Annotated in this window: 46 protein-coding genes (2 of these 46 only partly in view); 19 read left to right on the forward strand and 27 right to left on the reverse strand. The window is 59.2% G+C overall.

What is annotated here, in order from left to right; translation table 11 throughout:
• A protein-coding gene (locus ACN0TA_RS12215) for a DUF421 domain-containing protein (protein ID WP_417583272.1) crosses the window boundary here: on the reverse strand, positions 1 to 171 show its 5' portion. The gene continues 351 nt to the left of window position 1, outside the view; the window shows 171 of its 522 coding nt (coding positions 1-171); its start codon is at positions 169 to 171; the stop codon falls past the left edge of the window.
• Between the two features lie 364 nt (positions 172 to 535).
• Between ACN0TA_RS12215 and ACN0TA_RS12220 the strand changes: the two genes are divergently transcribed.
• Positions 536 to 1,858 (forward strand): amidase family protein, encoded by a 1,323-nt coding sequence (locus ACN0TA_RS12220; RefSeq protein WP_417583274.1) that lies wholly within the window; start codon positions 536 to 538, stop codon positions 1,856 to 1,858.
• A 10-nt stretch (positions 1,859 to 1,868) separates the two neighbouring features.
• On the opposite strand, the gene ACN0TA_RS12225 is transcribed toward ACN0TA_RS12220, so the two are convergent.
• The 9 genes from ACN0TA_RS12225 to ACN0TA_RS12265 all read right to left on the reverse strand — a co-directional run bounded on the left by ACN0TA_RS12225 (position 1,869) and on the right by ACN0TA_RS12265 (position 11,154).
• Positions 1,869 to 2,663, reverse strand: a complete 795-nt coding sequence (locus tag ACN0TA_RS12225) for an IclR family transcriptional regulator (protein WP_417583276.1) — start codon at positions 2,661 to 2,663, stop codon at positions 1,869 to 1,871.
• A gap of 76 nt (positions 2,664 to 2,739) precedes the next feature.
• A complete protein-coding gene (locus ACN0TA_RS12230; protein ID WP_417583278.1) occupies positions 2,740 to 3,933 on the reverse strand; it encodes an aminotransferase class V-fold PLP-dependent enzyme in 1,194 nt (397 codons plus the stop codon).
• A gap of 10 nt (positions 3,934 to 3,943) precedes the next feature.
• Positions 3,944 to 4,438, reverse strand: a complete 495-nt coding sequence (locus tag ACN0TA_RS12235; RefSeq protein ID WP_417583280.1) for a RidA family protein — start codon at positions 4,436 to 4,438, stop codon at positions 3,944 to 3,946.
• A gap of 12 nt (positions 4,439 to 4,450) precedes the next feature.
• On the reverse strand, positions 4,451 to 5,437 hold the full coding sequence (locus tag ACN0TA_RS12240; RefSeq protein WP_417583282.1) for an ABC transporter ATP-binding protein: 987 nt from the start codon (positions 5,435 to 5,437) through the stop codon (positions 4,451 to 4,453).
• The gene (locus ACN0TA_RS12245) at positions 5,434 to 6,450 is read right to left on the reverse strand and encodes an ABC transporter ATP-binding protein (protein ID WP_417583284.1); all 1,017 of its coding nucleotides are present in this window, start codon (positions 6,448 to 6,450) and stop codon (positions 5,434 to 5,436) included. The genes ACN0TA_RS12240 and ACN0TA_RS12245 overlap by 4 nt, the downstream gene beginning before the upstream one ends.
• Complete coding sequence (locus ACN0TA_RS12250; protein WP_417583286.1) at positions 6,447 to 7,664, reverse strand: amidohydrolase/deacetylase family metallohydrolase; 1,218 nt, start codon at positions 7,662 to 7,664, stop codon at positions 6,447 to 6,449. The genes ACN0TA_RS12245 and ACN0TA_RS12250 overlap by 4 nt, the downstream gene beginning before the upstream one ends.
• Positions 7,665 to 8,531: an ABC transporter permease gene (locus ACN0TA_RS12255; RefSeq protein ID WP_417583288.1), complete on the reverse strand. Its 867-nt coding sequence runs from the start codon at positions 8,529 to 8,531 to the stop codon at positions 7,665 to 7,667.
• Positions 8,531 to 9,472, reverse strand: coding sequence for an ABC transporter permease (locus ACN0TA_RS12260; protein ID WP_417583290.1), 942 nt, complete (start codon positions 9,470 to 9,472; stop codon positions 8,531 to 8,533). Before ACN0TA_RS12260 ends, ACN0TA_RS12255 begins: the two co-directional genes overlap by 1 nt.
• Positions 9,473 to 9,621: 149 nt before the next feature.
• Positions 9,622 to 11,154, reverse strand: a complete 1,533-nt coding sequence (locus tag ACN0TA_RS12265; protein WP_417583292.1) for an ABC transporter substrate-binding protein — start codon at positions 11,152 to 11,154, stop codon at positions 9,622 to 9,624.
• A gap of 194 nt (positions 11,155 to 11,348) precedes the next feature.
• On the opposite strand from ACN0TA_RS12265, the gene ACN0TA_RS12270 reads away from it, so the two are divergent.
• Positions 11,349 to 12,383, forward strand: a complete 1,035-nt coding sequence (locus ACN0TA_RS12270; RefSeq protein WP_417583294.1) for a cation diffusion facilitator family transporter — start codon at positions 11,349 to 11,351, stop codon at positions 12,381 to 12,383.
• Between the two features lie 53 nt (positions 12,384 to 12,436).
• On the opposite strand, the gene ACN0TA_RS12275 is transcribed toward ACN0TA_RS12270, so the two are convergent.
• The 6 genes from ACN0TA_RS12275 to ACN0TA_RS12300 are packed head-to-tail and all read right to left on the reverse strand — an operon-like array spanning position 12,437 to position 19,639.
• Positions 12,437 to 14,251, reverse strand: coding sequence for a M24 family metallopeptidase (locus ACN0TA_RS12275; RefSeq protein ID WP_417583296.1), 1,815 nt, complete (start codon positions 14,249 to 14,251; stop codon positions 12,437 to 12,439).
• On the reverse strand, positions 14,244 to 15,239 hold the full coding sequence (locus ACN0TA_RS12280) for an ABC transporter ATP-binding protein (protein ID WP_417583298.1): 996 nt from the start codon (positions 15,237 to 15,239) through the stop codon (positions 14,244 to 14,246). The genes ACN0TA_RS12275 and ACN0TA_RS12280 overlap by 8 nt, the downstream gene beginning before the upstream one ends.
• Positions 15,236 to 16,213, reverse strand: a complete 978-nt coding sequence (locus tag ACN0TA_RS12285) for an ABC transporter ATP-binding protein (protein ID WP_417583300.1) — start codon at positions 16,211 to 16,213, stop codon at positions 15,236 to 15,238. The genes ACN0TA_RS12280 and ACN0TA_RS12285 overlap by 4 nt, the downstream gene beginning before the upstream one ends.
• 4 nt (positions 16,214 to 16,217) lie before the next feature.
• On the reverse strand, positions 16,218 to 17,066 hold the full coding sequence (locus ACN0TA_RS12290; protein ID WP_417583302.1) for an ABC transporter permease: 849 nt from the start codon (positions 17,064 to 17,066) through the stop codon (positions 16,218 to 16,220).
• Entirely contained in the window at positions 17,063 to 18,004 is a 942-nt protein-coding gene (locus tag ACN0TA_RS12295) for an ABC transporter permease (RefSeq protein ID WP_417583304.1), read from the reverse strand. Before ACN0TA_RS12295 ends, ACN0TA_RS12290 begins: the two co-directional genes overlap by 4 nt.
• Positions 18,005 to 18,049: 45 nt before the next feature.
• Positions 18,050 to 19,639 (reverse strand): ABC transporter substrate-binding protein, encoded by a 1,590-nt coding sequence (locus tag ACN0TA_RS12300; protein WP_417583306.1) that lies wholly within the window; start codon positions 19,637 to 19,639, stop codon positions 18,050 to 18,052.
• Between the two features lie 238 nt (positions 19,640 to 19,877).
• Here ACN0TA_RS12300 and ACN0TA_RS12305 point away from each other — a divergent pair, with 238 nt between their 5' ends.
• From ACN0TA_RS12305 to ACN0TA_RS12345, 9 genes are all read left to right on the forward strand, one after another.
• Positions 19,878 to 20,531, forward strand: coding sequence for a GntR family transcriptional regulator (locus tag ACN0TA_RS12305; protein WP_417583308.1), 654 nt, complete (start codon positions 19,878 to 19,880; stop codon positions 20,529 to 20,531).
• A 130-nt stretch (positions 20,532 to 20,661) separates the two neighbouring features.
• Positions 20,662 to 21,795 carry an ABC transporter ATP-binding protein gene (locus tag ACN0TA_RS12310; RefSeq protein ID WP_417583310.1) on the forward strand — a complete coding sequence of 378 codons (1,134 nt, stop codon included), beginning with the start codon at positions 20,662 to 20,664 and terminating at the stop codon, positions 21,793 to 21,795.
• Positions 21,796 to 21,822: 27 nt separating this feature from the next.
• Positions 21,823 to 23,055 carry an ABC transporter substrate-binding protein gene (locus tag ACN0TA_RS12315; protein WP_417583312.1) on the forward strand — a complete coding sequence of 411 codons (1,233 nt, stop codon included), beginning with the start codon at positions 21,823 to 21,825 and terminating at the stop codon, positions 23,053 to 23,055.
• A gap of 22 nt (positions 23,056 to 23,077) precedes the next feature.
• On the forward strand, positions 23,078 to 24,028 hold the full coding sequence (locus ACN0TA_RS12320; protein WP_417583314.1) for a carbohydrate ABC transporter permease: 951 nt from the start codon (positions 23,078 to 23,080) through the stop codon (positions 24,026 to 24,028).
• A complete protein-coding gene (locus tag ACN0TA_RS12325; protein ID WP_417583316.1) occupies positions 24,021 to 24,833 on the forward strand; it encodes a carbohydrate ABC transporter permease in 813 nt (270 codons plus the stop codon). Before ACN0TA_RS12320 ends, ACN0TA_RS12325 begins: the two co-directional genes overlap by 8 nt.
• A gap of 3 nt (positions 24,834 to 24,836) precedes the next feature.
• The gene (locus ACN0TA_RS12330) at positions 24,837 to 26,531 is read left to right on the forward strand and encodes an amylo-alpha-1,6-glucosidase (RefSeq protein WP_417583318.1); all 1,695 of its coding nucleotides are present in this window, start codon (positions 24,837 to 24,839) and stop codon (positions 26,529 to 26,531) included.
• Complete coding sequence (locus ACN0TA_RS12335; protein WP_417583320.1) at positions 26,528 to 27,565, forward strand: LacI family DNA-binding transcriptional regulator; 1,038 nt, start codon at positions 26,528 to 26,530, stop codon at positions 27,563 to 27,565. Before ACN0TA_RS12330 ends, ACN0TA_RS12335 begins: the two co-directional genes overlap by 4 nt.
• Before the next feature lie 12 nt (positions 27,566 to 27,577).
• Positions 27,578 to 30,574: an aminotransferase class III-fold pyridoxal phosphate-dependent enzyme gene (locus tag ACN0TA_RS12340; protein WP_417583322.1), complete on the forward strand. Its 2,997-nt coding sequence runs from the start codon at positions 27,578 to 27,580 to the stop codon at positions 30,572 to 30,574.
• A gap of 65 nt (positions 30,575 to 30,639) precedes the next feature.
• Entirely contained in the window at positions 30,640 to 32,661 is a 2,022-nt protein-coding gene (locus tag ACN0TA_RS12345) for a beta-galactosidase (RefSeq protein ID WP_417583324.1), read from the forward strand.
• Here the strand turns inward: ACN0TA_RS12345 and ACN0TA_RS12350 are convergent.
• Positions 32,658 to 33,593, reverse strand: a complete 936-nt coding sequence (locus tag ACN0TA_RS12350) for a LysR family transcriptional regulator (RefSeq protein ID WP_417583517.1) — start codon at positions 33,591 to 33,593, stop codon at positions 32,658 to 32,660. The genes ACN0TA_RS12345 and ACN0TA_RS12350 overlap by 4 nt on opposite strands.
• 279 nt (positions 33,594 to 33,872) lie before the next feature.
• On the opposite strand from ACN0TA_RS12350, the gene ACN0TA_RS12355 reads away from it, so the two are divergent.
• Positions 33,873 to 35,231 carry a serine hydrolase domain-containing protein gene (locus ACN0TA_RS12355; protein ID WP_417583326.1) on the forward strand — a complete coding sequence of 453 codons (1,359 nt, stop codon included), beginning with the start codon at positions 33,873 to 33,875 and terminating at the stop codon, positions 35,229 to 35,231.
• A 376-nt stretch (positions 35,232 to 35,607) separates the two neighbouring features.
• Here ACN0TA_RS12355 and ACN0TA_RS12360 read toward each other — a convergent pair whose 3' ends face one another.
• The 9 genes from ACN0TA_RS12360 to ACN0TA_RS12400 form a co-directional block, all read right to left on the reverse strand.
• Positions 35,608 to 36,900 carry an ArgE/DapE family deacylase gene (locus ACN0TA_RS12360; RefSeq protein WP_417583328.1) on the reverse strand — a complete coding sequence of 431 codons (1,293 nt, stop codon included), beginning with the start codon at positions 36,898 to 36,900 and terminating at the stop codon, positions 35,608 to 35,610.
• 31 nt (positions 36,901 to 36,931) lie between these two features.
• The gene (locus tag ACN0TA_RS12365) at positions 36,932 to 38,599 is read right to left on the reverse strand and encodes a hydantoinase B/oxoprolinase family protein (protein ID WP_417583330.1); all 1,668 of its coding nucleotides are present in this window, start codon (positions 38,597 to 38,599) and stop codon (positions 36,932 to 36,934) included.
• 3 nt (positions 38,600 to 38,602) lie between these two features.
• Positions 38,603 to 40,672: a hydantoinase/oxoprolinase family protein gene (locus tag ACN0TA_RS12370; RefSeq protein WP_417583332.1), complete on the reverse strand. Its 2,070-nt coding sequence runs from the start codon at positions 40,670 to 40,672 to the stop codon at positions 38,603 to 38,605.
• Positions 40,673 to 40,766: 94 nt separating this feature from the next.
• A complete protein-coding gene (locus ACN0TA_RS12375) occupies positions 40,767 to 41,741 on the reverse strand; it encodes an ABC transporter permease (protein WP_417583334.1) in 975 nt (324 codons plus the stop codon).
• On the reverse strand, positions 41,738 to 43,273 hold the full coding sequence (locus ACN0TA_RS12380; protein WP_417583336.1) for a sugar ABC transporter ATP-binding protein: 1,536 nt from the start codon (positions 43,271 to 43,273) through the stop codon (positions 41,738 to 41,740). The genes ACN0TA_RS12375 and ACN0TA_RS12380 overlap by 4 nt, the downstream gene beginning before the upstream one ends.
• Before the next feature lie 67 nt (positions 43,274 to 43,340).
• Positions 43,341 to 44,333: a sugar ABC transporter substrate-binding protein gene (locus tag ACN0TA_RS12385; RefSeq protein WP_417583338.1), complete on the reverse strand. Its 993-nt coding sequence runs from the start codon at positions 44,331 to 44,333 to the stop codon at positions 43,341 to 43,343.
• Positions 44,334 to 44,368: 35 nt separating this feature from the next.
• Positions 44,369 to 44,947 carry a hypothetical protein gene (locus tag ACN0TA_RS12390; RefSeq protein ID WP_417583340.1) on the reverse strand — a complete coding sequence of 193 codons (579 nt, stop codon included), beginning with the start codon at positions 44,945 to 44,947 and terminating at the stop codon, positions 44,369 to 44,371.
• 118 nt (positions 44,948 to 45,065) lie between these two features.
• A complete protein-coding gene (locus ACN0TA_RS12395; RefSeq protein WP_417583342.1) occupies positions 45,066 to 46,181 on the reverse strand; it encodes a M24 family metallopeptidase in 1,116 nt (371 codons plus the stop codon).
• Positions 46,178 to 46,927: a GntR family transcriptional regulator gene (locus tag ACN0TA_RS12400; protein WP_417583344.1), complete on the reverse strand. Its 750-nt coding sequence runs from the start codon at positions 46,925 to 46,927 to the stop codon at positions 46,178 to 46,180. The genes ACN0TA_RS12395 and ACN0TA_RS12400 overlap by 4 nt, the downstream gene beginning before the upstream one ends.
• Positions 46,928 to 47,162: 235 nt before the next feature.
• Here ACN0TA_RS12400 and ACN0TA_RS12405 point away from each other — a divergent pair, with 235 nt between their 5' ends.
• The 3 genes from ACN0TA_RS12405 to ACN0TA_RS12415 all read left to right on the forward strand — a co-directional run bounded on the left by ACN0TA_RS12405 (position 47,163) and on the right by ACN0TA_RS12415 (position 51,509).
• Positions 47,163 to 49,193 (forward strand): hydantoinase/oxoprolinase family protein, encoded by a 2,031-nt coding sequence (locus tag ACN0TA_RS12405; protein ID WP_417583346.1) that lies wholly within the window; start codon positions 47,163 to 47,165, stop codon positions 49,191 to 49,193.
• Positions 49,194 to 49,197: 4 nt separating this feature from the next.
• Positions 49,198 to 50,910: a hydantoinase B/oxoprolinase family protein gene (locus tag ACN0TA_RS12410; protein ID WP_417583348.1), complete on the forward strand. Its 1,713-nt coding sequence runs from the start codon at positions 49,198 to 49,200 to the stop codon at positions 50,908 to 50,910.
• Positions 50,911 to 50,999: 89 nt separating this feature from the next.
• On the forward strand, positions 51,000 to 51,509 hold the full coding sequence (locus ACN0TA_RS12415) for a GAF domain-containing protein (RefSeq protein WP_417583350.1): 510 nt from the start codon (positions 51,000 to 51,002) through the stop codon (positions 51,507 to 51,509).
• 76 nt (positions 51,510 to 51,585) lie between these two features.
• On the opposite strand, the gene ACN0TA_RS12420 is transcribed toward ACN0TA_RS12415, so the two are convergent.
• Complete coding sequence (locus tag ACN0TA_RS12420) at positions 51,586 to 53,085, reverse strand: aminotransferase class V-fold PLP-dependent enzyme (protein ID WP_417583352.1); 1,500 nt, start codon at positions 53,083 to 53,085, stop codon at positions 51,586 to 51,588.
• Positions 53,086 to 53,447: 362 nt separating this feature from the next.
• Here ACN0TA_RS12420 and ACN0TA_RS12425 point away from each other — a divergent pair, with 362 nt between their 5' ends.
• The 4 genes in view from ACN0TA_RS12425 to ACN0TA_RS12440 are tightly spaced (at most 13 nt apart) and all read left to right on the forward strand, a layout consistent with a single transcriptional unit that may run on beyond the window.
• Positions 53,448 to 55,073 (forward strand): ABC transporter substrate-binding protein, encoded by a 1,626-nt coding sequence (locus tag ACN0TA_RS12425; protein ID WP_417583354.1) that lies wholly within the window; start codon positions 53,448 to 53,450, stop codon positions 55,071 to 55,073.
• Positions 55,074 to 55,086: 13 nt separating this feature from the next.
• The gene (locus ACN0TA_RS12430; protein WP_417583356.1) at positions 55,087 to 56,022 is read left to right on the forward strand and encodes an ABC transporter permease; all 936 of its coding nucleotides are present in this window, start codon (positions 55,087 to 55,089) and stop codon (positions 56,020 to 56,022) included.
• Positions 56,019 to 56,891 carry an ABC transporter permease gene (locus tag ACN0TA_RS12435; protein ID WP_417583358.1) on the forward strand — a complete coding sequence of 291 codons (873 nt, stop codon included), beginning with the start codon at positions 56,019 to 56,021 and terminating at the stop codon, positions 56,889 to 56,891. Before ACN0TA_RS12430 ends, ACN0TA_RS12435 begins: the two co-directional genes overlap by 4 nt.
• Positions 56,888 to 57,671, forward strand: partial view of a dipeptide ABC transporter ATP-binding protein gene (locus tag ACN0TA_RS12440; protein ID WP_417583359.1) — the start only. Its footprint extends 857 nt past the window's final position; only the first 784 of its 1,641 coding nucleotides appear in the window; it begins with the start codon at positions 56,888 to 56,890; its stop codon lies off the right edge, out of view. The genes ACN0TA_RS12435 and ACN0TA_RS12440 overlap by 4 nt, the downstream gene beginning before the upstream one ends.

The following is a 57,671-nucleotide window of genomic DNA, read 5'->3' on the forward strand; positions in this document are numbered from 1 at the left end:
GATCGCCGAAGACAGGGTCGACCCCAGCGCCACGGTGATCACCAGGTCAAACGCGTTCATTTTCGACAGCGTGCGCTTGCCCGTGGCCCGCAGGATCACCACCAGCCCCACATAGGAGAGCACCCCGATCACTACCAGCCGGACCAGATCGCCCCATCCATCGAAAAACATCACAGCCTCCTTGTGCCTGTCCCTGCCAATGCCGCCCTCGTCATAGCGTTCCCTATGGCCTCGGCTCTCTCGGGCACGCGCTCACCCGCGCTGCCCGGCGAAAGCCGCAGGCGATGTCCCGGTCGGGTCACACTGGAGCACTGGTAATGTTGCTGGATCCCAGATCAGGTCCGGGATAGCGATGCTGGCGGGTTACGGTCTCCACAACCATTCTTGCATGGGGCTTGATGCGTGCAGCGATCTTGCCTGGGGTGGAGTGGAATAGCCGATCACGCCCTTGGTAGAAGCTGATCGCGCACTGGGCCACGGTACCGAACGCTGCTAGGAAACAAGCTCTGCCCGATTGTTTGTAGGATCGTCAGCAATGACCGACATTTCCCCGCTCCGCGCCAATGGCGGCCGCCTCGTCTTTAGCGCTCAGGATCGCGCCCGCCGCGCCATCGACGCTGCCATGAGCGTTCCGCCCGATGTCCTTGCCACAATCTTCACCCGTTTTGATGCCCCCCGCATCATGGAAGAAGCCATCGCTTTGGATATCGACGCCAAGCGCCGCGCAGGTCATTTGGCTGGGGTGATGGTGTCCATCAAGGATCTGTTTGACGAGCGGGGACAAGTCACCGGCGCCGGCTCGACAATCCTGGCGGATGATCAACCCGCTGGCCAGGATGCAGAGGCAGTGGCGCGTTTGCGCGGCGCCGGCGCCGTTGGGTGCGGCCGTACGACAATGTCTGAATTTGCTTATTCTGGTGTTGGGCTGAACCCCCATTTTGGCAATCCCGGCAATGTGTTGGATCCCGCTCGGATCTCCGGTGGCTCAAGTTCTGGCGGCGCGCTGTCGGTCGCGCTGGGCATTGCCGATGTGGCGCTGGGCTCTGACACCGGCGGTTCGGTGCGGATTCCCGCAGCACTCAATGGCTTGTGCGGGTTCAAACCCAGCCAGTCGGCAGTGCCGTTGAGGGGGACGTTTCCGCTTTCTCAAAGCTGTGACAGCATCGGCCCCCTTGCCCGGACTGTCGCCCAATGCAGCGCGGCTCATGCCGTCCTCTCTGCCAGTGCGCAGCCGTCCCAGGACCTTCGATCTGCGCGCATAGCAGTGGTCGGTGGCATGATGACTGACGCAATGGACGTCCAGACGGTCGCCGATTTCAGCCGCGCACTGACCACCCTAAGCCAGACTGGCATCGTCCTTGAGGACATCGATCTGCCCGAACTTGAGGGGTTTGGTGACATCAATCGCATCATTGTGTCTTCCGAAGCACACCGGGTTCACGCCGGGCGGCTGGATCGTATGCGTGCAGAGGGAGACCCCAATGTCCTGCGCCGCATCCGCACTGCTGAAAGCCTGCGGCAGAGCGATGAAGACGACGCACGCGCCAGTCGAGCGGCTGCAATAGCGGCGTTCGCCGCACGCGTACAAACCTATGATGCCTTCATCGCTCCAACTTTGCCCACAGTCGCGCCCCTGATTGCCGACGTGCAGGCCGATTTCGACACTTTCAATGTCCTCATGCTGCGCAACCCGTCAGCGATCAATTTCCTTGATGGTTGCGCAATCACTGTGCCTATGCACGCCGGCCAGCCGCTCGCCACCGGCCTGATGATTTTTGCCCCCGGTGGCAGGGATTGGCAGGTGCTCGAGCTTGCGTCTCATATCGAGTCGGCACTGGCCAATAGTGAAATGTCGTGATGTCAGCGCCTCAGCGTGACCAGCCCAGTCTGCGGGCAATGTTGATGGCGCTCGAACGCACGAGCTCCTTGAGGTCAGGGTCGGTCTGGTCGACTTTCTGATCGGGCACGACGATGGAAATCGTTGCGCGGCACGTGCCCGCTCCATCCAGTATCGGTGCAGCAATACAGGCAATTGAATACGCCGATTCACCGGCCTGTATCGAAAGTCCCGCATCAAGCGCCTGACGTGAGGATGCCGTTAGAATTTCGATGTCGGTTTCCGCCCGGCCCGTAGGCGATGGACAGCTGGCGTGGGAGAATATCGCGCGCCGCTCGGCCTCAGGCAGGTGCCCGACAAGCAATCGCCCCGAGGCAGACCAGTTAAGTGGCGTTCGGCTGCCAACCTGCGAAGCGACCTGGAAATGGTCGGGGCCATCAACCATGCCCAGAACGACCATGAAATCGCCGTCCCGGCCGCAGATCTGCACGGTTTCACCCGACGCCAGTGCCAGATCGCTCATTTCATGGTTTGCCGTCGTCAACAGGTCGACGTGGCGGGCATAAGTCAGCCCGTAATGAAACAGCCGGTGCCCGAACCAGAGCCTGCCGTCGTCAAAACGGTCAAGCATGTCCTTTTCGACAAGATCCTCGACCAGCGTGTAGATCGTCGAAAGCGGCGCGCCGACGGCCCGCGCAATCTCGTAGGCCGTTGCTGGCGCATCGTTTGTCTGGAGAAAGTCTAGCACCTGCAGGATGCGGTCGAGCGCGCTCGTGCGTGTACGCTTGATCTTCGCAGCGTCTTTTGACGTTTCAAGTGTGCTCATGCCAGCGATCCTCCCGTGAGTGTCGCACCGGGTTCAGTTTGCAATTAATATCCTCGGCGTGCAAATCCAGCGCGTACTAATCTGGCCAGTTGAGCGCGGCTTTCTCCTGGGCAAGAAGACGCAGACGCAAATCGGAAACGATAGGCGTATTTGATTTGCGGGCGGCATCGAGTTCCTCTTTGAGCCGTTCGGCAACAACGACTTCTTCGTCCGGGTGCAGATTGCAGGGGTCGAGATAGAAGTAATTGTGCTCGACCTCGTGGTCGCGCACGATCACAGGCCGGTCGCCCTGCGCCAGGCGGTCTGCGAGATCCCAGGCCGATATGTTGGCTTCCTGCGGGTCGATAAGAACCTTGAGCCGGTCGAGAGGGTTCTGGGTCGGATCGGGATCGGTGATCGCAGTAACGCCGGCGCGCCCTTCAAGTGTCTCCTGCCAAAGATCGAGCGCCTTTTGCTCGCGCGCCCTGATACCAGCATGATCGCGCGTTTCCCAAGCCTCCAGCGCCGCTATAGCGCCGCCAACGCCTTCCTTGCCGACTTTCATGCCGCGACCTACGCCACGGTTCTGTAAGTAACACGCCGAGACAAAATCCTTCTTGCCGGCAATAAGGCCCGATGTCGGGCCGCCCAAGAATTTGTGGCCGGAGTAAAGGACAAGATCGGCGCCGGCCCTGAAAAATTTCTCCAGATCGTATTCGGAAGCAGCATCCACGATGACCGGCACGCCTTTTTCATGCGCAACTTCGCAAAAGGTCTCCAGCGGGATTTGGCCGTAATTAACAACGTGGTGGGAAATGACATAGACAGCCGCTGCCGTTTTCTCGGTGATGGCGCCGGCCAACTGATAAGCGTGCGCACTGGTCGCCTGTCCGACCGGGACGACTTTTGCACCTGAAAGTCGTATGCCCTGCTTGACCGGCGCGCCATAGGACACCATGTGCCCGGTCTGAATCAGAATTTCATCCTTGAGCCCGCGTGCATCGGGCAGCCGCTCGATGGCGGCAAGATCCTTGCCGGTCATGGCGGCGGCGCAGGCCAAGGTTATCGCTGCCGAACATGACGCGGTAACGCAGCCAGCTTCGGCGCCGGTCAGCCGTGCGATGGTGCGCGAAGCGATGCGTTGCAAATCGGACATTTCCGTCCATTGCGAGAGGATTGCAGCCATGGTTTCGACAGCGTGAGGTACCACGATCGAAGCGCCTAGCGAGGTCATCGTCCCCGAGCAGTTTATAACGGGGCGCAGTCCGAGTTTTTTGCGAATATCGGTCATTGAAGTTGTCTCAATTGTCTATGGCGACGATGGCTTCGATTTCCACCGTTATCGCATTGGGAAGCGAGGAAAAGCCGACGGCGGAACGGGCGTGGACACCCTTTTCTGCAAATACGGCATTGAACAGGTCCGAGCAGCCGTTGATGACTTGGGGGTGGCCTGTGAAATCGGAGGTTGCATTGACCATGCCGAGCACTTTGACGATGCGACGCACCCGACCAAGATCGCCCAGAGCATCTTCCATGACGGCAATCAGATTGAGGCCGGTCAGCCTGGCGTGCTCATAGGCGTCATCGATGGAAACATCCTGACCAACCTTGCCCGTATGGCGGCGCCCATCCGGATAGGTGGGCCCTTGTCCGGAGAGATAGAGCATGTTGCCTTCGATTACATGGGTCACGAAATTGGCGATCGGTGGTGCAGCCGGGGGCAACGTGAGCCCCAGCGCAGCAAGCCGATCATAAGGGCTTTGGTCCGTGCGCTTTTTCGCCTCGGAGACAGTCATGGGAAACTCCAGTTAGGACGCCTGCGCCAGTTCGTTGTGGCGTATACAGGCAACGTGATGGTCCCCGCCGACAGCGTCGGTTGGCGGGATGATCTGGGCGCATGCCGGAATGGCATGCGGGCAGCGTGTGCGGAACACGCATCCAGATGGTGGATTGATCGGGCTGGGAATGTCGCCGGCCAGCGGCACATGCTCGCGTCGACGTGTCGGGTCAGGAATCGGGGCCGTTGCCAATAGCGCGCGCGTATAGGGATGGCGCGGGTTGGAATAGACTGCGCGGGAGGGACCGCGCTCCATGATCCGGCCCAGATACATAACCACAACCTCGTCGCACAGATATTCGACCACAGACAGGTCATGGGCAATAAACAGCAAGGTCAGGCCCAACCGTTTTTGCAGATCGCCTAGAAGGTTGAGAACCTGGGCCTGTACCGAAACGTCCAGCGCCGAAACCGGCTCGTCGGCAACAACAAATTCAGGCTCAACGGCTAGCGCGCGGGCAATTCCGATGCGCTGACGCTGTCCGCCGGAAAACTCGTGAGGAAACCGCTTGGCATGCTCTGGGGCCAACCCGACCAGCGTCAATAGTTCCGCCACCCGATCTTTGCGCTTTTCACCCTTTGGGTAGCTACAGGCATCGAGCGCTTCCCCAAGGATCGCCTCGATCCGCATGCGTGGGTTGAGTGAAGAGAACGGATCTTGAAAAATGATCTGCATGCGCTGGCGATAGGCTCTCATCTCCCGCTCCGAGAGCGCAAAGATATCGGTGCCATCAAATACAGCCCTGCCGCTGGTCGGCTCGATCAGACGTAACAACGTCCGACCAGCAGTTGTCTTTCCAGAGCCGGACTCACCCACCAGCCCAACGGTAGTCCCTCGCTTGATTGAAAAGCTGACATCCTCAACCGCGTGTACGGTTCTGCCTCCCCGGCCCGGGAAGCGCTTGACCAGCCCTTCTATGGTGAGCAGCGGTGCCTCGCTTTTAGATGTAGCGCTCATATTTCAGCACTCCTGAGGCAACGCGCCAGCCGGCCAGTGCCGGCGCTTTCAAGCTGGGGCGGAATGGTGGTACAGGCCGAAATCGCATAACGGCACCGCGGTTGAAACGCGCAGCCGGGCGGCAGGGCGGTGATGGGCGGGACTGAGCCGGGAATTGAGTAAAGTGCCTGGCGTTCCCCATCGGGGGCTATGTCGCGCTGCGCACTGGGGGTGCAAGCCAGCAAACCCTTGGTATAGGGATGCTTTTGATTTTCAAACAGGGGCACGACAGGCGCTTGCTCCACGACCCGGCCGGCATACATCACCACCACTTCATGGGCGATTTCTGCGACGACGCCGAGATTGTGGGTGATGAACAGGATCGACATTCCGAACTGCGCCTGCAGCCGACGCAACAAATCGAGAATTTGCGCCTGGATTGTCACATCGAGCGCTGTCGTCGGCTCGTCGGCAATCAGCAGCGATGGATTGCACGCCAGCGCCATGGCGATCATAACCCGCTGCCGCATGCCGCCTGACATCTGGTGCGGGTAATCGTCGAGCCGGTTGGCAGCATCCGGGATTTCGACGTGCCCCAGCATTTCCAGCGCCCGCCTGCGGGCCCGATCGCGCCCGATATTCTCATGGAGCGCGATCATTTCGCCGATCTGATCGCCAACTGTGTAGAGCGGATTGAGGCTCGTCATCGGTTCCTGGAAGATCATGGCGATCTCCCGTCCGCGTAACTTGCGAAATCCGCGCTGGGAGGTCCGGGCCAGATCGTGAACCTGACCATGGGAATCCCGAAACAGCACCTCTCCGCTTTCAATGGCACCCGGACGAGACAGAAGCCCCATTATCGATAACGAGGTCACCGATTTCCCCGAGCCCGACTCCCCCACCACAGCCAGGGTCTGACCGCGTTTAAGGTCGAACGTTACCCCGTCAACAGCCTTGGCCGTAAGGCGTTTGGTTTTGAACCAGGTGCGCAGATCCCGCACCGAGAGAATCGTGTCAGGGGCAAGCTCTATCATAGCGCCCACCCGCAATGCGGGCAGTTGGCCAGTTGGGATCCCGGTGCAGGTTGGTAGCGATGTGCGCCGATTGCCTTTGCACCCAGGATGGCATGACGCGGCTCAAAAATCTGGTGTAGCGTCGATGTGATCCCCTTGGAATCCTTGACCTCGATGTCACTTTTTCCCAGATCGAAAATTGTGAACTCGGCAGGTTTTCCCTTGGCAAGAAGGTCGGTGTGATCGCGATGGATCGCTTTGCGCGGGGCGATGGTTGCTGCCTGGATTACGTCCTCGAAACCCATACCCAGCGAGAGCAGTTTGGACATAGTGGTGCCCATGTCCCAAACTGCGCCATCCATTGAACGGTTGTGCAGGTCGGTCGAAATGGTTTGAGGCAGCATGTTCTTGTCGAGCGCGGCCTTGGCCACTTCGAACGAAAACGACGCCCCACCGTGCCCGACATCGAGCACCACGCCGCGTGCTGCAGCGTCCTCGACGAGTGCGTATAGGTCCTCGTCCTCAAGGATCGACCCTCCAACCTTGCCGTTAAAGCAGTGGGTAACGATGTCCCCTTCGGTGAGCAGGGCAAGGATATCATCGTAGAGCGGGGGCGGTTCGCCCACATGCACCATGATTGGCAGCTTGAGAACGCGCCCGAGCTTTTTTGCCAGCTTGACGGGCACCAGATCCCAACCACCTGAAATGACCGCGCTGGCGCGCACTTTCAGCCCGACGATGACGTCGCGATTGGCTTCGACGGTGGCGACGATCCGATCGATGTCGATCGATCGCATATCCTGCAGCTCGGTCACCCGGTTACAGGCAACCAGGCCGATCGAGCCAATGTTGAGAAATGCATAAACGTTCTCAACGGCTGGTTCGATCATCAGTTCGCGCAAGCCGTGGAAATTGGCTTCGCCCGCCGATCCGGCATCGACCATGGTGGTCACGCCGTGGCGTGCGCCGCACTGCTCTGGCCTGAGGGAAACGTCGGTCCCGCCATACCAGATGTGGGTATGGATATCGGTCCAGCCCGGCGACAGAAAGCTGCCCTTGGCATCGAGGACTTCAGCATCCTGGGGCGCGCTAAGGATGGCTCCGGTGTCGGCGATCTTGCCGTCGGTGCCGACCAGAATGTCGATCGGAGTATTGGTAACCCCAGCAAACCCGATCGGCTTGGCGTTGCGGATCAGAAGCGGTTTTTCGGCGGGGGGAAATTGATTGCCGATCATTTAGATGTCCTTTGCAAGACGGGGGTCGAGGAGGTCACGCAGTCCGTCGCCCAGAAGTTGCAGGGCCAGAACGGTGATTACGATAGCGAGGCCGGGATAGAGCAGCAGCCAGCTTGCCGAATTCATGAACTGGCGGCCAGCCGAAATCATAGTGCCCCAGGTCGGGATGTCGGGCGAAATGCCCACCCCGAGAAACGATAGTCCGGCCTCGGCCAGAATGGCTTGAGCAAAAATGAAGGTGCCCTGCACCAGAAGTGGCGAGGTGACATTGCGCAGTACATGGCGCACTAGAATGACCGGGGTTGGGACAGCCAGCGCACGCGCAGCTTCCACATAGGGCAACTCTCGGATCACCAGCGTGGAGGCGCGCACGACCCGTGCCATGCGCGGCGCATAGACGATCCCCAGCGCAAGAACGACATTGAATGCGGATGCGCCAAGGGCAGCGACCAGTGCAATTGCCAGCAAGATGTCGGGAAACGCCATCATGGCATCGATGACCCGCGAGACCGGCGCATCGGCTTTGCGGAAGAACCCGGCAAAAAGACCCAGCACGATACCGATCAGCGATGAGACGATGACCACAGAAAAGGCTACTGAAAGTGATGTTTGTCCTGCGTAAAGGACACGCGTAAGAATATCGCGGCCCAACTCGTCTGTACCCAGCCAGAACTGGCCATTGGGCGCTGTCAGCCGGTTGACGATGGACAATTGGCTCGGGTTGTGAGGGGTAAGCAGGGGCGCAAAGATTGCAGCAAGCACCACCAGCGTGATCACGATCAATCCCGCAGCAGCTGTGGGCCTGGCAAGAAGCCGGATCAGCAGGTTGGGCGTCTTGCCATGTACGGAAGAAGCGAGCGCAGCCATCAGTACCTCACGCGCGGATCGACGAGCAGGTAGAGCATGTCGATAAGAAAGTTGACCAGGACATAGAGCCCGGCGACGATCAGCAGTGCGCCCTGAATGACCGGGTAGTCACGTCGCAACACCGCCGAAACGATCAGATTGCCCACGCCAGGCAGTGCAAAGACGGTTTCGGTAACGATGGCACCCGAAATCAGCAGTGCCGCTGTCAGCCCGACCACCGTGAGAATAGGGATGAGCGCATTCTTGAGCGCATGGCGGACGACGACGCGCCATTCGCTCATCCCTTTGGATCGTGCCGTGCGTACATAGTCATCATTGAGCACGTCGAGCATCGAGGCGCGGGTAAAGCGCATGATGAGCGCCGAGGAGACAATCCCCAGCGTGGTGGCAGGCAAGACGAGATGGTAAAGTCGCTCGCCGAGCGGAGAATAGGGGCCGCCATATCCCGACGTGGGGAACCAGCCAAGGCTCACCGCAAAGGTCTGGATGAAAATCAGTCCAAGCCAGAAGCTGGGCACAGACGCTGCGAACATGGCGAGTGAGGTCATGATTTGATCGAACCACGACCCGCGCCAATAGGCCGATGCTACGCCGATCGGCAGGGCAATCACAGTCGCGATGGCAAGGGAAAATACGGTCAGAAAGAATGTGGGCTCGGCTCGGAGCCACAAGGCCGTGGTCACCGGTTGGCCAAGAAAGATCGACTGCCCGAGATCGCCGCGGAATATACCGCCGATATAGGAGATGAACTGCTCGAGGATCGTGCCGTCCAGCCCCAGCCGCTGGCGCAGAGCTGCAACATCGGCTGCGGTGGCGTCGGGGCCGAGCATAACGGCAGCAGGATCGCCCGGCGTTACCCGCACGATGATGAACACAATGGTGACGACGATGGCCATCACCGTTGCCATGCCGATCAGTCTGTTGAGCGCTGCGCGAAGCATGTGTCGAGTTTCCAAATTCGATGCGGAGGGAAGGATGGTCGTACCCGAGGGGCATGGCAACATCGATTGCCGACCGTCCCTCCCTCCGGGGTCTCCCTGAGCGCCGCAATTGTCCGGAGGAGAGGCAAAACGGCGCGCCAGGGAGGAGCTTACTGGTCGAGCCAGGCGTTCCAGAAATACGGCCACGGTGCCGGGTTCATACCCTCGAGAGCGGGGGACTGAGCGGCGACGGCGTTGAAATTGCCAACCTTGAAGGCGGGCACTTCTTCGTAAATTGCTTCCTGGACGGCCGCCCACAGTTCAACCCGGGCGTCGGGATCGGCTTCCGCGTTAAAGGCGCCAAGCGCTTCGTGCTTGGCATCCGACACCCACCAGCCCGGTGACGAGTCGGACATAATGCCGGTCAGTGAGGGTTCGGGCAGGAACGGGGAGTGGGTGATATAGATGTCCCACAGCGCGGGGTCGGTGCGGCGCTGGGTCAGCGTCGCCCATTCTACGACGTCGAGCTGCACATCAAAGCCTGCAGCTTCGAGATAAGCTTCGGCCACCTGTGCCATCGTGTAATGGAACTCATATTGGCGCGACGTCAGAATGCGCAAAGGCGAGCCGTCATAAGATGAGCCTTCGAGCAATTCTGTTGCCAGGGCGGTGTCGCCCATCGCTTTGTACGGATCTGTGCCGGCTTCGGTGTGCCAGACATACCCTTCGGGGTACATTGCGCCATCGACCGAGAAGAAGTCTTCAGACCCAAACGCGGCCAGCAGCATATCCTGGGGTGCGAGGGCTGCCTGGATTGCTTTGCGCACGGCGATATCGGAGTTGACGCCTTCGGCGGTGTTCATAACAAAGACTGGCCAGCCAAAGGGGGCCAGCATGACCGGGTCGGTATTGCCTGAAGCGATGCGATCATAGGCTTCCACTGCAATGGAATCCACATAGTCGAACTGACCTGCAACAGCACCTTCGATGCGGGTGTTGGGATCTGGAACGGGCACGAAACGAATTTCGTCGAGATATTGATGGCGCCCGCCACCATAGCCATCAGCGTCTTCATCGCGCGATGCGTAGTCTTCGAACCGCGTGAGCTGGATGTACTGATCGGGACGACGTTCGGCCAGTTGATAGGGACCTGTGCCGACAAAATCTTCCATTACGTCGTTGCCGGCAATCTCGGACGGGATGACAATAGCGGCCGAATTGTTCAGGGAAAGCAGGGAAAGCAGCGGCGCGTAGGGTCCGCTCAGCGTGATCTGGACGGTCTGGTCGTCGACGGCCGCGACGCTCTCGACAGTTTCTGCCGTTTGCATGCCGCGGCTGGCGATGCGCAGCCAGCGCTCGAGCGAAGCCACCACGTCTTCGGCTGTCATCTCTGAGCCGTCGTGGAAGGTGACGCCGTTGCGCAGCGCGATTGTATAGACGGTGCCGTCTTCGGATATTTCCGGCATGTCGGCAGCCAGTAGCGGAACGACTGCCCAGTTGGCGTCGAACGTATAAAGCGTTTCAAACATGTGCTGGGTGATGATGCCGACAAGGTCTGCTGTCGATGTCATGGGGTCCAGAGTTGGCGGCTCGCCGATGGTTGCGACATCGATCGCCCCACCCTGCGTTTGCGCCATGGCAAAACTTGGCAAACACATGCCCGCCAGGGCAGCGATGGACGCTGCCTTGAGAAAAGTCTTCATAACGATGCTCCCTTTGTTCAATGATACATAATTATGTAATATATATCATTGTTCTGTCATGAGAGCAGAGCCTTTCCATTTCGTCAAGCCTGGACAGCGTCAACGCGCAGTTCGGTTTGCCGGTTCGTTCGTATTGACAAATGAACATGTATTGATATGACGTGTATGTCGATCCGCATTAGCCAAGAGTAGTCATGTCCAGCCACACAGAAAATCCGGGCCACAGTCACGATCACGATCACGATCACGATCACGATCACGACGACCATGACCATGTCGGCCATAGTCACGCCGGCCACATACATGATCATGGCGACGGCCATCACAGTCACGCGCCAGAAGTCGGGCCCAACAACGAGCGTGTCGTTCTGATCGGCTTTATGTTGACCGCCAGCTTCATGGTCGCCGAGTTTATCGGTGGCATCTTGTCGGGTTCGCTGGCACTTGTTGCTGATGCCGGGCACATGCTGACAGACGCAGCGGCATTGGCGCTGGCTTGGGCTGCCTTCAAATTTGGTCGAAAGCTTTCCGATTCAAAGCGCACCTTTGGCTATATGCGCCTTGAAGTGCTGGCCGGGTTCGTCAACGCCATAACGCTGTTCGCTCTTGTCGGCTGGATCACCTATGAGGCCATACAGCGTCTGTTTATGCCCCATCCGATTCTGGCTGGTCCAATGATGATCGTTGCCATCCTTGGACTGTTGGTCAATATCGGCGTGTTTTTCATGCTCAGACAGGGCGATACCGATCACGTCAATATCCGCGGCGCCATGTTGCATGTCATGGGCGATATGCTGGGGTCGGTCGCAGCGATTGGGGCTGCAATCGTCATCTATCTGACCGGCTGGACGCCGATCGATCCCATCTTGTCCGTGTTGCTCTCAGCCCTGATTCTGCGCGCCGCCTGGGCGCTGCTGCGCAACGCTGTACAGATCCTGATGGAAGGCACGCCCGGCAATATCGAGATTGAGGCAATGCGCAAGCATGTGCTTGATGAGGTGCCCGACGTCGAAGACGTTTCCCATGTCCACGTCTGGTCGATCACCTCGGGCAAGCCTGCAGCAACAATGGAAATCTCGCTCAAGGCCGATGCCGATTTCCGCACCGTATCCCAGCGGGTCAAGGCGACGCTGGCCAAGAGTTATGCAATCGGTCACGCAACTGTCGAGATCAACTGGGCAAACCACCCTGGGAATTGCCCCTTGGGAGAAACGCCCGCCGGCCATTAGACACAAAATCCGTGCCGCCATTTGCAACAGCGGCGGCACGGTCACGACAGCATCTACGACGCAGCGAAAGTCTCAGTGCTTTCTACAAGCCGCGCCATAAAGCCCGCAGCGCGTTCCGTGAGAGCGCCTGACAATATCGCCTGGACGTCGTGATGGTATTGTTTGAGCCACAGCTTTTGTTCGGTGCTCATCACCTCGCCAATCAGGGGCCCGATATCGATGGGGGCCCAGGTCAGATTTTCAAACCGAAGGAAGCCATCATCGTCTTCGACAATCGCGCATTGATTTTCGATACGAATACCGTATCGGCCCTCGACATAATGACCGGGCTCGATGGTGATAATCATGCCGGGCACAAGGTCGACGGGATTATGTTGCTTGCCGATCCGTTGCGGGTGCTCGTGCACTGAAAGCAGATGACCGACGCCGTGACCGGTTCCGTGGTCGTAATCCATGCCAAGATCCCATAGGGGGCGGCGGCAAACGGCATCGATATGATGGCCCTGGGTGCCCTTGGGGAACCGCAGCGTCATGAGTGCATGGAATGCCTTGAACACTGCAGTGTAAGCCGTTCGATACGCTACGTCGGATTGGGCGCCCAAAACGAAACTGCGCGTCGCATCGGTTGTTCCGGTCTCATACTGTCCACCGGAATCCAGCAGGTATGGTGCGTGCCACGTGATGGGGGCAGAGGCGTCCCGATCGCTGGCGTAGTGACACATCGCACCATTGCTGCCGGCTGCAGAGATGCTTCGGAAGCTCTCATAGAGAAAGCCGGGCTGCTGCTGGCGTAGGCTCAGGATGCGATCTTCAGCTTCGATCTCTGTTATCGGGGCGTTTGTGGCATCTCGGCTCTCGACGTTTTCGTGCAGCCAAGCGGAAAATTCCGTCCAGGCAACGCCATCGCGCACATGGCAGTTCTTCATGCCTTCAAGTTCGGCATCGGTCTTTTTTGCCTTGGTCAGCGTCGTCCAGCTGCGCTCGGGCACCACCGAGCCGCCGGCACCTTCAACCGCCAATTGCACAGCCACAGGCGAAAAATCTGGATCCAGCGCGACCTGACTGCCCGCATGGGTCCGCTTTGCGATAAAGGATATCAAGCTCTCGGGGGCATGAATGTTGAGTTGGTCGACGTCCGGCAACTCGTCCATATTGCCCAGCTTGCGCCGATCGACGAACCAGTCGACCCGGCCCCCCCGATCGCAGACCAAAAAGCTCTGTACGATTGGATTGTACAGAACGTCGCTGCCACGGACATTGAGAAGCCAGGCAATGTTATCGGGCTGGGTTTCGACGCTGAAATCGAGGCCTTCGGACATGAAGTGGCGTTTCAGACGCTCGATCTTGGCGGCCGACGTCTCGCCGCTCTGTGCGACCTGCATTGGCAGCACTTTGCCGACCGGCGCTTCGGGCCGATCGGTCCAAATAGCGTCAATAAGGTTGGGCGTAATCGCGACCAGCTGGCCACCATGCTTGCGCAGGGCGCGCGAAAATCTGTGGTGCCAGGAGGGCGGAATGAGCATTGGATCGAAGCCAACCTGGGCCCCGTTCGGCAATTGAGCAAGAAACTGCTCTGGTGGAGCTTCGGTGATGTGCGTGATTGCGAAAACAGGGTCTGCGCACTGTCGGCGCGCCTGCACTGTGTAGCGGCCATCCACAAACACTACGATCTTGTCCTTTGTGACGATCGCCATGCCCGCCGATCCGGTAAACCCGGTCAAATGGGCCAGGCGCTCGTCGCAGGGGGCCGTATATTCACCCTGATGCGCGTCAAACCGGGGCACGAGATAGGCGTCAATCTGGTGCTCGACCATTTGCTGCACCAGCGCTGCGTGGCGCGATCGGACAGGAGTTAATCGGTCATTCATTAATCAGGTCCTCGGCATAGTGGCACGCAACCAGCCCTTGGCCGCGAAACGCGCGCAATTTTGGTACGTCCGAACTGCAATTGTCCTGCGCAAACGGGCAGCGGACGTGGAATGGGCAGCCGGACGGTGTGTTGATCGGGGAAGGCAGCTCGCCTTTGAGCGCCAATTTCTGGCCCTTATGGTCCGGGTCGACCGACGGCGCCGAGCGTAACAGCGCCTTGGAGTAGGGATGAGCGGGTTGCGAGAACAGCCCTTCGGACTCCCCGATTTCTACAATTCGTCCAAGATAGATCACTGCAACCCTATGGGAAACATGTCTGACCAGCCGTAAATCATGGGCAACGAACAGAACCGTCAGATCCAGCTTGGCCTGTAGCTGCAGCAGCAGATTGACCACCTGGGCCTGCACCGAAACGTCGAGTGCTGAAACCAGTTCATCGGCGATCAGCACTTCAGGTTCAACGGCCAGCGCTCTGGCAATCGCAATGCGCTGGCGCTGTCCTCCTGAAAACTGGTGCGGCAGCTTGTCAGCGGAATCCTGGGGCAGCCGGACAAGCTCCAGGAGTTCGTCAACCCGCGCCCCCACTTCAGAAGGAGGGCGCATCTTGTGAACGGTAATGGCTTCAGAAAGGATCTGCCGGGTCGTCATGCGCGGGTTCAGCGATGAGTAAGGATCCTGAAACATCATCTGCACGCGGCGATTATAGGTCCGGTCGCGTCTGCGCCCCGGCGTCACATCGACGCCCTCGAAAGTGATCTGCCCGGATTTGGGGTGGGTCAGGCCAACTATCGTCTTGGCAAGCGTCGATTTTCCGCACCCGGATTCCCCGACGACGCCAAGTGTCTCCCCCTTGGCGATTGAAAACGAGACATCGCTGAGCGCGCGAACCTCCCGGCGTGGGCGCCGCAGTGCGATATCCACAAGGCTGCGTGGCATGGCAAAAGTGACTGTCAGTTCGTCAATGCGCATCAAGTCGGCGTTCGTCATGCACGTTCCTCCTCGACAGGGTGATGACAGGCAAATTCTCGGGCATCCTCGGACCGCAACATAGGCAGGACAGCTCGGCATTCATCGCTTGCGCGGCCGCAGCGTTGTGCGTAGGCGCAACCGGCGGGAAGATGGGTCAGCGCTGGTGGTGTGCCTTGAATCGAGAACAGCTGGGTGCGCGGTGCCTCGTTCGTCGGTACCGATTGCATGAGGCCCTTGGTGTAGGGATGCCGGGGGCGCCTCAGGACATCGCGGACGCTTCCTTTCTCAACAATGCGGCCAGCGTACATCACGGCGACAGTGTCGCAGGTCTGGGCTACCACGCCCAGATCGTGTGTGACCACGATTACCCCCATATCCATGTCGGCCGCCAATTGCTTGAGCAGGTGCAGAATCTGGTCCTGAATGGTGACGTCGAGCGCAGTCGTCGGTTCGTCGGCAAGCAAGAGCCGGGGACGGGGGGCCAGCGCTATGGCGATCATTACGCGTTGGCGCATCCCCCCCGAGAACTGATGGGGGTAAGCGTTGATCCGGTCCCTGGGTGACGGAATGCCGACCTGGTCCATGACTTCGAGCGCTCGCGCCCGACGTTGATCTCTGTCCAGCGACGTGTGCGCACGCAGGCTTTCGTCAATCTGTCGACCGACGGTTAAAACCGGGTTGAGCGAGGTCATGGGTTCCTGGAAGATCATGCCGATTTCTCCGCCACGGATTGGGCGCAGCTTGGCTTCGTCGAGGCCAATCAGGTCCTGCCCTTGCCATGCGACCTTGCCGGTGACCGTTGCCTTGGAGCGGATCAGACCGTGCAACGAGCGCAGCAGCACGCTTTTGCCAGAGCCGCTTTCGCCCACGATGCCGAGAATTTGTCCGGCAGCAACCTCGAATGAAACGTCTGAAACGGCTGGCAACGGAATGGGGCCGACATTGAGTGTCGTTGACAGGTTCTGAACCGACAACAGAGTTTGCGATTCCATATCGTTACCCTTTCGGACGGAGCAGATCGGCAAGGGCGTCGCCGAGCAGCGAAAAGCCGAGCCCGGTGACAACGATAGCGATCCCCGGCATCAGACTCATCCACCAGGACGTTGTAATGAAGTTCCGTCCGTCCGCGATCAGAACGCCCCATTCGGATTGGGGCGGTTGAGCGCCAAGCCCGAGATAGCCCAATGAGCTGCCCAGAAGTATCGCCAGCGCCATGTCCGTCATCCAATAGACAAGCACGGGCGTAAACGCGTTTGGCACGATGTGTCGAAATAGGATCCGGCGATCCGAATAGCCCAGAACGTAACCTGCTGCGACATAGTCGTTGGCGCTCTGGCTGATCACTTCGGCCCGCATCAACCGCGCGTAATAGACCCAGCCAACAAGCGATATGGCGACATACATGTTGAGAAGGCCCGGGCCGAGCACGGCAACAACGGCAATCACCAGCACGATAAACGGGAAGGTGATCACCGCGTCGACGATCCGGCCGAAAATGACGTCTGCCCAGCCACGATAATACCCTACAAGCGCCCCGATGATCGTGCCGAAGCTCATCGCGAAAACTGTAGCGAAAAAGGCAATCTGCAGATCGATTGGGTAGGCCCAGATGACCCGCGATAGGCTGTCGCGGCCCAGCATGTCGGTGCCGAACGGGTGGGCGAAGCTGGGCGCCTGCCGCACGGCTGTATAGTCGATGTAGTTGGGATCATAAGGTGAGAAAAAACCAGGGAAGATGGCCAGTGCGAGCGATCCGCCCAGAATGGTGAGTCCCAATAGAAAGCTTGGCTTTTGCATGGCCCGGCCCAGAAAGAGGCGCGCTTTGTCAAAGGGGGTGTCTCTCATTTCAGCTCCACCCGCGGATCGATCCAGGATTGAGCAAGGTCGGTGATCAGAAAGACCAGCGACACAAGCAATGCGAAGGTCAGGGTCAGGCCTTGAATGAGCGGGTAGTCGCGCGCAAAAATCGCCTCAAGCATCAGCCGCCCCAAGCCAGGAACGGCAAAGACCGTTTCGGTCACAAGTGTTCCACTCATCAGATTGCCGATCGAGAGCCCGATGAGGGTTACAGTCGAAATCAGCGTGTTGCGAAGCACATGGTCAGTGACGACCACCCGGTTGGGTAGGCCCTTGGCGCGGGCAAATTCCACGTAGTCGGCTTCCAGCACATCGATGATGGCCGAGCGTAGATTGCGCATGATGATTGCTGATGTGTAGAACGCGACGGTTACCGCGGGCAGGAACAGATGATACGCCCGGTCGAAGAAACTCTCGCCGTAGCCCCCGACTGGAAACCAGCGCAGTTGCGCGGCAAACAGCGTGAGCAGCAAGAGGCCGATATAGAACACCGGCATGGACAGACCGACCTGAAAAAGACTTCTGATCACATTGTCGACGCGCTGACCTTTGCGCATCGCTGCCCACAGCGCCAATGGACAGGCGATGGCGACCGAAAGGGCAATGGCATAAACGGTCAGAAACAGGGTCGTGGGCAGGCGTGCAATGATGATGTCGAGCACGGGGCCGCGCAGCAGGATCGAATGGCCAAGATCCCCTCTGACAAGATTTGAAATGAAGATGAAGAACTGGACGACAAGCGGCTCGTTGAGACCGAGTCGCTCCCTTATGGCGTCCAGATCAGCGTTGGATGCGCGATCGCCGGCCAGCGCGATGGCCGGGTCGCCGGGCAAGGCGCGCACGAGCAGAAAGACGATGATGGCTACCAACAAGAACGTTGGCAGCATGAACGCCAGTCGCTTCAGCGTATATTGAAGTGTTTGCATGGTACTAGGGGCGCCCGATGCAGGGATCGGGCGCCCACTCCAACATTAGCGTTCGAGCCAGGTTTCGTCGAAGTCGTTATTGCCCAGCGGCGTCTGGACAAATCCGTTCACCTCGCTTGAAAGGGCAACGGCAAACGGGGTTTCCCACATCAGCAAAAGCGGGGCTGCGTCGGCATAGATCTGCTGCATTTCCGCATACATCTCGCGGCGCTTGTCCTGATCCATTTCCTGATTGGCCTGTTCAAACAGAGTGTTGAACTCTGCATTGTCCCATCCGGTGCCAACTGCGTTTGCTGTGGGATAGTACCCAAGCCATCCGACCACTTGAGACGGATCGTTGACATCGTTGACCCAGCCATAGGTATGGATGTCGAAATTCCCGCTGCGGTTCATCTCGCCACGTGTAGGCGCATCAACCTGTTCGACAACAAGATTGATACCGACTTGAGCCCACATCTGCTGCAAGGCGGCAAAGGTTGTTGAATCATCGGCGGAGCCCGCAAGAATGGTGAACGTGATCTCCGTGCTATTCTCAAAGCCGGCCTCGGCCAGCAATTGCCGCGCCATTTCCGGATCATATCCGAACAGAGGCGACATGTCAGATGCCAGCAGCGTCGTCGAGGCCATGAGCGGCGAAGACATCGGCGCGCCATTGCCCTGCAGGACGAGCTGGATCAACGCTTGCTTGTCCGTCGCGTAGTTGAGCGCCTGTCGCACTCTTGAGTCGGCCAGCGGATTGTCGCTGCCATCGGCTCGGGTTTCACGGGTGTTGATGGGCGAGTAAATGATGCGGGTGGAGGGGAAGAGCTCCATGTTGATCCCGGTATCGGCTTCAAGCTCGGCCACGCGGGAGAACGGAATGAACTCGGCAGCGTCAACTTCGCCGGACTGAAGCTTGAGGATTCGCGTGGCATCATCGGGAATGACTTCGAACGCAACTGTGTCGAGATAGGGCAAAGGCTGCCCGTCGGCGCCTTCACGCCAGTAATGGGGATTGGCGGTAAACTCCATGCTACCGCCTTGGGAGAAGCCGCTGAGATAAAATGGTCCCGAGCCGACCCCTGCACCTGTCTGATGAAAAAGGGCTTCCGACTTTGCCTGGTCGGTATCTCCTTCGGCCATGTCGAAAGCGCTCTTGGAGACGATGGCGGTGTTGAACGTCGCCAGGATGGAAACGATTGTGGGATCCGGCTGGGAGAGCGTTATCGTGATGACGTTGCCATCGGCAGCGACGCTCTGGACCGAAGAGAGCAGCCCCGACCATGGTGAGAGATCGGGATTGCGTGCCCGCTCGAGCGAAAAGACCACATCGTCCCCGCTCATCGGCGATCCATCCGAAAAGCTCACCCCCTCGCGCAGCGTCAAGCTTAGGGTCAGGCCATCGTCCGAGACATCATAGCTTTCCGCCAGGCCTGGTTCGATGGACTGGCCGTCGTCCGAAGTCACCAGTAGCGTATCGAACAGGCTCGTAACCATCCAGATATCGGGGTTGCGGTCGGCGTAGATCGGATCGATCAGGCGCGATCCGTCATACCGCGCAAAAGTAAGGCTGCCTCCCCGCTCCTGGGCCAGCGCTCCGGTTGTCGTCATCACCAGTGCCAATGCGCAGGACACCATCAATTCACTCGTTCGCATTCGCTTTCCTCCTCGTTAGCGACAGCTGAGTTAGTAATATAATGCTGATATATTTGTTGTCGACAAGTCAAGGTCAAATTTGTCTATTGGCCCTGACCTCACATGCGCCAAGGTGAGACATTGCCGCTGCAAAGCGATGGCAAACGGGCCGGAGAGCATTGACCGTCGATATATATGTCGCGTATTTTTGATTGGCGTTGCCGCTGTGAACGGTGCCGCTGAATGGAAGGGGTATGCGGTGTTTGACGAACAGCGAGGACCGGAGAGCCAGGCTCAGGCCGCCTATCTCACGCTCGAGCGCAAGATCATTATGCTCGAAATCGAGCCCGGAGCTGTTTTCAGCGAAAGTGCAATCATCGAGTTTGCGGGCGTAGGGCGAACGCCGGCGCGTGAAGCTGTCCAGCGTCTCTCGCTTGAAGGTCTCGTCGAAATCCGCCCGCGGGCCGGAGTGAGGATCACCGAAATCAGGGCTGACGATTTTCTCAATGTTCTCGAGGTGAGAAAGTCTCTTGAGCCAAGGCTGGCTTTGCTTTCGACACGCTTTGCCACGCCGTCCCAACGGCGCCGCGTTTCCGAATGCCAGGAGACGATGAGCGCAGCTGCGCTGTCTGGCGATGTCCCGAGTTTCCTTGAGGCCGACAAGGCGTTCGATGCAGCTATGGGCGCTGCGTGTCCCAATCCCTATCTTGCGGCGACGCTGCGGCCGCTTCAGTCCCATTCGAGACGGTTCTGGTACAGGTTTTTTGCGGACACTGAACTGCAAGTGTCCACCGATATGCATGACCGGGTTATGGCTGCCTTCATTGGAGCCGATGCCGAGCTGGCTGCCCGCGCGATGACCGCGCTCATCGAGGGAATGCTTGAGCGCGCCATCGCCCTGAGGACGGCGTGAGCGCCGACAGTCTTCTCCCAAAAATCTGATCATGTCGCAGCCCAATCCATCAAGTTAAACGATTATATTCACGCTTGACGCAAAAGTTAAACGTTTATATTCGTTGATAGGAGTGGTAGGGAGGTTCCGCGTGGCAGATCTGCAGATCAGCAATTTGCGCAAGAGGTTCGGCGTCTTTGAGGTGCTCAAGGGGATAAGCCTGGACGTTAATGACGGGGAGTTCGTCAGTTTCCTGGGGCCTTCGGGCTGCGGAAAATCCACTTTGTTGCGCATCATATCCGGACTGGAGAGCCAGCAGGATGGTGCCATCGTTCTGGGCGGCCGCAATATCGCCGATGTCCCCGCGGCAAAGCGCGATATCGCAATGGTGTTCCAGAATTACGCGCTCTATCCACACATGAATGTCTATAAGAACCTCTCATTCGGCCTTGCGCTCAACGGAATGAAAAAGGCCGAAATCGCAGCGCGCGTGACTGAGGCCGCCAACATCCTTCAGATCAGCGAGCTGTTGGACCGCAAGCCGAGGCAATTGTCTGGCGGCCAGCGTCAGCGCGTGGCTATCGGTCGGGCCATTGTGCGTGAGCCGACGCTGTTTTTACTAGATGAGCCGTTGTCCAACCTCGATGCCAATCTGCGTGTCTCGATGCGGGCGGAGCTCTCGGTCCTGCACAAACGTCTGCGGACAACGATGATTTATGTCACCCACGATCAGGTTGAAGCCATGACGCTTTCCGATCGGGTCGTGGTGCTTAATCAGGGCGAAGTTGCCCAGTTCGGTCGCCCGCTCGAATTGTTTCATACGCCAGCCAATATGTTCGTCGCCGGGTTTATCGGCTCGCCGCGCATGAACTTTTTTGATGCTGTAGTCAGCGAGAGCGGCGCCGATGTCTTGCACATAGACCTCAAGAATGGCGTTGCGCCGATCAGTGTCGAAATTGCCGGCCCTGTCGACCTTTCATCGGGTGCTTCGGTCACGGTTGGAATACGGCCCGAACACATTGAGATAACGGCTTCCGACGACTGCCATTTCAAAGGGCAAGTGACGCTTGTCGAGCGGCTGGGATCTGAGAGCCATGTGCATGCGCAGCTAGATGGCGCGCAAAAGATCGTCGCAGTTGTCGATGGCGTTAAGGCGGTCGCCGCCCACCAGGACGTTTGCTTCCGAGTTTCCCCGCAACACTGTCATGTTTTCGATCCGCAGGGGAAAGCAATCCCGCGCCGCCTCAATTCTGAATTGGCGGCGGTGATTGCCAAATCGGCCTGAGCGGGGCCGGCCAAAAGGGAGAGAGGAATGAAATTGACGCAAATTCGCCTGTTGATGGGCACGATGTTTACGTCGGGTCTATTGGTGACAGCCCCAGCAATGGGGCAGGACGTTATTCGGTTCGCGACGTGGGATAGCGATAACAATCTCGCCATCCAGCAAGAGATCGCGCAGCTTTTTGAAGCGCAGAACCCGGGCGTGACGGTCCAGGTTGAACCCTATGCCGATGGCTATGATCAGAAGTTGGTCGCAGCCTTCGGAGCGGGAAGTCCGCCCGACGTCATGTATATGTGGAACTTCCCGGAATACCACCAGTTCCTGACGCCGCTCGACGATCTGATTGCCCGCGACTCCGACGAACTCAATATGGAGGACATTCCGGCCGGTCTCATGAACACTGCGCAGATTCAGGGCGTCACCTACGGTATGCCCTCGGGCTTTACCACCCAGGTCGTGTTCTACAACAAAGACATGTTTGCCCAGGCTGGAGTTGAAGAGCCTCAGCCAGGATGGACATGGGAGGATTTGGCAGCCAAGGCGGCCCAGTTCCGCGACGAGGACGCAAAAGTCTATGGTTTCGCCGTTGAGGCCAGACCCGATCCCTATGATTTCGAGCAGTTCCTGTGGTCGAACGGCACCAGGTACATTTCCGAGGATGGATCGGAGATCGATGGGTTCATGAACAGCCCCGAGGCGGTCGAGGTGCTTGAAATGTTCGCCGGCCTGGTCCGCGACGAAGACGCCGTACTGCTGGGCTCGGGTGATATGAACTCGAGCGGCGATCTGTTTCGCAGCGGCAATATTGCAATGCAGGTGAGTGCAATGTGGGACAAGGGCGGTCATGACGATGCCGGTATCAATTACGGTGTGATCGGATTGCCCAGTTTTGGAGATAAACCGCCGCACTCGGCGCTTGGGGCCTCTGCGATTTCCATCGCCTCGGACGCAGCCCATCCCGATCTGGCATGGGAGTTCGTGAAGTTCTTCTCATCGCCGGAAGCTGTCGCCCTGCGCACCGGCGACTTGCCGATCCGCACCAGCGTCGCCGACGACCTCAGCCTGACTGACGACCCGATCTATCGGCCGTTCTTTGAAATGCTGGAAATGTCCGACAGGGAAACACATGCTTTCCTCAAGCACGCGGAGTGGAGCCGTATTCAGGACAATCTCGCCCGCGCCATTGAGGCCATCATGCTCGAACAGGGCAACGCCCAGCAGCATCTCGATGAGGCTGTGAGCCGCTCTCAGCGCTTCATGTAGCCAACACGCAGGGGGAGAAAGAATGTCTAAGGATCGAGAAACGGCACTGCCTGATAGCCGACGCAGAACAAAGCTCGGCGAGGCCATCATCCCGTTCTTGTTCATCTCCCCCTGGATCATAGGTCTGTTCGGCTTCACCCTCGGCCCGTTGCTGTTTTCCCTTGTGATGAGCTTTTTCGATTGGCCCGTCGTCGGCGAACGCACATTTGTGGGCCTCGGCAATTACCAGACAATGTTCTTTGACGATCCGCTGTTCTGGCATTCGCTTTCAGTGACGCTGCGGTTCGCCGCAATTTTTGTGCCGCTCAACATCGGCGTGAGCTTGTTGCTTGCAATCCTGCTCAACCAACGGGTCTTTGGTAGTGGCTTTTTCCGCACGGCTTTCTATCTGCCCAGCGTGATTTCCGGAGTAGCACTGGTCACTATTTGGACGTGGATCTATTCCCACGAATTCGGCATCCTCAACTTCCTGCTTTCCACAATAGGGATCGACGGTCCGAACTGGCTTGGCGATCCCAACTGGGCCTTGTTCTCGATCGTCATCGCCAGCCTGTGGGGCATGGGCGGCACGATGCTGATCCTGCTTACCGGCCTGCAGTCGATTCCCAAGGAGCTTTACGAAGCCGCGCATGTATCGGGCGTTCCCGCCTGGGCTCAGCTCATCTTCATTACCATCCCGATGCTGGGACCCATGCTGATATTCACGTTCATCACTTCGATCATCGCCGCCTTCCAACAGCTCACCATCGCCCTGCTGATGACCGAGGGCGGGCCGCGTGAATCTACCTATTTCTTTGCGATGTATATCTACGACAATGCCTTTAAATATTTCGACATGGGCTACGCTGCTGCAAACTCCTGGGTGATGTTCATCATCGTTCTGGCCCTGTCCCTGCTGGTCATGCGGTGGTCGGCGGCATGGGCGCATTACGAAGGCGAAGTCAAACATCGGCAGGAGGAGAACAATGCGTAAATCCTTTGTTTATGGAGCGCTGATCTTTCTTTCGGCCCTGTTCATTCTGCCCCTCTATTGGACGCTTATTACGGCGGTAAAATCAGCGGCCGAACTGTTCAGCTTTCCGCCTGTGTTCTGGCCCGAAACCTGGAACTGGGACAATTTCCTGATCGCTTGGAACAAGCAGCCTTTTTCGGTTTATCTGATGAACTCGACGATTGTCGTCGTGCTCTCGACGTTCGGCCAACTCGCATCGTCCTCGCTGGTTGCCTACGGGTTCGCGCGGTTTCGGTTCTGGGGCCGTGAGCCGCTGTTCATCTTGATGTTGGCGACGATGATGATCCCGTGGGATGTCAAGATGATCCCGCTCTATATGCAGTTCAACTTCCTTGGCTGGATCAATACGCTCAAGCCCCTCATCGTCCCGGCATATTTCGCCGAAGCGTTCTTCGTATTTTTGCTGCGCCAATACATAATGACAATTCCCCTCGAAATAGACGAGGCGGCGCGCATGGATGGCGCCAACCCCTGGCAGATTTACTGGCGTATCCATCTTCCCCTGATGATGCCGGCCCTCGTACTGGTGGGCACTTTCCATTTCATGAATGCGTGGAACGATTACCTGGGCCCGCTGATCTTTCTCAACGATCAGTCGAAATTCACGCTCACGCTCGGGCTTGCCATGTTCAAGGGCCTGCACCAGGTCGATGTGACCTCGATTGCAGCGATTACCGTTATCTTGTGCATCCCGCCGCTCATCCTGTTCTTTTTGGCTCAACGCTACATCATGGATGGAGCCATCGGCTCGGCGGTCAAAGGCTAGGCAATGAACAGCTATTTCGATATCGCCAGCATCCCTTTCAGCCGACGCTCAAGGTTTCTTACGCTGTCCAGCGACCCGTGCGGCGAGCAGGGCTTGTGGCTCCGGCTGGTGCGCGGAGGCGATGACCGCAAGAGCCTTGGCCGGATCGCGCGGGTCGAACTGTGCGATGAAAACGGAAATCCGCTCGAGTGGAGGGCGAAGTTCGCGCCCCATTGTCTCAACCTCGAGTGCACAAATGGCGGCAGCGCGGAATTCGCCATTGGCGAGGGCGAACGTCTGCACATCCACGCCCAGGGATGCACACTTAGGCTCCATGTCGTAGCCGGTCGCTACAACCACAACTATCGCAGCCTGGGCGGATCTGACTGCATAGTAATCGCTTCGGAAAACATCAAACTGTTCCCCCGCACGACACAAGGGCGCGTCGCCGTAAGCGGCGATTGGCACCGCGATCGCGCCAACGCCATTGTTGTCGAGCTATTGGGCGAAGAGATCGAGGCCAGCATCGATCTTGCCGAGCGCACTGAGCCTGCGCCGTCAGCGCAGACAACGCGCGATGTCGCTAAAGCCGCCCAACTTGAGTTTGCAGCGTTTGCAGCAAGCGCCATTGCTCCGCCTGCCGGGCAAGTCGACGTTCATGAACTGGCTTGTTACGTGCTTTGGGCCAACGCTGTGCCGCCCGCCGGTCTCTTGCAAAGGCCGGCCATCTACATGTCCAAGAATGCCATGATCAATGTGTGGAGTTGGGATAACGCCTTCACGGCCCTTGGCACCGCGAGGATCGACCCTGAACTCTCGCTCGACCAATTCTTCGTCATCTTCGATCATCAGGACAAGACCGGTCTGCTTCCAGATTATGTGAACGATCGCGAAGCCTTGTTTGCGTTCACCAAACCGCCGGTCCATGGGTGGGCAATCAATCTGATCCTGGCGCGTAACCCTCAATACCTCACGCCGGAGACCCGCGACGCCCTGGTGGTTTCACTTGAGCGCCAGGTTGACTACTGGCTGACGCACACTCGCTCGGGTCCTGGTGATCTGCCTACCTATTTTCATGGCAATGACAGCGGTTGGGACAACGCAACATTTTTCGAAAACGGCGGGCCCGTCGCAACACCCGATCTTGTGACGTTTTTGATTTTGACACTCGATTGCCTGTCCAGCCTTGCGCCACACGGCGCCCAGGCATGGCAAAAACAGGCCAGTCAACTGACAGATCTGCTGGTCTCGACACTGTGGAATGGCACCCGGTTTGTGGCCCGGCAAGCCCATAGCGTCGATCCGCTACCCCAAACCAGCCTTGTCCAGTTCATGCCCTTACTGTTGGGCAATCGGCTCAGCGCTGAAATCGCGGATCGTTTGATCGCGCGGCTCTTAGCTGATGGCTTTGTCACCGAATGGGGGCTGGCGACCGAAAGCCCAGCCAGCGCGTTCTATGAAAGCGATGGCTATTGGAGAGGCCCTATATGGGCACCGACCACCGCCCTTATCCTTGAAGGGCTGATCGCCCAGAACCGGAACGACCTTGCGCTTTCGATTGCCAGGAAGTTCTGCGCTTTGGTCGCTGCCGGCGGCATGGCTGAAAATTTCGACGCGCTTACTGGAGAAGGTCTGCGTGATCAGGGATTTGCATGGACGGCGGCAGTCTATCTACTTTGCTGTGAGCGCATTTTGGAACTTGAGGAGAGCGATCATTGAGCAAGGCAGGGTCTCGGCCGACGATCAAAACCATCGCCCAGGAAACTGGGCTGTCAACGGCAACCGTCTCGAAAGGATTGAAGTCGTCGCCCCAGGTGCGCCCGGAAACTCAGGAATTGATCAAGTCAACGGCGCTGCGTCTGGGCTACCAGGCCAACCTTCACGGCGTTCAACTTCGGACCGGACGCACCTATCAGGTGGCGGTGGTCATGCAGCAACCCGGCGCCCAGGAAGAGGAGTGGGAAGGCGTCGAATACGCCCAGATGCTCAGCGGCATCGCCAAGGCGTTTGAGGGCAGTCCGTATCGCATGACGCTGTTTACAGCTCACGATTTTGAGGAAAATCTGGAAACCGTCAAACAGATCGTCCAGCACCGGCGGGCCGATGGTGTGATCATCGCCGGCACCACGCCTTCCGATCCACGGATCGCCTATATGCTCGATCATGATTTTCCGTTCGTGAGTTATGGCACGTCCCGGTCGGAGCGCCCTCATCCCTTCGTCGACACCGACAACGCGGCCATCTTGCGCACCTGTCTCGAGCGGCTGATCGGCAAGGGCCATTCGCGCATCGCGCTGATCAATCCGCCCCAGAACTACACTTATGCCCTGACGCGTCTCGAGACCTATGCAGCTGTGCTTGATGAGAACGGGCTGGACATGACCACCGACTATGTCTCGCATGGTCGTCTTACCCCGGCCTATGGACGCTCTCAGGTGGCCCGTCTGGCAAGCCTGGCCAATCCACCGACGGCTTATGTCTGCGCAAATGAGGCGTCGGCGCTTGGTGTCATGTCGGGTTTTCACGCTCAGGGCCTGGTGCATGGCAAAGACGCAGTCATCAATGCCACCGATGATCTCAATGTCAGCGAATATTTTAGCCCGCCCATAACCACGTTCTATCTACCCATTCACGAGCCGAGCGCCCTCCTGGGGGAATTCATTATCCGTCGCATCGAAGGCGCGCGCCCCGAAGCACTTCAAAAACTATGTCTGCCACGGCTCATTGAGCGGTCCGACGATGTCCTTGGTTAGATTGAGCGCCCTATGACCAGCTTCGACTTGCCGCCGCCCAATCTCTCGGAACCCGAAATTCAAGCGCTCTTGATCGCCCATTACGGCATATCAGGGCAGGTAACTATGCTCGCGTCCGAGCGCGATCAAAACGCCAGGGTCGACACCAGCACCGGCTCTTTCGTTCTCAAGATCGCCCATTGTGCCGAGGATGAAAATTTCCTCGATCTGCAAAACAGCGCGCTGTCGCATTTAGAGGCTGTCGGTCTGGATGGCATCCCGCGAGTCATTCCCACATTGGCCGGTCGCGCCATGGCACTGGCGGAATGGGGCGGCCACGTATCATGGGTGCGGCTGTTGTCCTATGTTGATGGTCAGTTGCTCAGTGGTAGCTCGCGCACGCTCGCACAGCTCGAAGCCCTGGGCCGCTATCTTGGCAATGTCTCCAAGGGACTTTCCTCTTTTGGCCATCCTGGCGCACACCGGCAGGGCTTCATGTGGTCGCTCGACGAAGCCGGCGCCTGCGAACGCTTTGCCGAAGATATTGCCGATAACGCTCATCGCGCCATGGTGGTCGGCCTGTTCGCACACTATCGTCTGCACGTTGCCCCGCGTGTCTGGTCTCTCCGCAAATCGGTGCTGCATCAGGATGCCAATGACAACAATGTCGTCGTGGACGCCAAAGGCGGCATCGTCGGGCTGATCGATTTCGGCGACATGTGCTTTGGCAGCCAGATCAATGAACTGGCCATCGCCATGGCCTACGGGGTGCTCGATGCCCCAGATCCGCTTGCTGCGATCCGCACGATCGTGGCCGGATATGCGGCTGAGTTCGCGATCACCGAAGATGAGGCGGAACTGGTCTTCGACCTTATGCGCATGCGGCTCGTCATGAGCGTTTGCATCTCGTCGCATCAGCACAAGCGCTTTCCGGAAAACGACTATCTCTTGATTTCGCAGGCCCCCGCCTTTTCGCTGCTTGAACGCCTCGATCGGCTCGATCCGTCGATGGTTCAGGCTGTCTGTCGCAAAGCTGCCGGTTTTGACGCAACGCGCAACTTTCGTGCGGTGGTCAGCCATCTCAAGACGACCCGGATATCGGCGTTAGTTCGCCCCGATCTGCGAGATCGGCCAAGGCTGCTTGTCGGATGCCACGGCGCTGCTGGCCAAGCCGCTGATCCTAATTTCGACGGGCTCCCCGCATGGCTGGAAGAGCTTCGTTCCGAAGAGAGTGAACTCTTCGCTATCAGGCCGCATTCCGAAACCCGGATTGCCGATGGAGCGAATGCCGATATCGAGCCGTCACCGCCCTTGGGTATGGATCTCTATTTGCCTGCGGGCACTCAACTGTATTCGCCTTTGTCAGGCACTGTGCATTGCTGCACCGATGGCGATGATAAAGACGATGATTTTACTGTTGTCTTGCGTCATCAAACCCCGCTGGGCGTGCCCTTTTATTCAGTGTTTTCCAATCTCGGCACGCTTGCGCCCTCGCTGGAAATCGGAAAGCTCGTGCAAGCTGGCGACCCGATCGGTTTTACGGGCGCGCTAAAACGGCAAGACGGCCGTGCGCGCCATCTGCGTTTGCAAGTGCGCACGGATCATCCCGCGTGCGCGCGGGCCATCGACCAGGGGCAGCTGGCAGCAAAGGATGTCTGGTCGCAGATTTCACCTGATCCAAACCTGTTGTTGCGCCTTGCGCCGGAGACTTTTGAAGTCGATCCTCATCCGCCCGAAGCCGTATTGGCAAAGAGAAGTGAGCGGATCGGCCCCAGCCTGAGTGTCTCCTATCAGCGCAAACTCAAAATTGTCCGCGGGGAGGGGGCCTATCTTTTCGATCACACCGGCCGCCGGTACCTCGATTGCGTCAACAACATCACGCATGTGGGACACTGCAATCCGCGCGTGGTCGAAGCCCAGTGCAGACAGGCGGAACGCCTCAATACAAACTCGCGCTATCTCCACGATCTCATGCCGAGACTGGCCGACAGACTGGTGTCGCACCTGCCCTCGCCGCTGTCGGTCGTCTATTTCACAAACTCCGGGACGGAAGCGAACGAACTCGCCCTTCGTATTGCCCGAACTGCGCTCAACCAGAAGGACACCATCGTCCTCGACTGGGCTTATCACGGCAATTCTGGTGGCATGGTCGAGATCAGTCCTTACAAGTTCAAGCGCAAAGGCGGACATGGGCAGCCCGACTTCGTGCAGATCGCCGAGTTTCCCGACCCCTACAGGGGGCGGATCAAGGCTCACGGCCGGCAGGCAGGCCGGGATTACGCCCAGGACATCACCCGCTGTCTCAATGCCATCAAAGCACGCACTGGCCAGCGAAGCGCCACCTTCATAGCCGAATCCGTTTCAGGCGTAGGTGGGCAAGTATTTTTGCCCCAGGCATACCTGCAAACCGTTTATGAGCTGATCCGCGCGGACGGCGGTATCGTTATCGCTGATGAGGTCCAGTGCGGATTTGGGCGGCTTGGGAATGCGTTCTGGGGATTTGAACTCCAGGGCGTCGTGCCCGACATCGTGGTGCTGGGAAAGCCGATCGGCAATGGCCACCCCATAGGCGCCGTGGTCACCACCCCCGAGCTGGCCGGCAAATTTGCCAATGGTATGGAGTATTTCAATTCGTTCGGCGGAAATCCCGTTTCGATGGCTGTCGGGCTCGCTGTTCTCGATGAGATTGAAGCGCGCAACTTGCAGTCTGAAGCGCTGGCGACCGGTAGTCATCTGCTGGCAGCTTTTAAAGAACTGAAGGAACGCTTTGCTTTGATTGGAGATGTTCGGGGCTCAGGGTTGTTTCTGGGCATAGAGCTTGTCCGGGAGCGTCAAACCCTGGAACCGGCAACGTCCGAGGCCAGCGCCATCGTCAATCACATGCGCGACAATGGTGTTTTGATATCGACGGACGGTCCGCACGACAATGTCCTGAAAATCAAGCCGCCAATGGTGTTCGCGCGCGCAGAAGCCGACCGGCTTGTATCCGCCCTTGGCGCCGCATTCGCAGCCATCGGACAGGCTTCATAGTCGCCTGAACGCCAATTGTTGACCCGCAAATGCCACGACACCGTGTTGGTGGCCAGAGAGAGTTTATGCATACCAAACCCCTATCGCCGTCCACCCGTTATGAACCAGGCGCCAACGCAGGACTTGAGCTTGGTGTCTGCTATTACCCTGAACAATGGGACCGGACCCAATGGCGAAACGACGCAAACCGGATGGTGGCGCTTGGACTCGATTGGGTGCGCATTGGCGAGTTTAGCTGGGCCCGTGTTGAGCCTGCACCGGGCGTTTTTGCCTTTGAATGGCTCGAAGAGGCGGTCGAAATTCTCGGCCAGGCCGGCCTGCGCGTCATCATGGGAACTCCAACTGCAGCGCCGCCCAAATGGCTGGTCGATCGTCATCCCGATATTTTACCGGTCGATGCTGAGGGCCGGATCCGCAAGTTTGGTGCGCGGCGGCATTATTGTTTCTCGTCGCGGACGTATCGCGAACAGGCGGCGCGGATCACGTCCGAATTTGCAAGGCGCTTGGGCTCCAATCCTTTCATCCACGCCTGGCAGATCGACAATGAGTATGGTGATCACGACACGATCCATTCCTATTCCACAGAAGCAGCGGCAGCTTTCAGGCGGTGGCTGGAGCAGAGATACAGCACAGTCGACGCGCTCAACAGCGCATGGGGAACCTCATTCTGGTCGATGCACTACAACAGCTTTGCGGAGATCGATCTGCCCAATATGCTTGTCGAGGAGCCGACCCCGACCCACCTTGTCGATTACTACCGGTTCGCTTCCGATGAGGTTCACAGCTTTAACAAGCTGCAGGTCGATATCGTCCGTGCCCACGCGCCCGGTCGCCTCGTCACCCACAATTTCATGTCTCACAATACCGATTTCGATCACTGGACCGTTGGTGCCGACCTCGATGTTGCATCGTGGGACAGCTATCCGATGGGCGGACTGCTCAACGGGCGTTTATCTGAGGATGAAAAGCAGAAATATCTGAGGGTCGGCGACCCCGATCAAACCAGCTTCAATCATGACCTTTATCGTGCTGTCGGTCGGGGCAGGGCATGGGTCATGGAAATGCAGCCCGGTCCGGTCAACTGGGCAGCATTCAACCAATCTCCGGCAGATGGCATGGTGCGGCTGTGGACCTGGCTTGCCTACGCGCACGGCGTGGATATGGTCTCCTATTTTCGCTGGCGGCAGGCGCCATTCGCCCAGGAACAGTTTCATGCCGGCCTGCTATTGCCCGACGGTGAGGAAGATCAGGCAGTGGGGGAGCTTCGTGCCGTTATTGCAGAGCGCGCACTTGTACCCGATCCCGGCCCCAAGCTGCGTGCCAATACGGCGCTCGTGCTCGACTATCCGTCGCGCTGGTCGGCAAGGGCGTTGCCACAAAGTGCAAGTCAATCGAGTGCAGCAATCTGTCTTGATTGGTACAGTGCGCTCAATCGGCTCGGAGTTGATGTCGACATCATCGGCCAACACGAAGATGTCGAGGGCTACGCTCTGGTGCTTGCGCCCGACCTGCAGATCGCTAAGCCCGAGTTTATCGAAGCGCTGGCCAAGAGCTCGGCCAAGGTGCTGTTCGGCCCGCGCTCGGGATCCAAGACCGAGGATATGCACATTCCGCCCGGTCTGGCCGGTGGCCCGCTTGGCCCCCTCATCGACGTGCGTGTCGAACGCGTCGAGTCGCTTCCGCCCTATCATGAGATGCCGGTAGGGTATGGCAACAGCGCTTGTATTGCCCGTTCATGGCGGGAGAGCATCAAGAGCAGCGCCCAGTATCTTGCGACTTTCGAGGAAGGCTATCGCAAAGGTGAACCCGCTCTGCTTGGCAATGATCGCGCCCGCTACCTGGCCACCATCCCTGATGGTGACCTGTTGGGCCGGCTGATGAGGGATACCCTCGATTGGGCTGGCGTCGAGAGAAGCGATGACCTTGGCGACGTGCGCATTACAAGGCGCGGCAGCCTTAGCTTTGCATTCAATTTCGGGAGCAAGACAGCGCCGCTACCGGTGCCCGACGATACAAAGTTCTATCTGGGTCGAAAGGAACTCGCGGCGCGTGAAGTTGCCGTATGGCCGTGCTGTGCCACGGCCTAGGGTGTTCGTGAAAGCTGCCCCACCAGATTGGGCGTTGCAATTTGATCCGCCGTTTCCGTGCGGATCCAGTTGCGAAACAGCGATACCGGCCGATAGGTGTCCCGGCCCGTCGGCCAGACAAGAAAATAGCGCTGTCGGCTGCGCATGGGAGCATCGAGCGCGGAGACCAGATCCCCACGCTGCAGATCGGTTTCGATCAGGAACCGCGGTAACAGGGCCAGCCCCAGTCCCGATCCCGCGGCTTGTGCCGCAGTGGCAAACTGGTCAAACAACATGCCGCGTACATTGGGGATATCAAGGCTCTGGGCCGCGAACCATTCGCCCCATTGGTCAGCGCGACTCGCCAGATGCAGCAAGGGCATGTTCAAGAGATCGGATGGCTCTTTGATGTTGTGGGTCTCCAAAAACTGCCTCGAGGCTACTGGCAGTACAGTTTCCCTCATCAGCTCGATGCCCTCGGTCCCGGGCCAGGGCTTGTCGCCGAAATGGATCGCCGCATCGAGTGGCTCTGTCTTGAAGTCGAATGCCGAAAGCCGGGTCGACAGGTTCAGCGTGATGCCGGGATGTGCATCGAGGAAGCGAGGCAGGCGCGGTGCCAACCAACGCGTCCCGAAAGTGGGCAATATTGCCAGATTGAGCGTGCCGCCGAGCGGGTTGGCGCGCAGATTGAGCGTGGCATCCCCAATCCTGCGCAGCGCCTCACCGATTTCGCGCGCATAGGCTGCCCCCGCTTCGGAGAGTTTGACCGCCTGCTTGTCGCGCACGAACAATTGGTGACCGATCTGCTCTTCAAGCAGTCTGACTTGGCGTGACACGGCACTCTGAGAGATCGAGAGTTCTTCGGCAGCACCGGTAAAATTCTCATGCCGCGCCGCTGCTTCAAAAGCAGTGAGCAGCGACATTGATGGAAGGTAGCGGCGGGGCGTTGCCATGGCGTGGACTGCAAGCTCGTTCTCGGGTTTCCACCATAGCACCGGGAAGGCGAGAATGCTCACCGAACCGACCCGCGCTCACAGACGATTTGCAGGTGCATCGGTTTCCCCGCGTCTCCCCCGATGCCGGGTATCGCCGCCTATGCGGGGCAAAATAAGGCTGTTATTATCCGCGAAAGAAAACTTCATGAAACCACATGAAGCCATGTTGGGTTTGCGGCTGTCCGCCGCTGCACCTGGCTTGGAGATTCTGACCTTCATCGGCGGGAGCGTAGCCCCATGAAGGAGGTCCCAAACATGTCATCGTCATCGACTAATCTTTGCGCGCTGACCACCGGGATTGCCATTGCACTCGGCGCGGCAACTGGCGCTTCGGCACAATCGGCGCCGCTGTCCGCGCAAGAATCCGATCCCAACGTGATGGGGTGGATGCAAGGTTTCCCGCCGCCTCAGGACAGGCTGATTGAGCAACCAGACTCCAACTACTTCAGCTTCCCGAAGCTTCGGTGGTCTGTCTGTCATCTCCGCGAGTTTCTGCCTACCGAAGAAATCAGTCGCGGCCTCGGCGCACCAAGGCCACTCGACTATCCTGCGCCGGCCCAGTTCGCTGAAATGCGTCAGCAGATCGATGCGCTGACCTTCATGCCGATTAACGGTACCCAGGAAATGACGTGGGAAGACTCGCTCTACGCCAATTACACTGACGGCATGTTGATCATGCACAAAGGACAAGTGGTTTACGAGCGGTACTTTGGCTGCCTTGAAGAGGACGGTAAACACGCAATCATGTCGATGACGAAGTCGATCACCGGTTTGCTGGGCGAGATCCTGGTGGCCGAAGGCGTACTTGATGACACATTGCTGGTGCAGGATATCATTCCCGAGATCGGCGACAGCGCCTTTGCAACCGCCACCGTTCGCGAAGTTATGGATATGACCACCGGGGTTCAGTATTCCGAAGACTATTCGGACCCGGAAGCCGACATCTGGATTTATTCCACCGCAGCGAACCCGTTGCCAAAACCGGCCGATTACAATGGTCCCAACGGGTATTGGGAGTATCTCCAGCAAGTGCCGCCCGACGGCGAGCACGGTGCACAATTTCATTATAAAACAATCAATTCCGACATGCTCGGCTGGATCATCAGCCGTATCACCGGCGAGGCGATCACCGATCTCGCGTCGGAGCGCTTGTGGCGTCCGATGGGGGCTGAGCAGGATGCTTATCAGACTGTTGACGGCAAGGGGGTGCCTTTCGCTGGCGGCGGGGTGACGGCGGGCCTTCGCGATCTCGCCAGACTTGGAAATCTGATGTTGAGCGGCGGTGAGGTCGAGGGCGCGCAGCTGTTTCCGGCGGCTGTGACCGAGGCCATCGCGGCAGGAGGCGATCAGTCCAAGTTCAGCGGCTTCCCAACGATCCCGAACGGGAGCTACACAAGCCAGTGGTGGGTCTTCCATAACGACCATGGCGCTTATGCTGCCCGCGGTGTTCACGGGCAAACGATCTACGTGGATCCCACAGCCGAGATGGTCCTCGTGCGGCTCGCTTCATTCCCGCGGGCCCAGAACGGATTGATCGATCCCACCTCGCTGCCCGCTTATCAGGCTGTGGCTGAGTTCCTAATGTCGCGCGACTGAAGATCGCCTACATTGGCCGGCTCGCGGGGCGCACGTATCGACTGCCGCATGCGCGCGATTCTGCCGGCATTGCTGAGAAGTTTTGATCGGGCCTCACGTCCATCGTGGTGGCTTTGTCCAAGCCATTCTCGCTTTGCTCGGAACGCGCAAAGAAACTGCCCGCGCAGCTCTCACCCTTTATTGTTGATCGCAGTGATCGTTGGCGCGTCGACTACAATGGCAACCAGCCTTCGCCATCCCGATCATCGCGACGCCAATATGCCAAGAGCGTCTCTTGGTTCGTGACCAAGTCTTTGCCGTCGAACATGAACATTTGGTCGAAACCGGCGACAAATCAGCTACCGCCGGCCTGATGATGCCCGGAACTTGAGGGGTCCTAATCGCCGCGTGGCCGCAGCCCGCACCAATCGGCGATGAACAATGCGATGACCTTGGTCGTTTCCCGCATCGAGGCAAGATTTGTGCGCTCGAACGGGGAGTGGCTGCCCTCGCCGTGGCCGCCATAACACAGCGTGGGAATCCCATAGTAGAGATCATATTGGCGTGTATCTGACGTCGCTGTCTGGCTGAAGGTCTCAAGGGGTTGACCGGTCACGTGTTCATGGGCGCGGGCGAGGACATGTTCGGCTTCCGTGCCAGGTTCGAAAACATGACCGTCAGCCTGAAACCCGATCCAGTCGAGCACGGGCAGGCTAGGGGTGCCAAGGCGTTCCGCAGTCGCCTTGATGCAGGCTTCCACGCGCGCCCGCATTTCTGGCAGGCTCGTGCCGGGCAATACAGACAAACGGCACTCGATCTCGCACCAAGAGGGCACTGAGCCCAGCCAATCGCCGCCACCAATCTTGCCCAGGCTGAACTTTACAGGATTTTCAATGTGCCCGAACCAGCGATGGTCGCGCGCCTCGATGTTGATCTGGCTGGCCAGGTCCGCCAGATCGGCGGCATAGTCATAACCGGCCATAATGGCATTGGCGCCGGGGGCGGCGCTGGCCAGAACATGGCCGGGCTTGCCCAGGATGCGCACACGGAACCACACAGACCCCAGTTCAGCGCGCAGCAACTGCCCGTTGAGACTTTCAGGGATCAGTGCGGCTTCGGCGCGATACCCGCGCTCAAGCGTAGCGAGTGCACCATTGCCAGTGCATTCTTCTTCACACACAGTCTCGATGTGAACCCGCGCGTCCGGCACATAGCCGAGCGCCTTGAGGGCGTCCAGGGCGAACACCATTTCGGCCACCCCTACTTTCATGTCGTTGGTGCCGCGTCCCGACATCCATCCATCTCGAACCTCAGCCTGGAAGGGGGGATGGGGCCAGAGCTCGGAAGCGCCCGGGGGCACGACGTCAATATGCCCTTGAAGGATCAGGCTGCGCCCACCCGGATTGTCCACATCGTGGGTAGCCACAACAATCCGGGCATCGGCATAGTCGACATCGACAACAGGTGAAAAGCCGGGTTTCCCCGCGATGTCGACATCGTCGATGGTAAAGCTGTCCACGCCCCATCCACGGTTGGAAAACTCCTCGGCCAGCCATTCCTGGCAGGGCGTTATATTGCCCCTGACGCTGTCGAAGGCGACGAGGCGTGTCAGCCAGTCGACTTGCGCTGGGTGCAGTTCGGCTAGAGCGATGTCGAGCCGTTCTGCCAGATCGTCGCGGTCCGGTGTCATGCGCAATCCTCCAACCCGTGGTCCCGTTTGCTCAGCCTTGGTAGCCATAAACCTCTTTGGCGCGTTCGGGCGTCAGGTAGTCATTCTTGATGTCGCGCACGATGTCCTCTGGCGCGCGCTTTTTCGCTTCGCCGCATCCGCCGCCATTCCCGGTCACTACGCGGATGACGTCTCCGGTGTTGACTTCGACATTTGTCGCAAATGCGTAGCGCTCGGAGCCTCCGTCGCGCCGAATGACTTCGACATAGTTGGGTGAACCGTCCAGCCCGCCATCGATACCCCAGGGCGGGATGCGGGAACGGGTGTATCCAAGCGAGAGGAAGTTGTGATCGGCGCGAACGCGGTAATGCACGTCGATCCCCTTGCCACCCCGCCACTGACCTTCACCGCCCGGCTCGCTGTTGAGGGCAACCTGATCGACCCAGAGGCCATATCGGGCCTCGGCCACTTCTGCCGGACAGTTGAAGGTTTCGCCATGAAAGCCTGAAAACTGACCTGACGGCCCGTCATGGCCATGCCAGGCGCCCCAGCCGCCGACTTGAGGCTCGACGATTGTATAGTGGCGCCCGGTTTCCGGATGCGGTCCTCCGACAACGGTGCCGCAGATCGATGCGAAATTGCCTGCCGGAACAACGCCGGGAAAGTGATGGGCCAGGGCGCGCAGCAGCATGTCGAACAGGCGGATCTCCACCTCAGAATAATATCCGAGCGCACCCGGCTCCTCCACGTGGAAGATCGTGCCTGGACGGGTCTTGATGTTGAGCGGGCGGAAAAAGCCGCCATTGCCCGGAGCTTCCGGATCGGCAAAGGATTTGAAGGCAAGCTGCACGGCAATCTCGGTGCCTTCACGCGAAGAGTTGGATGAGCCGGCCTGAGCTGGATTGTCGGTGAGATCGACGATGAACTCGTCGCCGGTAATGGTCAGGGTCAACTTGTGGACCTGGCCGGTGTCCTGTTCCTCTTCAAAGCTGTAGGTGCCGTGCTGCAGGGTCTTGAGGGCGGCCCGGGCGCGGGTTTCGCCCAAAGTCATGTAATCGGTCACCGCCGCCTCGAAGGTTTCGGTGCCATATTTGCCGATCAGCTCATGGATGCGTCTCTCACCTATGCGCAAACCGGCAATGCCGGCCCACAGGTCGCCGCGCAGGTATTCGGGCAGACGTGTATTGGTGTAGAGGATATCGAATACCGCTGTGTTCTCGCGTCCCTCCTCGAACAGTTTCACCGCTGGCACACGGATACCTTCCTGAAAGATCTCGGTGGCGTCAGATGACATCGAGCCGGGCACCATGCCACCGACATCGTTCCAATGGGCTATATTGGCCACCCAGGCCACCAGCCGCCCGTCCGAGAACACCGGTGCGGCAAGCACCATGTCGTTGAGATGGGTTACTCCGCCATAATAAGGGTCGTTGGAGGCAAACACGTCGCCGGGCTTGATGGTGTCGAGCGGAAATTTCTTGAAGATGCCGTGAATAGCCTTGTCGAGCACCCCGATAAAGGCAGGAATGCCGGCGCCGGACGCGGCGATTTCGCCCTTGGCGTCCAGGATCGAGGTCGACAGGTCGAGCACTTCGTAGATGATCGCGCTCATCGATGCCTTGCGTTGGGCGACGAACATTTCGTCGGCTACAGCCTCAAGAGCGTTCTGGATGATGTCGAAGGTGACGGGGTCGTGGGAAATCTGGTCTTGCTTGGTCATGGCTCAGCCCCGGATGTGAATGTGTGTGTTGCCGAAATCGTCGATCGAAACGCGGTTGCCCGGATGAACGACGACGGTCGTGCCTGAATCCTCGATAATCGCCGGACCCGCAAAGCTCATGCCCGGTTCGAGCCTGTCGCCGTCGTAGATGGTCGCCTCGTGCGCGCCCTCGGTAGCGTAATCGACAGTACGGGTGCCTTTGATTGCATCGTGAACATCGGCGCCGGTACGGGGCAGGGGTACGATGTCGAGTTTGCCCACCTCGCTCGACGCGATCAGGTGAATGCCGGTCACTTCGACGGCAGCATCGAGCGTGTAGGTGTATTCCCGCTCATAGGCTACGTGGAAATCGGCGATCATGGTTTTGACCGTTTCGTCTGTGACCGGACCGGCGGGGATCGGTATCTCCACCCCAAACTCCTGGTTCTGGTAACGACAGCGAATCTGCGGCACCAGCTTGACCGCATCGCGATCGACGCCCTCACCGGCAAACTCGTCCCGCGCCAGCTCCATTGTGTGGTGCAACAGCGCGTCGAGCGCCGGTGCGTCGTCGGCGTCCTGAAGCTTGGTTGCGAAATAGTCACGGCGCAGATCCGACATCATCATGCCCCAGGCCGAAAAGACCGGCGCGCCGCGCGGAATGACCACCTTTTTGACACCCAGTTCCTGTCCGAGCGCAACCCCGTGCATCGGGCCGCCGCCGCCGAACGCGACAAGAGTGAAATCGCGTGGATCGTAGCCGCGATTCACTGAGACGAGCTTGAGCGCGTTGACCATGTTGGAATTGGCGATCCGCACGATGCCGCGCGCCGCCTCGACGGGTGAAACGCCGAGCTTGCCCGAAAGCCTTGCAAATGCGCTCTCGACAGCATCCATATCCGCTTCGACAGTACCGCCGCAGAAATAGTCCTTGTTGATGCGCCCCAGGGCCAGATTGGCATCGGTGGTCGTTGCCTCTGTTCCGCCGCGTCCATAGGCGGCTGGCCCTGGTGCCGCACCTGCCGAATGAGGGCCGACATGGAGCTTGCCGAAATCGTCGACCCAGGCGATCGAGCCGCCACCATTGCCGATTTCAACCAGATCGACCACAGGAACCATGATCGGGTAACCCGACGAACGCTTGTCGCGCTCGATCCAGTAGTCAGTCTTGACAGTGGCCTGCCCATTAAGGATCAGGGAACATTTGGCGGTCGTGCCCCCGATGTCGAGAGCGAGAACGTCCGGCTCGCCGATGATCCGGCCCAGCTCCGCCGCGCCCCAGAAGCCCGAGGCCGGACCGCTTTCGACCATTGTGATCGGCACGGCTTTGGTCGCCTCCAGCGAGTCTACGCCGCAATTTGACTGCATGATAAACAACTGCCCGCGATATCCTTTATCCGCCAGGCCAGTTTCGAGCTTCTCGAGGTAGCGCTGCGCCTTGGGCTGCACATAGGCAGACAGGATGGTGGTGTTGGTGCGTTCGTATTCGCGCCACTCGCGTGTGATCTGATGGGAGGCAACGACGGTCACGTCCGGCCAGCGTTTGCGAACTTCCTGGGCAAGGGCGGCCTCATGGGTGGTGTTGGCATAAGCATGCAAAAGGCAGATTGCGACAGCTTCCACCCCTTCGGCCCGGAACGCTTCGAGTGTCGTGTCCAGCGTATCGAAGCTGAGTGGGGTCACCTCGGTTCCGCGATAGTCCATCCGCCCTTCGATCTCACGGCGCAGATGGCGTTCCACGAAGGGGGCAGGTTTCTTGTACATGAGGTTGAAGAAATCGGGTCGGTTTCCCCGACCGATCTCAATGGCATCCCTGAACCCCTTGGTGGTGATCAGCCCCACCTTGGCGCCCTTGCGTTCGGTCAGAGCGTTAATGACCACTGTAGTGCCATGGGCGAACATGTCGATGGCGCCGACATCGACATTGGCGCGATCGAGTACGTTGAGTACGCCCTGTTCGAAATTGGGCGGTGTGGTGTCCGATTTGGCGGTGCGTACGGTCTGCATGCCGGTGGCCGTGTCGGTCTCGAAATAGACAAGGTCGGTAAACGTGCCGCCGACATCGGTCGAAACGCGGGTAATTGTGTCAGCCATCAAAATCTCCTGGCAAGGCGGGGAGTGTGACGGGCTGCGGCCCGTCACTGAACATAAGTGTGCTGGACGGCTTGCGGGCGCCGTCCTGATAAACTCATCGGCGTGAAGCGGATGCGGCGAGCGCCACGGCGATCACGATGATCACACCGGTTGTGAGGTCCTTGAAGAAGGGGTTCACGTTCAAGATGTTGAACCCGTTGCCGATCAGGGCGATCAGCAGCACCCCTGAGACCGAACGCCAGACTGCGCCCGATCCGCCCATGATCGAAGTGCCGCCCAGGATCACGGCGGCGATTGCCTCGAGCTCCATACCGGCCCCGGCCTGAGGTTCTGCCATTGATATCCGGGACACGCTGATGACGCCTGCCAGTCCTGCGGCTCCTCCGGACAGACAGAAGGTCATGATTTTGATCAACCGTGTGCGGATACCCGACAGGATCGCCGCCTCCTCGTTGCCGCCGACTGCAAACACCTTGCGACCGAAGGTCGTGTGGTTGAGCAGGAATGTCATCAGCACCATGAAGACGATCATCACGATGACCGCGACATTGACCATGCCGATCCGTTCCCGGCCCAGCCAGGCGAATTCGGGGATCCGCACGGGAATGAGCGCGCCGCCGGTCACAAGGATTGCGACGCCGCGATAAACCAGACTCGTCGCCAACGTCACCAGAAAGGAATGCACGCCGAAGCCGGTGATGATCACACCGTTGATCCCGCCCAGCGCGATTCCGATGACCGGCCCGGCAACAATGGCGAGATAAGGGTCGACATTGACCGCAAGCCAGCCAGCGGTGACGGAAGCTACGCCGAATATCGCGCCGGTGGACAGATCGAAACCACCGCCGATGATCACCAGAGTGAGCGCACAGGCGATAATGGCGAGGGGCGCGCTCTGGTTGAGGATGTTGAGCAGATTGCGCGCGGTAAAAAAATTCTCTGACGCAAAGCTCAGTCCGATCAGCAGCGCCGCGATGATGATGAGCACGCCATATTGACGCGCGAAATTGCCGATCGCCGGCCCATTGATGCGGGAGGCCGCCCGGGTTGAAGTCTGTACTTCGCTCATGCGATGACCCCTTCTTTGGTGTTGTTGTTCTGACCCTGCTCCTGGAAGATGCGGCGAAGCGCGTCCGAAACCGTCAATTCCCGGCAATCGGCTTCCGCAAAGATCCGGCCGTCGCTCATGAGATAGCCGCGGTGGGAAAGATTGATGACTTCTTCGAGTTCTGAGGAGATCAGTAGGATGCCGACGCCGTCGGCAGCCATCTCGACGATAAATTCGTGTATGCGCTGGCGCGCGCCAATGTCGACGCCTCGACTTGGCTCATCGAGAATGAGCAGTTTGGGCTTGTCGACTGCCCATTTCGACAGCAAAACCTTTTGTTGGTTGCCGCCCGAATAGAACGCGACCTCGCCATCGACTTTGGCCGGCACAATACCGAAATGCTTGATCATGGTTGCCACCCGGTCGCGCTCGGCTCTGGTGTTGAGCACGCCCATGCGGCTGATCCGGTTGAGTGAAGCCAGGCTGACATTGGGGCGTGTAGTCTGGGTCAGAACCAGCCCTTCCTTGCGCCGATCCTCAGGGACCAGCGCTATGCCATTTTGCACGGCGCGATGGATGGTAAGGTTTTTCTGCACCTCGCCGCCGAGACTGTATTCGCCCCAGAGGATGCGATCGGCGCCGAACAGGGCGCGGCCCACCTCGGTGCGTCCCGACCCCACAAGCCCGATAAGGCCAACGATTTCGCCCGGTCGGATGGAAAGGGAGATGTCGCTCAACCCCGATGTCGTTGCCACGTTGCGCATCTGGGCGATGGGCGCAACATCGTCGGTTGGAGGGAGCGGCAGGTCTGGCCAGATGATCTCGGACGCCTGTCCCAGCATGGAATCGACCAGCGATTGCTTGGTTTCACCGGAAATGGGATCTGTTCGGATCACCTCGCCGTCGCGCATTACGGTCACGCGGTCGCACGTGGCCAGAATGTGATCGAGAAAGTGACTGACATAGATGATCGTGGTTCCGCGCGACCTGAGCCGGGCAATCAACCCGTGCAGCCGCTCCGCCTCGTCTTCGGTCAGCGACGATGTCGGTTCGTCCATGATGATGACGTTGGCATCTCGGGCGACGGCGCGCATGATTTCGACCTTCTGGCGCTCGGCGATGCGCAGCGTTGCCACTTTGGCGTCAGGGTCGAGCCCGAAGGCGCAGGTTTCTTCGAGCGTTTTGAAACGGTCCAGGTCGCCCCCCACCAAAACGCCGCCGCGACTGGATTCTTGACCCAGAAACACGTTCTGGAGAACTGTCAGCTCGGGAACGAGCTGCAATTCCTGATGGATCATGGCAATGCCACGATGCAAGGCGTCCCGGGGCGAGAACCGCGTGACGACCTCGCCATCGATTTCCACCAACCCTTCATCGGCCGAGTAGTACCCACCGATGATTTTTCCGACGCTTGACTTGCCGGCGCCGTTCTCGCCCACCAGGGCGTGGACGGTCCCCTTGTGAAAGTCGATCGTGATGTCGTTGAGGATGCGCGTGCCGCCAAAGCTCTTGCCGATGCCTTTGACATGAACGGCGATGTCGGGTTGGTCCATAATCACCCCTTCAGTTTGAAAACAGGGCCGGCACATTGACTGTGCCGGCCCGGACAAACGCTTCGATTCACCCCTGCCATTCGGCTTCGTAGTCGGGATTTTCTTCCAGCCATTGCGTGGTCACAACGACGGGAGAATCGCCGAGCTTGGATTCATCGATCCAGGTTTCGACCTCCTCGCCATTGATCGCGGCAATCATGGAATTGAGTGCGGCTTCGCCCATGGACCGCGGGAACTGGGCCAGCGAGGCATCCCATGCTCCAGAGCGGATCGCGTCGATGGCGATCTGGTTAAGACCACCGCCGATCAGATAGATATCTTCCAGGTCCAGTCCGGCATCCTGAATAGCGATCTCAGCGCCCATCAGATGTTGATCGGCGTTGGAGAGCACCACGTCCACGTCGCGGTTGGACTGCAAAATGTCCTGCATGGCGGTCAACGACGCTTCTGGGCTGTAATTGCCTTCGCCGGTGGCCACGATCTCGATGTTATCGTGTTCTCCAAGCACGCTCTGGAACGTCTCGTTGCGCAGATTGTCGAAGGGAAAGACCAATTGACCGATCAGGACAACCACCTTGCATGGATCCTTGTCTTCGCAGAAGGCGACGACTTCCTCGGCCTGGCGCGCCGCGCCGATGGAAGGGTCGGAGGCAACCGTGGTCACAAGGCCCTCGACCTGCGGCTCCATATTGGTCAGGTCCGTTCCGATCGGAAACAGGGTTGCAGCGACCTTGACGCCGGCGGCCGTCGCATCTTCAAGCGCGGTTGCGATGCCCACTGTATCGTTCGGCGTCACGATCATGCCGTCGAAACGCTGGCCGGCCACGAGATCTTCGACTTGGCTGAACTGAACCGGGGCCGAGAACTCGCCGTCGAAAATTTCGACATTGACGTTGTCGTATTCCGCCGCAGCGCGCTGAATGCCTTCGTATATCGCCTGGTTGAACCCGTTCTGACTGGATGATGCTAGGTAGGCGATATTGATCTCATTGTCCTGCGCCAGCGCGGCAAAGGGCGTAAGGGCTGTCGCAATGACAGCGAGTTTCATAGTCGTCTTCATAGTCTTGTCTCCATGTTGAACAAGTTGGCTTCGGGTCAGATATTACGCGCTACTACCTCGTCTACGCCTTCGGTGATCGCCAGCGATGAGGGCTGGCGGCCAAGGAAATTTTCCGTCTCGGGGTCGCCTGCCAACAGCAGCAGGAAACACAGCGTCACAAGGGGTTGCCAGGTCATCGCCCGAGCGACGCGGTCCTCCGTGTAGTGCCCCGTTTTTTCAAGAAGATTGACCGTTCCGATCACTTTGCCATTGGCAAGGGCCGGAAGATTCATGTTCGAGCCGAAGCCAAGCGTCTTGATATGCTCCCAGTCGAAGAACACCTCGGCGATCTGCTCGATCGATGTGGTTGCGAACGGCCGACCAGTCCCAACAACCGTTTCGTAGAACCTGTTCCGGTCGAGGCGCTTGAAATTGCCGACCGCATAGGCGGCAACATTGTCGGAATACACCCGGCGGGTCCGCATTGTTTCGAGATCGTAGAGCGAAGCGGTCATCAGTCCGCATCCCACCTCATTGCGCAGCCCCTCACGCACATGCGCAAACAGCGTCATGGCCGAATGCGGCTGCGCCAGGGCGGCTGTGATCCGGGCCATATCCCACGGCCGTTTCGTCATGATACGCGACCTTTGCGGCGCCAGAGCGGACGCGGGTGGTTCTCCGAAATTGCCTGGCATGCCGACCCGCGGAGTGCCTGATCGTCCGTTACTGGGATGTTATTTTCTGGCCGGGACATCAGCCAACCACCTTGATTTCGCGGGGCAGGGTGGTCAGCGTACGCGCGCCATTTTCGGTCACCAGGACGTCGTCCTCAATCCGCACGCCGATCACGTTCGGGTCGTAAAGGCCGGGCTCAATGGTAATGACCATGCCTGCCTCTAGCGTGTTGTGATTCCCCACCATGAGCTGGGGCGCTTCATGGATGTCGAGGCCCAGTCCGTGACCGACCTTGTGCCGGATATTGTCGGCAAAGCCTGCATCGCGCAGAACTGACTGCACGGCCAGGTCCAGATCATGAATGCTTACGCCCGGCGCGATCATGTCGCACCCGATGCGGTTGGCTTCGAGAACGGTTTCGTAGAGACGGCGATGCGCCTGAGGCACCTCTTCGCAGAAATAGGTGCGTGTAATGTCGGCGCTGTACCCGTTGGCTTTCGCACCGAAATCGAACAGGAGCGCATCACCGGGCTTGAGAATGCGATCGGCCGAGGGGATCCCGTGACAGTCGGCGGCGGCGCCGCCGGCCAGAACGATAAGGTCAAAGCCCGGGCCGTCGGCACCGCGCTCGAGCATTTCCACCTGCAGGCGGGCGCGGATTTCGGTTTCGCTCATTCCGGCCCGCACCCGCTCGAGGGTTGCAAGCAGGGCCGCCTCGCTGATGTCGATTGCATGCTGGATGGCTGCAATCTCGCCGGGTTCCTTTAAGAGCCGCAGCGGGGCCAGCATGGTCGTGCCATCGGTGACGGTCGATCCAAATGCTTCACTGAGCGCCGCGGCCTCGAATTGGCGCATCCGGTTGCCTTCAACCGACAGCGCTTCGATGCCGACCTGCTTTGCAAGTTGGGCCAGCGCATCGGCATATCCATCCGAATCCTGCCAGAAGACGGTCATTGCGTCAGGCACATCGGCGGTCCAGCGGTCGCGTTCGAGCGCCGGAATAGCTGCATGCAGACGGCCGTCCGCGGTCACGATCAGGATCGTGGGGCGCTCCATAAGAGCCAGGTCCACTCCCGTGAGATAATAGAAGTTGGGGCCCGGCACGAAGGCGATGGCCGGGCAGTTGGCCGCTTTGAGCAGCGCTGTCAGCTTGGCGATCCGGTTGGTGTAATCCATGGGTAAAACGCCTTTCATTTCGACGCGCCTGGAATGCGCGAAAGCGGTGAGGTGACAAGGTCGACCTCGTCAGCGATTGAGGGATCGAGGGAGGATTTGATCACACCCAGAATTGCAGCCAGCATCTCTCCGGCTATCCTGTTGCAGGCCGGAGAATCATTAGCCCTGATCGCCGCGATCATGGCCCGATGGCAATCGAGCTGGGTCGCAAGTCCATCGGCCTTGGCATAGGGGAAATAGTGCAGGAGCAGGGTGCGCCGTCCGGCATCGAGGCATAGTGGGTAGTAGCGCCCCAGAAAGAAGTTGCGGGCCACTTCGCCATATCCGCGCTGCAGATGCAGCAGCGCCCTGGCAGTGGCAAGCATGTCGTCGTATTCGGCCGCGACCTCGAATTGCACGAGGCGATCTTCGAGATCGACAATGTCCTCGGACGTGCGCCGGTGCGCGGCGTCTACGCAGACTGCGCGGGTCAGGATCAACCAGGTGTCGAACAGGTCGTTGACGCGATGCATTGTGAGCGGCGCAACGATCGAGGCGCGGTTTTGCAGAACGTGTACCAGACCATCGCCCGAGAGCATGAATAGGGCTTCGCGCACCGGGGTGCGGGAGAGGTTGAACTCCTTGGCGATGCCGACTTCATCGAGTCCGGCGCCGGGTTCGCGCTGTAAGGTGAGGATCTCCTCGCGCAGCGCCTGATAGACCGTCGTCGCGCCGCGTTCACGTCGTGCCGGTGCCTTTTTTTTCGCGCTGTCGACCTTGGACATCAAAGACCTTCCTCTCCCAAGACGTGATGTCGTCCGGAATGTGTCTAGCATAAAGTTTGCATTATTGTCTTGCATAAAATATGCATGCAACCTAGTTTTATTGAAATTCGACGGTGCAAAACCCTTGGAAACCTGGGGATTTGCCGCTGCAGGACCGCTGTTGTCCGCGAGCGGATGTCGCAAGAACACGATCCCGGAAAACCGGGTCCCGCATCATCAAAGGAGAGGATGTTAGATGTCTTCAACCGGATACAGAGTCTCAGCCGATATCGGCGGGACCTTTACCGATATCGTATTTCAGAACAGTCAGACCGGCGCCGTGCGCGCCCTTAAGGTGTTGTCGACTCCCGCCAATCCGGCGCTGGCCGTTCTCGAGGGCGTCAAAAAGGGTCTCGGCCCAGACGAGCACATCGATTTCTTCGTGCACGGCACAACCGTCGGGCTCAATTCGGTGCTGACGCGCGCCGGCGCCAGGGTCGCCTTGGTGACCACTGAGAATTTCCGCGATGTCTATACAATTCAGGGCAATGACCGCGGCGAGATCTTCTCGATCCGCTGGCGTAAGCCCGAACCTCTGGTGTCGGTGGAAGACACCTTTACGGTGCGTGAGCGGATCGGCGCTGATGGGACGGTCGAAACGCCGATTGCGCTCGATCAGCTCGATGCTGTCGTCAAAGCGGTGGCAGACAAAGGTTTCGAGGCAATCGCGATCTGTTTTCTGTTCGGTTTCCGCAATCCCGAGCATGAACTGGCCGCCGAGGCCTATCTGCGCGAGCGCCTCCCCGATATCGACATTGCGCTTTCACATCGGGTCTCTCCCGAATGGCGCGAGTTCGATCGCATTTCCACCACCGCCATGGATGCCTTCACGGCCCCTGTTGTCCGCCGGTATCTTTCCACGCTCGTCGATCAGATGCGCGATACGCTCCCCGATGGCGGGCGGGTGCATGTCATGGAATCCAATGGCGGCGCGATGACCGCTGACGCCGCCGCAAACAGTCCGTTGCAGACATTGCTGTCCGGTCCGGTTGGCGGCACCATCGGCGGGCGTTCGCTGGCCGAGCAGACCGGCCGCTCCAATCTGATTTGTGTCGATATGGGCGGCACCTCGTTCGACGCCAGTCTCATTGTCGATGGGCTGCCTTCTATTTCTAACGAGACCACGCTTGAAGGCCTGCCTGTCCAGATGTCGGTCGTCGATATCCACGTCATCGGCGCCGGCGGCGGCTCCATCGCCTGGGAAGAAGCCGACGCTCTCCGCGTCGGCCCACAATCGGCCGGCTCGGTACCCGGGCCTGCCTGTTACGGGCGCGGGGGCACGCAGCCGACAGTGTCCGACGCCAATCTGGTGCTCAAGCGGCTCGACAGCTCCAACTTCTCCGGTGGCGAGATGACGCTTGATGACGCCGCAGCACTGGATGCCGTCAAGTCGCTGGGCGACAAGTTCGGGCTCGACCCGGCCGCTTTCGCCCAGGGGATCATCGACATCATCAATGCAAAGATGGCCGATGCGATCCGTACCATCACCGTGCAACGCGGCATCGATCCGCGCGACTTCGCCCTTCTTGCCTATGGCGGCGCCGGACCGAGCCAGGCTGCGGCCCTGGCCGAGCAGCTCGACATTGGCGAAGTCATTATCCCGGTCCATCCCGGCGCTTTTTCGGCCTTCGGAATGCTCCAGACCGACATGCGCCATGACTTCAAGATGACCTGGTTTGGCGATTGGAGCGCCGCGTCGCCGGACGATCTGACACGGGCCTTTGAGGGGCTGGAAGCTCAGGGGCGCGAGCATCTCAAGCATGAGGGCATGTCCGATCAGGAGATCAGCTTCGAGCGGTCAGTGGATTTACGCTATGAGGGGCAGGAATATGTGCTGACCATACCGGCCGGCACCGGCCTGATCGATCTCAGGGCAGTGCGTAAGCGGTTTGATGTCGCCTACCAGGCGCAATACGGACACTCGAGCAACACCGCCGGCGTCGAAGTCGCCAATCTCCGCGTCGCCGCGCTTGGGCGCCTGCGTCGGCCGGGTCTGCCAAGCCCGCAGGATCGGGAAACCCGCGAGCGCCGCAGCCGAATGGTCTATTTCGATGGCGTTGAACAGGCCACCGACGTGGTGCGTCGCGAAGCATATGCGCTTGGCGATACCCTGGTGGGGCCGGCCATCATCGAAGAGGAGACCACGACCACACTGGTTCCGCCCGGCTGGCGTGTCGAAGTCATCACCGGCGGCCACCTTTCCATGACAAAGATCGATGCGGAGTGATCCCATGTCCACGATGAAAAGCGATCCGATCACCACCGAAGTTGTGCGCAACTTCGTGATTTCCTGCGCCCAGGACATGAATGCAGCGCTTTGGCGCTCTGCCTATTCTCCAGTCATCTACGAAGGCCGCGACAGTGCGGTGGCCATCCTCGATGCCGAAGGTAACATGCTCGGTCAGTCGACCGGCGTTCCGCTCTTTGTCGGCGCCATCGACGCCTGCGTCCATCTTGTTATGGAAAAATATGGCGACGATATCGGCCCCGGCGACATCTTTCTGATGAATGACAGCTATCTTCAGGGCACCCATCTGAACGATTTCACCGCCGTCGGCCCGTTGTTCCACGAGGGCGTGCTGGTTGGCTTCGGAGCGGCGCGGGCGCACTGGTCGGATGTGGGCGCAATGGATCCGGGCATGCCCATGGGATCGAGCTCGATCTTCCAGGAAGGGTGGCGCCTCGGACCCACCCGCGTGGTCAAGGCCGGCGAAGAGCTGGCGGACTGGATCGACCTGATACAGCGCAATACCCGCATGAAGGCGGCGATCCTGGGCGATTTCCGTGCTCAGGTCGCTGCGATCAGGACCGGAGAACGCCGTCTCGGTCAGCTTCTTGACCGCATCGGCCGGGAAACTTATCGCGCCAGCTGTCTTAACATCTTCGAGCAGTCGCGCGCACTCGACCGTGCTGCCATTGCCGCGCTTGCCGATGGCACGTGGTCGCGTGAGGGATATCTGGACAATGACGGCCAGTCCGACACCCCAGTCAAGGTGCGCCTCACCCTCACCATCGAAGGCGAGAATATGATCATCGATCTCGACGGCTCCTCGCCACCGGTCGCCGGATCGATCAATTGCGGTGCGGTGCAGACTCAATCACTCCTCCGGCTTGCCTACAAGACGATGATCAGTCCCGATCGGGCTATCACCGGCGGCTCGTTTTCTACAATGAGCGTCAAGATCCCCGATGATTGCATGTTCAACGCCCGCGAACCCTATGCCTGCGCCTGGTATTTTACCGGGCTCGGACTACTGGCCGACCTGATGATTGCCTGCCTGTCCGAAGCGATGCCCGAGCGAGCGACCGCAGCCCATTACGGGGATTCCATGGTGGCCTCCTTTTTCGAGGTGGACCCGCGCAAGAAGCAATGGCTCTCGGTCGAGGCGACCGCCGGAGGTTGGGGCGGATCGAAGGGGGCTGATGGGGAAAGCGCGTTGATCAATCTCGTCAATGGCGGGTTCCGAAACCTACCTGCCGAGGTTTACGAAACCAAGTTCCCGATCCGTATCGAAGAGTTCTCCATACGTCCCGATAGCGGCGGTGCCGGGCGCTGGCGCGGCGGCAATGGCGTTGTGCGCAGCTACCGGATGATGGAGGACGCTGGCGGAGCGCTCTGGTTCGAGCGCTCCAAAACCCCGGCCTGGGGGCTCCGGGGCGGCAAGGACGCCTGTGGGCCCGAAAACACGGTGGTTTTGCCGGACGGAACAGAGGAAACCCCGCTCAAGATGACTGCCCGCGTCCTTCCCAAGGGCACGCTTGTGGTCACCCGTACAGGTGGTGGTGGTGGATTCGGCAATCCGCTGGCTCGTCCGTTCGCCGAGATCCAGCGCGATCTGGATCGGGGCTATCTCTCGGTGCAAAGAGCCGAGCGCGATTACGGCGTCGTGGTCAGTGGTGGTCGCATAGATGAAGCGGCTAGTGTGGAGCGCGTCGAATCCTAGGGCGCGTCCCGGCCGAGTGCGTGCCATTTAACACGTAAAGGCGCGGGACCGTTCCGGCCCCGCGCAGCCAGCTCAAAGGAGAGTTGCCCATGCCCGTTACACCCATTGCAGGACAGGATTTCGACGCCCGAATGGTTACCGTCCTGGCCCAGGCGAATGCCGAGCCGTCTGACATACTGGCCCTGGTTTCTGCCTGGCTGCAGGAGCAATGCGGCGTCAGGCTCGTCACCATGACCCAGCGCGAAACGACTGACGGGTCGTTCCTGCGTCTTTATTCCTCAATGCCCGATGCCTATGCAGCATCGGGTCGCAAACCGCCAAATCAGACGCCGTGGAGCGCCCAGGTCATCGATCGTCACGAGACGTTCGTGGCAAATGATTATTCCGGCATCGCCGCTACCATGGCCGATCACGAGCAGATCCGCGCGCTGGGTTGTGAATCGATCCTCAACATCCCGATAGTCCTGCGCAACCAGGTGGTGGGCACCCTCAATTGTCTGGCTGGGCCGGGGCATTTCGACGAGAGGACAATTGCCGCATGCGAGACGATGCGGCTTCCTGTGGCCATGGCCCTTCTGCTTCATAAGCAGACATCATAAACGGTTTTAGCGCTGCACTTTTGTGCGTGATCTGTCAGGCACGGGCGCTGGAGGTCCATGCTTGGGCAGTCAGTTCTTAGGCAACGGCCTCGGAGCCGGCGTCGGAATGATTGTTGTCGTCCCGTGCCTTGGGGGTGAAGATGGCGCGCGCTGGATCGAGGTCATAATGGGCCGCAAGACGTGGCGCACGTACAGCGAGATCGAGCACGGCGTCGATGATGTAATCCACTGTTTCATCGTCCATGAGCACTGAGAAATTCAGGCGCGTGAAGCCAGGCTTCTCAACTTCCTCACCTGCAAGGATTGCCGCTCGCAAACGTGCGGAGGCTTTTGGTTCGATAGCCAGCAAACGGTGGACATAAGGACCGGCGCAGGCGCAGCCGCCACGCGCTTGAATACCGAAGACATCGCTGAGCAATCGGGTTACCAATTGCTGGTGCACATAGCCGCCAGCGCCGTCCCGGATCCGGAACGAAAAAATCGGAAGCCGGTCGGGGCTGGGCGCGCCTAGAAGTTCGATAGCCTCGTGCCCCGACCATTTCGTGCGGGCCCGCGCTGCCAGGACAGCATTTCGTGCCGCCATGTCCGTCGCGCCGATCGCGTCTTTGACGATAAAGGCCAGAGCTGCGCGAATATCGCCAACCACATTGGGTGTTCCAGCCTCTTCGCGCGCCTCTAGGCTATCGCTGTAATCATGGCTCTCGGGTGTGACAAACCGTACGGTGCCGCCACCAGGCCAAGTTGGACGCGTTGCGGTTACTGCATCCCGTCGCACGATAAGGACGCCGGTCGCCCCTGGCCCGCCGATGAATTTGTGGGGGGAAAGGACGATGGCGTCGATCGCACAGTCCGGCTCGGGTGTGGCGGCAATCGGCAGATAAGGCGCCCCGCCGGCATAGTCCCAGATGACCAGGGCGCCAGCGGCCTTGGCAATGCGCGTGAGGGTGGCGACATCGCTCGTTATCCCCGTCACATTGGACGCTGCCGAAAAACTGCACACCAGTTTGCAGTCCTTGGGTGCGGCCGCCAGTTCTTCCTTGAGGCGTTGCTGGCAGGGTCCCCCCAATTCATCCTCAGGTATTTCAATGAATTCAGCACCACTCTCGCGCCAGGGAAGGATGTTAGAATGATGCTCATAGGGGCCGACAAGCACACGGACCGGCTGACCTTTGGCCACGGCGTCTGTCAGGCCAAACAAACTCACAAGACGGTTGATCCCGGCGGTCGCGCCGCCGCCTGCGAAGATCACGGCATGCTCGGCTCCAGCGCCGCACGAGCGCGCGATGATGCCACGCGCCTGCTCGCGCATCAGTGTCATGGCCGCGCCGCAATAGGACGCCTGGGTATGGCTGTTGGCATAGAACGGCAGCACATGCTCGATCATGAACCGCTCGATCTGCATCAGGGCGCGCCCGGACGCGACATAATCCGCATAGATCAACGCCTTGGGGCCAAACGGTCCTTCAATGATCGTGTCCTTGCCGATAAGGCCGGCGGCCAGCCGATCAAGGAGGTTTTCGCCTTCGAGCATGCTGTAGAACGGTTCAAAGGCAGGGGCTTGGGGGTCAATCGTCATGCTGCGTTCCAGTGAGTCTTGAATAGGAAAGGTTCCGATTGCATCAAAAGCCGTGATAAGGAGATGCGCCAAGCGTCCTGCAGCGCCGTGATGATGCCGTTGGGTCTGTTCCGACAGGCACCATCTCTCGACGCTGCCTGGAGCTTTGGTTCTTGACATCGAGCCAAGGCGTGGAGCTGGCGCTGATCAGGTAATTTTTTTAACAACGACGAGTTTTGCGCCAATTCATTCTACGCTGCTATCTAAATTAGATCTTTATGCCAAAAACAAGTCATAATTTAGCATAGCAGGTATTGCGATACCCAGGCGACTGTGTCTAGGTTTTCGATGACTTTTGGGCAAGCCGACTGGAGGCATAGGGTATGGCCAAACAAACGTTTAAACCGTTTTTCGCATTGGGTGCTGCTGCGATGGCGGCCGGGTTCTTGATGACGGGAAGTGCTCAGGCGCAGCCGGTCGCCGGCGGTGAGGGAGGTGTCTTGGGTGTCGCTGCCTATGAGCCGCTTTGCCTGGATCAGAATGAGGGCAGCTCGCGCAACACGCAGACTGCGCTGCAGGATATTTACGATCGCGTTATCTCCAGAAGCACGGACGGGACTTATCACCCCTGGATCGCCAGCGCCTGGACCATTTCGGACGACCAGACGGTTTACGAGTTCGAAATCCGCGATGGCGTGACATTCCATGACGGCACCGCCCTCGACGCGGAAGCCGTGCGGTTTGGTCTGCAACGCTATTTCGAAAGCCGCAATGGCGGCAGCATTCCGCTCGACACCGTGACGGTCGATGGCAATGTCGTGACCGTGACGCTGACCAATCCGTACGCCCCTTTCCTCCATGATATCAGTGAGCCGGTTGCCGGGCTGGTGTCGCCCACGGCGGTTGAAGCCTATGGCCCCGAAGAGCGCTGCGCGGGCGGCGAGGGTATCACCATCGGGTCTGGGCCCTTCAAGCTGGTCAGCCGCACAGACGGTCAGGGCATGGTTCTGACCCGCAATGACGACTATGACTGGGCGCCAGCCAATGCTGCTCATCAGGGGGCAGCCTATCTGGAAGGCGTTGAAATGCGCTTTCTTCAGGAAGATGCGGTGCGCGTTGGTGCCGTCGAATCGGGTCAGGCCGACATTGCGCTCGGCGTCTCGGCGCTGGCCTTGGCCGATCTCGAGCGCAATCCCCAGATCGAAATCCTGAGCACTGAACAGCCGGGCATCCCGTGGTCGTTCTGGATCAACCAGAGCCGTCCTCCGCTCGATGATGTTCGCGTCCGCGAGGCACTGCGAATCGGTGCCGACTACGCCGGATTGATCGACGTGATCTTTCTTGGCACGGCATCGCCGGCCTATGCGGCCATTACGCCGGGTATTCCCTTCGCTTACGATGCCAGCCTCGAAGGCAGCTATGAAGTCGATGCCGAACGTGCCGTCGCGCTGCTTGAAGAAGCCGGTTGGAGCGAAGTGGGCTCCGATGGCATCCGTACCAAGGACGGCGAACGCCTGTCCTTTTCCGTCTTGACCGCCACGAACTGGAACAATCAGCAGCGTGAGCTCTATTTCCAGGGAATTCAGGCTGGCATGCGTGCGATCGGGGTCGAAATGGACCGCGAGGTTCTCGATTTCGCATCGGTCGATGAGCGGCTGCGCGCCAACGAGTATGATTTCGTTGACACCTCACAAGCCTATGGCGATCCGAACCTTCTCTATGGTGCATTCCATTCCGAGCAGACTTGGGCGGAAACCGGCAACACCAATTGGGGTTATGTGAACGACCCTGAGCTTGATGCCGCACTTGAAGGCGGGCTTGAGAACTCCGATGCCGAAGCTCGCGCCACCGCGTACCGTACCGCCCAGCAGATCATTTTCGACAATGTCTACTTGTTGCCGATCGCCAACCCGCAAGTTGTGATTGCCACGCGCGAAAACGTCGAGGGGGTTGGGTTCTCGAGTTCGGGCCAGATTGGATCGTATTACGATGTTTGGTTCGCTGAGTAGGTTTTGATCTCGAGTGTCCACGTTCAAGGATCTTTTCATAAGAATTGCGGCGGGGGTGGCGGTCCTTTGGGCTGCCGCTTCTCTCGCATTCATCGTGCTTCAAATGCTGCCGAGCGATCCGGTCCAGGTCATCTATGGGCCGGACGCCACGGTGACCCAGGAGATGCGGGATCAGATCCGGGCTGAATACGGGCTGGACCGACCGCTCTGGGAGCAATATGGCGCTTTCATCGGCAAAATCGCGCAAGGTGATTTTGGCACGTCCTACCAGCAGCGGCGCTCGGTGATCGAGATTGTGACCAGCGAACTGCCTGCAACGATCGAGCTGGCCAGCTGGGCTGTGCTTTTCGCTGTATCCATGGCGACCCTGTCAGCTCTTCTGACGGCGGGCCGGAAAGGGTGGTTGCGTAGTTTTGTTTCGGGAGCCGAACTCGTTGCCGTGTCGATGCCGCCCTTCTGGATCGGCATCGTGCTTTTGACGTTTCTATCCTTTCAGTGGCCGATCTTTCCGGTCATGGGCGATACGGGATGGCGCAGCCTCGTGCTGCCCGTGACGACGCTCAGCCTTGCCCTGTTCGGTACGCTCAGTCAGGTGATGCGCCAGGAAATGGACATTGCCCTCGAACAACCCTTCGTCCTGTCGGCCCGGACGCGCGGAATATCGGAATGGAGCGTGCGGTGGCGCCACGCTCTGCGCCATGCGGCGATCCCCGCGCTGACGATTTCCGCTGAAATGTTCGGATATCTTCTGGCCGGCGCCATTATCACCGAACAGGTGTTTGGTCGGCCGGGATTGGGAAGGATAACCCTGCAGGCGGTCAGAAATCAGGACATTCCTGTCGTGGTGGGTGTCGTGCTGTTGGTCGCTTTTGTGTTCGTCGTCACCAATATCGTCGTCGACATCCTGTACCGCGTGATCGATCCGCGCTTGAGGACATCAAGCCAATGAGCAACACTGCAATGGATACCGTGGCCGGCGAACGCGCAGGCAAGCTCGATAAACTGCGCGCCCGGCGCTTGCGGCCCGGAATCGTGCTCGCAATGGTGATGATCGCATTTATCGTCCTGTGTGCCATCGCGCCCCAATGGCTCACACCTTACGATCCTTATGCGCCCGATTTGCTGTCCTCTTTGAAGGGGCCCTCGGCTGCGCACCTGTTTGGAACCGATCAATTGGGACGCGACATCTACACGCGCGTTGTCTATGGCGCTGGATATTCGATTTACATCGCCGTGGGTGCCACGCTGATCGCTGTGGGGGTCGGCATTACTGTGGGCCTGCTGTCCGGGGCAGTCGGTGGTGTTGTCGACCTCGCATTGATGCGGGTTATCGATATTCTCCTGGCCTTCCCGAGCCTCTTGATGGCAATGGCCGTCGTGGCGTTTCTGGGGACGGACATAACGACTGTGCTGATTGCGATCGCGGTGGCCATGGTGCCCGGCTACGCCCGGATCGTGCGCGCACAGGTCATGGTCATCCGAAATTCGGGCTATGTCGAAGCGGCGCGGGTTCTGGGCCAGAAGCCGCTCAAGACCGTCTGGCGGCACATCCTGCCCAACACCATCAGCCCTCTGGTCGTGCTCGCGACGCTGGGGACGGGCAACGCCATCCTGCAGTCTGCAGCGCTGAGCTATCTCGGCCTGGGGCCCCGGCCGCCCACCCCTGAATGGGGGCTTATGCTGGCCGAGGGCCAGCGCTATTTGCGCGCGGCATGGTGGGTCGGCGTGTTCCCGGGCCTGATTGCAACGCTCACGATCATCTCGACGACCGTTCTCGGTCGCCATCTCAAAGCCCTCTCTGACGGACGGGTCTCATGACTAGGCTTGAGGTTGAAAACCTGTCCATCCGCTTTGCCGGACGGGCCGCAGATAATGACGTTCATGCGGTGCGTGGGCTGAGCTTTACGCTCGAGCCGGGCGAATGCGTCGCCATCGTTGGCGAATCCGGTTCGGGCAAATCGGCAACCGCGCGCGCCCTGGTCGGGCTTGCCGGCGACAACGCGCTGATCGAAGCCGACGCGATGCGTTTGGGCCAAACCCGTCTTGACGATTTGGATCGCAACGCTTGGCGCGCCATAAGGGGACGTCAGATCGGTTTTGTCCTCCAAGATGCCCTGGTTTCGCTCGACCCCTTGCGGACGGTCGGTGCGGAAATCGCCGAAACGCTGCGCCAGCATCGCATTGTGCCGCGTCATCGGATCAAGGATAGAGTCATTTCGCTGCTGGAATCGGTCGGAGTGCCCGAACCGGCGCTGCGAGTACGCCAGTATGCGCACGAGCTATCTGGCGGCTTGCGCCAGCGTGCCTTGATCGCCTCGGCGCTCTCGGGCGAACCGGACCTGCTTATTGCCGACGAACCCACGACCGCGCTTGATGTTATCGTCCAGGCCCAGATCCTCGACTTGCTCGACCAGATGAAGCATTCGGGCAAGGGCATCTTGTTGATTTCCCATGATCTGGCGGTGGTTGCTCGCCTCGCTGATCGCATCATTGTCATGAAAGATGGGCAGGTTGTCGAAGCCGGCACGCCCCGTGCGATCCTTACCGATCCTCAGGCCGACTACACCCGCCAGTTGCTTGATGCCATTCCTTCAGCTT

Origin of the sequence: Pelagibacterium sp., assembly GCF_048264985.1 — a bacterium.
GTDB lineage: Bacteria > Pseudomonadota > Alphaproteobacteria > Rhizobiales > Devosiaceae > Pelagibacterium.

Bases quoted from the DNA above. Each gene is read 5' to 3' on its own strand.
- ACN0TA_RS12220 (WP_417583274.1), top strand. From the start codon at position 536: ATGACCGACATTTCCCCGCTCCGCGCCAATGGCGGCCGCCTCGTCTTT.
- ACN0TA_RS12225 (WP_417583276.1), bottom strand. From the start codon at position 2,663: ATGAGCACACTTGAAACGTCAAAAGACGCTGCGAAGATCAAGCGTACA.
- ACN0TA_RS12230 (WP_417583278.1), bottom strand. From the start codon at position 3,933: ATGACCGATATTCGCAAAAAACTCGGACTGCGCCCCGTTATAAACTGC.
- ACN0TA_RS12235 (WP_417583280.1), bottom strand. From the start codon at position 4,438: ATGACTGTCTCCGAGGCGAAAAAGCGCACGGACCAAAGCCCTTATGAT.
- ACN0TA_RS12240 (WP_417583282.1), bottom strand. From the start codon at position 5,437: ATGAGCGCTACATCTAAAAGCGAGGCACCGCTGCTCACCATAGAAGGG.
- ACN0TA_RS12245 (WP_417583284.1), bottom strand. From the start codon at position 6,450: ATGATAGAGCTTGCCCCTGACACGATTCTCTCGGTGCGGGATCTGCGC.
- ACN0TA_RS12250 (WP_417583286.1), bottom strand. From the start codon at position 7,664: ATGATCGGCAATCAATTTCCCCCCGCCGAAAAACCGCTTCTGATCCGC.
- ACN0TA_RS12255 (WP_417583288.1), bottom strand. From the start codon at position 8,531: ATGGCTGCGCTCGCTTCTTCCGTACATGGCAAGACGCCCAACCTGCTG.
- ACN0TA_RS12260 (WP_417583290.1), bottom strand. From the start codon at position 9,472: ATGCTTCGCGCAGCGCTCAACAGACTGATCGGCATGGCAACGGTGATG.
- ACN0TA_RS12265 (WP_417583292.1), bottom strand. From the start codon at position 11,154: ATGAAGACTTTTCTCAAGGCAGCGTCCATCGCTGCCCTGGCGGGCATG.
- ACN0TA_RS12270 (WP_417583294.1), top strand. From the start codon at position 11,349: ATGTCCAGCCACACAGAAAATCCGGGCCACAGTCACGATCACGATCAC.
- ACN0TA_RS12275 (WP_417583296.1), bottom strand. From the start codon at position 14,251: ATGAATGACCGATTAACTCCTGTCCGATCGCGCCACGCAGCGCTGGTG.
- ACN0TA_RS12280 (WP_417583298.1), bottom strand. From the start codon at position 15,239: ATGACGAACGCCGACTTGATGCGCATTGACGAACTGACAGTCACTTTT.
- ACN0TA_RS12285 (WP_417583300.1), bottom strand. From the start codon at position 16,213: ATGGAATCGCAAACTCTGTTGTCGGTTCAGAACCTGTCAACGACACTC.
- ACN0TA_RS12290 (WP_417583302.1), bottom strand. From the start codon at position 17,066: ATGAGAGACACCCCCTTTGACAAAGCGCGCCTCTTTCTGGGCCGGGCC.
- ACN0TA_RS12295 (WP_417583304.1), bottom strand. From the start codon at position 18,004: ATGCAAACACTTCAATATACGCTGAAGCGACTGGCGTTCATGCTGCCA.
- ACN0TA_RS12300 (WP_417583306.1), bottom strand. From the start codon at position 19,639: ATGCGAACGAGTGAATTGATGGTGTCCTGCGCATTGGCACTGGTGATG.
- ACN0TA_RS12315 (WP_417583312.1), top strand. From the start codon at position 21,823: ATGAAATTGACGCAAATTCGCCTGTTGATGGGCACGATGTTTACGTCG.
- ACN0TA_RS12320 (WP_417583314.1), top strand. From the start codon at position 23,078: ATGTCTAAGGATCGAGAAACGGCACTGCCTGATAGCCGACGCAGAACA.
- ACN0TA_RS12325 (WP_417583316.1), top strand. From the start codon at position 24,021: ATGCGTAAATCCTTTGTTTATGGAGCGCTGATCTTTCTTTCGGCCCTG.
- ACN0TA_RS12330 (WP_417583318.1), top strand. From the start codon at position 24,837: ATGAACAGCTATTTCGATATCGCCAGCATCCCTTTCAGCCGACGCTCA.
- ACN0TA_RS12340 (WP_417583322.1), top strand. From the start codon at position 27,578: ATGACCAGCTTCGACTTGCCGCCGCCCAATCTCTCGGAACCCGAAATT.
- ACN0TA_RS12345 (WP_417583324.1), top strand. From the start codon at position 30,640: ATGCATACCAAACCCCTATCGCCGTCCACCCGTTATGAACCAGGCGCC.
- ACN0TA_RS12350 (WP_417583517.1), bottom strand. From the start codon at position 33,593: ATGGCAACGCCCCGCCGCTACCTTCCATCAATGTCGCTGCTCACTGCT.
- ACN0TA_RS12355 (WP_417583326.1), top strand. From the start codon at position 33,873: ATGAAGGAGGTCCCAAACATGTCATCGTCATCGACTAATCTTTGCGCG.
- ACN0TA_RS12360 (WP_417583328.1), bottom strand. From the start codon at position 36,900: ATGACACCGGACCGCGACGATCTGGCAGAACGGCTCGACATCGCTCTA.
- ACN0TA_RS12365 (WP_417583330.1), bottom strand. From the start codon at position 38,599: ATGACCAAGCAAGACCAGATTTCCCACGACCCCGTCACCTTCGACATC.
- ACN0TA_RS12370 (WP_417583332.1), bottom strand. From the start codon at position 40,672: ATGGCTGACACAATTACCCGCGTTTCGACCGATGTCGGCGGCACGTTT.
- ACN0TA_RS12375 (WP_417583334.1), bottom strand. From the start codon at position 41,741: ATGAGCGAAGTACAGACTTCAACCCGGGCGGCCTCCCGCATCAATGGG.
- ACN0TA_RS12380 (WP_417583336.1), bottom strand. From the start codon at position 43,273: ATGGACCAACCCGACATCGCCGTTCATGTCAAAGGCATCGGCAAGAGC.
- ACN0TA_RS12385 (WP_417583338.1), bottom strand. From the start codon at position 44,333: ATGAAGACGACTATGAAACTCGCTGTCATTGCGACAGCCCTTACGCCC.
- ACN0TA_RS12390 (WP_417583340.1), bottom strand. From the start codon at position 44,947: ATGACGAAACGGCCGTGGGATATGGCCCGGATCACAGCCGCCCTGGCG.
- ACN0TA_RS12395 (WP_417583342.1), bottom strand. From the start codon at position 46,181: ATGAAAGGCGTTTTACCCATGGATTACACCAACCGGATCGCCAAGCTG.
- ACN0TA_RS12400 (WP_417583344.1), bottom strand. From the start codon at position 46,927: ATGTCCAAGGTCGACAGCGCGAAAAAAAAGGCACCGGCACGACGTGAA.
- ACN0TA_RS12405 (WP_417583346.1), top strand. From the start codon at position 47,163: ATGTCTTCAACCGGATACAGAGTCTCAGCCGATATCGGCGGGACCTTT.
- ACN0TA_RS12410 (WP_417583348.1), top strand. From the start codon at position 49,198: ATGTCCACGATGAAAAGCGATCCGATCACCACCGAAGTTGTGCGCAAC.
- ACN0TA_RS12415 (WP_417583350.1), top strand. From the start codon at position 51,000: ATGCCCGTTACACCCATTGCAGGACAGGATTTCGACGCCCGAATGGTT.
- ACN0TA_RS12420 (WP_417583352.1), bottom strand. From the start codon at position 53,085: ATGACGATTGACCCCCAAGCCCCTGCCTTTGAACCGTTCTACAGCATG.
- ACN0TA_RS12425 (WP_417583354.1), top strand. From the start codon at position 53,448: ATGGCCAAACAAACGTTTAAACCGTTTTTCGCATTGGGTGCTGCTGCG.
- ACN0TA_RS12435 (WP_417583358.1), top strand. From the start codon at position 56,019: ATGAGCAACACTGCAATGGATACCGTGGCCGGCGAACGCGCAGGCAAG.